We start from the raw sequence: 42,821 nt of genomic DNA, 5'->3' as shown, positions 1-42,821 counted from the left end.
CACGGTGTTCGTCGGCAGCGTCAGATGTGTAGAAGAGACAGTTTCTTACGCGTCATTGCGAGGAGCATAGCGACGAAGCAATCCAGGGGCGGCCGTGCTCTACGCTCCCCTGGATTGCTTCGCTGCGCTCGCAATGACGAAAAGCCGGCTTTCGCCCTCGTCATTCTCGGACATCCTCATGCACGCCTTCACCGCGCATCTGACGCGCCTCGGCGCCAAGCTCAGCCTCTACGCCCTGTTCACAGCAGGCGCCGGCCTCGTCCTGATGACGGTCATGGTCGCCTGGGGCGTGTTCGGCCGCTACATCCTCAACGACACGCCGATCTGGGTCGAGGCCGGCTCGCTCTTCCTGATGTCCTGGTTCATCCTGCTCGGCGCCGCCGTCGGCGTGCGCGAGAGTGACCATCTCGGCTTCGAGGTCGGGCTCGTAATGTCGCCGCCGCCTCTACGCTCGGCGCTCATTCTGATCGGCGAAGGCCTGGTCTGCGCCTTCGGCCTCGCCATGCTGGTCTACGGCACCCAGCTCGCCGCCGGTACCTGGAGCGACCGCATGCCGATCATCGGCATCTCGCGCGGCTGGGATTATGTCCCGATCGCCGCCGGCGGCGCGCTGATCGCCCTGTTCGCGCTCGAGAAGATGCTGCTCTTCGTCACCGGCGAGAAGCAGGCCCCGCTTGGCTTCGCCCATTTCGGCTCCGAGCAGGAGGTCTGAACCATGGAACTCTGGGTTCTCTTCGGCGTCTTCGCGCTGCTGTTGCTGATCGGCGTGCCCGTCGCCTTCTGCCTCGGCATCGCCTCGGTCGCGACCGTGGTCTATATGGGCCTGCCGCCGGTCGTCGTCTTCCAGCAGATGAATTCCGGCATGAACGCCTTCGCCATGATGGCGATCCCGTTCTTCATCTATGCCGGCGACCTGATGATCCGCGGCGGCATCGCCGAGCGCCTGATCCAGATGGCGGCGAGCCTGGTCGGCCATCTGCGCGGCGGGTTGGGGCAGGTGAACGTCGTCACCTGCACGCTCTTTGGCGGCATCTCCGGCTCGGCCGTCGCCGATGCCTCCGCCGTCGGCGGCCTGATGATCCCGCAGATGAAGAAGCGCGGCTACGACGCCGACTACGCCGTCAACGTCACCGCGAATGCGGCGATCATCGCGCTCTTGATCCCGCCCTCGCACAACATGATCATCTATTCGCTCTCGGCGGGCGGCAATCTCTCGATCGCCGATCTCTTCACCGCGGGCGTCATCCCCGGCCTGCTGCTCTGCGCCTCGCTGATGTTCGCGGCCTGGGCGGTCGCGGTGAAGCGCGGCTATCCGCGCGAGCCCTTCCCGGGCTTTGCCGCCGTCGGCCGCTATGTCGTGCTGGCACTGCCCGGCATCCTCCTGATCGGCATCATCTTCGGCGGCGTCCGCTCCGGCGTCTTCACCGCGACGGAATCCTCTTGCGTCGCCGTGGTCTACGCCATCCTCGTCACCATCCTGGTCTACCGCCAACTCACCTGGACCGCCTTCGTCGAGGCGACGCTCGGCGCCGTCCGCACCACCGCCATGGTGCTCTTGGTGATCGGCGCCGCCGGCTCCTTCGGCTGGCTGATGGCCTTCCTGCAGGTGCCGCAGGCGACGATCGCGGCGATGAAGGCGGTCTCTGACAATCCGATCGTCATCCTGTTGATGGTCAACATCATCCTGCTGGTGCTCGGCACCTTCATGGACATGGCGCCGATGATCATCATCTGCACGCCGATTTTCCTGCCTGTGGTCAAGGCCTTCGGCGTCGACCCGATCCATTTCGGCGTGATCCTGATCCTCAATGCCGGCATCGGCCTCAACACCCCGCCGGTCGGCTCGGTGCAGTTCGTCGCCTGCGCCATCGGGCGCATCTCGATCGGCGAATCCATGCGCACGATCTGGCCGTTCTACGGCGCCTCTGTTGCCGTGCTGATGCTGGTGACCTATGTGCCCGGCATCTCCCTCTGGCTGCCGAGGCTGTTCCATTGACCCGTCTGTCCTCCGCCACCCTTGCTTCGCTTCCGGCCGCCGTCAGGCGGCCGGGTTATGACCGCAGCAAGCTCCAGCCCGGCATCGTCCATCTCGGCCTCGGCGCCTTCACCCGCGCCCATATGTGCGAGTTCACCGACGATGCGCTTGAGATCGAGTTCGGCGCCTGGGGTATCACCGGCGCCAGCTTGCAGCGGCCCGACCAGCGTGACCGGCTGAAGCCGCAGGACGGGCTCTACACCTTCCTGAAGCGCGCGCCCGCAGGTCCGGAGCTGCGCGTCATCAGCTCGGTGCTCGATGTCCTCGTCGCGCCCGAGGGGCCGCAAGCACTGGTCGCGAGGCTCGCCGCGCCCGAGACCAGGATCGTCTCGCTCACCGTCACCGAGAAAGGCTATTGCCACGACCCGGCAACCGGCAGGCTCAAGGCCGACCATCGCGACATCGTCCATGATCTCGCCAATCCCGATGCGCCGCGCTCGGCGATAGGCCTGCTCGTCGCCGGCCTCGCCGCCCGCAAGGTCGCAGGCCTCGGCCCATTCACCGCGCTCTGCTGCGACAACCTCCCCTCCAACGGCCATGTGCTGGCCGGCCTCGTCCGCGATTTCGCAGCGCTGCGCGACGACACGCTCGCCACCTGGATCGAAGCCAACGGCGCCTCCCCCTCGACCATGGTCGACCGCATCGTGCCGGCAACGACGGAAGCCGACATCGCCGAGGTCGCAAGCCTGCTCGGCCTCGACGATGCCGCTCCGGTGATCGGCGAACCCTTCCGGCAATGGGCGGTGGAGGACGTCTTCGCCGCCGGCCGGCCGCGCTGGGACGCGGTCGGCGCGCAGATGGTCTCCGAGGTCGCGCCCTTCGAGTTCATGAAGCTGCGCATGCTCAACGGCGCGCATTCGAGCCTGGCCTATCTCGGCTATCTCGCCGGGCACGAGACGGTCGCAGCGGCGAGCGGCGATCCGGTCTTCGCGCGCTTCCTGCAAGGCCTGTGGAGCGAGATCATCCCGACCGTGCCTGCCCCGCAGGGCGTGGACCTGAAGACCTATGCCGGCGACCTGCTCGCCCGCTTCCAGAACCCGGCGATCAGGCACCGCACCTGGCAGATCGCCATGGACGGCTCGCAGAAGCTGCCGCAGCGCCTGCTCGGCACCATCCGCGAGCGGCTGAAGGCGGGGGCCCCGATCGATCATCTCGCGCTCGGCGTCGCCGCCTGGATGTCCTATGCCACCGGTACCGACGAGACGGGCGCTGAGATCGACGTGCGCGATCCGCTGGCGGGTGAGTTCGCGATCCGCGCCAAGGCCCTCGGCCGGGATGCCGTGGCACTGAGCACGGCCCTGTTCGGCATCGGCGCGATCTTCGGCGACGACCTGCCGCGCGAGGAACGCTTCACACAAGCGGTCGCAGGCCATCTCGACAGCCTCTTCCAGAAGGGCGCGAAGGCGACGGCTGCAGCGCTGGGTTAGGGCGCGACATGGCTAAACCAAGCGCGAGGAACCCTCTCCTGTAAGGAGAGGGCAGGGTGAGGTGTAGGCCATCTGACCAGTGCCGCGAGCGCTGGCCGCGCTGCGTCGCGGCGAGCGATTCCTCTCCCGAACACCTCACCCCTACCCCTCTCCTTCCAGGAGAGGGGATCCCGCGCCCTCTTTTGAAAGCAACCGCCCCTTGATCCCTACCCCACCCTGACGCCAGATACGGGCGATGTTCGCCCGCTTGACCAACGCCCTGGCCACGAGCGCCCTTGCCGCGCTGCTGCTCCTGCCCCCAATAGGAGCAAGAGCGCAGACGCAAACGCCTTCCGCCTACGTCGTCCCGAACTATTGGGACCCCAACGTCCGGGTGGAGCGGCCCGATCTCGGGCCGCCGCGGGTGATCCGCTTCCTGACCGATGACGACTTCCCGCCGATGCATTTCGCCACGCCGGAAGGCGGCGTCACCGGATTTTCGGTCGAGCTCGCCCGCGCAGTCTGCGAGAAGCTGGCGTTGAGCTGCACCATCCAGGCGCGCCGCTTCGACACCTTGCTGGATTCGCTGGCGGAAGGTCGTGGCGACGTGCTCGCCGCCGCGATTCCGGTCACGGGCGAGTTGCGCTCACGCTTCACCGCGAGCCAAATCTATCATCGCTCGCCGGCACGGCTGCTGACGACGCGCGGCAATGCCCGGGCGGACCTCGAACTGGGCGGCTTGCGCGGCACGCGCGTCGCCGTGGTCTCGGGCACCGCGCATGAGGCCTTCCTCGAACGGCTCGCTCCGTTCATCCAGCGCCGTACCGCGCCCGATCTGCAGGCCGCTCTCGCTTTGCTGCGCAGCGGCGATGCCGAATATGTCTTCGGAGACGGAGTCGCGCTGGCGCTGACCATCGCCGGGCGCGGCGGCAGCGAATTCGCTTTCGCCGGCGGGCCCTATCTTGAAGCCCGTTATTTCGGCGAGGGCGTCGGTTTCTTGCTGCGCAAGGATGATCTCGCGCTGAAGCGGGCGATCGACTACGCACTGCAAGGCCTCTGGGACGACGGCACCTATGCCAGGCTGTTCATCCGGTTCTTCCCGGTCAGCCCGTTCTGAGCCTCGCCCTTGGCTGGCGAATTCGGCTTGGCTAGGCGCCCTTCCTCGGCCTTGTAGAAGAACTGCGAGGCGACGAGCCAGCCCTTCAGCGGCCGCAAGGGCGGGATGCAGGTCAGCAGCACCAGCGGCAGCGTCGTCACCAGATGCACCCAGGTCGGCGGGCTGTAAGTCAGCTCCAGCCAGAGCGGGAAGGCGACCGCCGGCACGCAGACGAACATCATCACGAAGAAGGCCGGGCCATCCGCCGGATCGGCGAAGGAATAGTCCAGCCCGCAGGCCTCGCAGCGCGGCTTCAGCGTCAGGAAGCCGTCGAAGAGCTGTCCCTCGCCGCAACGCGGGCAACGGCCGCGCAGACCGGTCTTGAGCGGAGACTGCGCCGGCCAATGCTGATGTGCCATATCATCCTCCTGACGGTGAGGCGTCGTGATTGACTGCATTCACCGGAGATTGACCGCTACATAGCGCCTATATTGATTGCAGTCAATATCTCGCGGCATGCAACATCGCCGCACCTGACTGGCGAAGAGGGCCAGGCACGCCTGCGGCTCCGCCGGGTGCTCATGCATGCCTTCAGCGCGCCATGCGCCACACCACCGAACAACTAATGGCTCAATTATAACAAGATCACCCACAAGAAGAGCCGCGCCACGTATTGATTGGCGAACAGACAAGCTCATCACAATGCTCAATCGAAGACACCTGCTACAAATAGCGGGAACGGCGGTCTCACTGCCGTTGCTGCAGCGTATCAACTTGTCAGAAACTGCATCTGCCCGGGAACCGAAAGTGACCAAGACTTCCAGCTATCGCGTGCCGCTCGAAAGCGTTCCGCATGAGCGGACCTTCATGCAGTGGCCGGCACGCGGCCGCATCTATGGCGGCCAGAACGCTCTCGACACCGTTCGCGTGACGATCGCCTCGATTGCGAAAACGATCGCCAGCTTCGAGCCGGTCGTCGTCCTGGCGTGCCCGGAGCAGCAGGACACTGCGGCGAAGGCGCTCGGATCGACTGTCGAGGTCTGGCCGATCCCGACGGAGGACCTCTGGTGTCGCGATTCCGGCCCAACCTTCGCCATGCCGCGGACAGCAGGACCGCTTGCCGTCTCCGATCTCGGCTTCAATGGCTGGGGCAACAAGCAAAGCCACGCCGACGACGGGCAGATCGCCAGGCGCGTCGGCGAGCGGCTGGGTCTTTCCGTCCTGGCGAATGGGCTCGTCGGCGAAGCCGGCGGCGTCGAGGTCGATGGCGCCGGCACGGCGATGGCGCATGAAAGCAGCTGGATCAATCGCAATCGCAACAAGGGCGACAAGGCTGAAGTCGAGCGCCTCCTGCTCGACGCACTCGGGGCCGAGCGAATGATCTGGGCACCGGGCGTCAAGGGCGCCGACATCACCGACTACCACATCGACGCGCTTGCCCGCTTCGTGAAACCCGGACAGGTCGTGATCCAGCTCGGCGACACCCCGGATCGCAGCGATCCCTGGTCAGCCGCCGCCTTCCAGACCTACGAGATCTTGAAGGCGGCGCGGGATGCTGAGGGCCGCAAGCTCGACATCGTCGTCATTCCCGATCCGGTCGACATCCGCTCGCGATCGCGCGACTTCGTCTCGAGCTATGTGAACTACTATGTCTGCAACGGCGCGGTCATCGGCGCGGAATTCGGCGACGACGAGGCGGACGAAAAGGCCCGGACGATCCTGCGGCAGCTCTATCCGGGGCGCGAGATCGTCAGCCTGAACGTCGATCCGCTCGGTGAAGCCGGCGGCGGCATCCATTGCGCGACGCAGCAGCAGCCCAAGGGCGCAGCCTGACCTCGATCGGCGGATCGGGCCACTTTACAACACGCGGGCGCCGGCCTCCGGCGCCTGCTCCAGCGCATGCGCCATGAAGGCGAGCGCATCGCCCAGCGCCTTGCGGCCAATCGGCCCGCCCAGGCAGATGCGGGCCGCCTCCGGCGCCGGCCCTTTCGCGGCAAAGGCGTCGCTGGCGACGATGCCGATCCCGGTCGCCTGCATCTGCCCGACGAAAGCGGCGCGGGTCCAGGACGGCGGCAGTTCCAGCCAGAGATTGAAGCTCAGCGGATCGGTGCGGCACAAACCCGCCGGCAGGGTCTCGACCGCGAGACGCTGCCGCGCCGCCGTCTCCGTCCGGATGAAGGCGAGCAGCGCATCGGCGCTGCCATCCTCGATCCAGCGCGTCGCCAGCGCGGCGGTCAGCGGCGAGGCCATGATGCTGCTGGCGCGCAAGGCTGCCGCGAAAGGCCAGCCGGACCGGAGATCCGGCACGAGGACATAGGCGAGCCGCAAGCCAGCCCCGAGGCACTTCGACAGGCCAGCGATGTGCCAAGTCAGCTCCGGCGCCAGCGCGGCGAAGGGCACCGGTGCGTCAGGCGGCACGAAGCCATAGGCATCGTCCTCGATGATCGCGACGCCATGGCGACGGGCGATTTCCGCGATCTCCTCGCGCCGCCGCTCCGGCATGGTGATCGTCGTCGGATTCTGCAGGACCGGATTGAGATAGAGCGCCTTCGGCTTCTGGCGCGCGCAAGCCTCGGCGAAGGCCGCGGGATCGAGCCCGTCACGATCCATCACCAACCCCGTCAGCGTCAGGCCGAGTTGCGCACAGATCGAGCGGATACCGGGATAGGTCAGCGCCTCGCACAGCACCGCATCGCCGGGCTTCGCCAGGCTGCTCAGGATCGCCAGCAGCGCCGCATTCGCGCCCGGCACGACGAAAAGCTGCTCAGATGCGGGGGTCAGGCCGCGTCGGCCGAGCCAGAGCGCGGCGACCGCCTTGTCGGCCGGCGAACCACCCAGCGGCTGATAGCGCAGCAGGCTGACCAGCCGCTCGCCGACCTCGACCATGCCCTGCTGCATCCGCGCGACCAGCACGGGATCATCGGGCTCCGGTGGCAGGGTCATCGAAAGGTCGACCAGCTCCGGCGTCGGCGTCCGCGGGACCGAGCCCTGAACTGGCGTCATGATCTTGACTGTCGCCGCCTTGACGAAGGTGCCCTGCCCGACCCGTGACTCGACCAGCCCGCGCCGCTGCGCCTCGACATAGCCGCGCGCCACCGTGGTGAAGTCGACGGCGAGCACCTCGGCAAGCCGCCGCTGCGGCGGCAACCTCTCTCCGACCGCCAGCACCCCCGCCGCAATGTCGGCGGCGATGCGATCGGCGATGGCGAGATAGCGCGGCTTGTCGCTCTGGGTCAGGTCGGGGAGCCAATCCATCGATGCGATCCGTCATGAGGCGAAGCACTGAATGGATTGACTGTATATTGTTGCGTACCCGCTCTGTCACTAGCGGCGAAACGCCTCTTCAGCCGACGATCTCGCCCCTGAACGCCCAGCGCGTCATCCGCCGCTCGACCAGCGCGCAAGCGGCGTACATCAGCACGCCCATGATCGCGATGGCGAAGAGGCCGGCGAAGGTGGTGGCGGAGTCGTTGCGGGCGCCGGCCGAGAGCATCAGGAAGCCGATGCCGCGATTGCCGCCGACCGTCTCGGAGATCACCGAGCCGATGAAGGCGAGCGTCACGGCGACCTTCAGGCTGGCGAAGAGATAGGGCATGGCGCGGGGAACGCCGACCTTGGTCAGGATCTCCCACTGGCTGGCGCCGAGCGAGCGCATCACGTCGCGCATTTCCGGCTCGATCGTGGCGAGGCCAGTCGCGACGTTCACCACGATCGGGAAGAAGGAGATGACAAAGGCGGTGATGATCGCCGGCAAGGCGCCGACGCCGAGCCAGATCATCAGGATCGGCACGATCGCGACCTTGGGCACGGCGTTGAAGGCGATCAGCAGCGGGTAGAGCCCGGAATAGACGAAGGGCGAGGCGCCGACGGCAAGGCCGAGCAGCACGCCGAAGCCGATCGCCAGCACGAAGCCGATCGCCGTCGTCCACAAGGTCTCCAGGCAGTATCGCAGCAGGATGTCCCAGCGCTGGACCATCACCTCGAAGATGCGTGTCGGCCGCGGCGCCAGAATCTCCGGCACGTCGAAGACTATGCAGGCGAGTTCCCAGATCAGCAGCAGGCCAGCCATGGCGAGCCAGGGCATGGCGACGAGCAGGACCTGCCTCTGCCGATCAGTCATTTTTCGATCCCGCCGGGGGCTGCATCACGCATGCTCCATATGGATGCGCTCGCGCAGGTCGTGGACGATGTCGACGAACTCGGCAGTGAAGGTCGTCTCCAGCGTGCGCGGTCGCGGGAGCTCGATCTTGCTGATCTTGACGATCCGCCCGGGCCGGCGGCTCATCACATAGACGGTGTCGGCGAGATAGACCGCCTCGCGCAGGTCATGTGTCACCAGCACGGCAGTGAAGCGCCGCTCCAGCCAGAGCGCCTGCATCACGCCCCAGAGCTCCTCGCGCGTGAAGGCGTCGAGCGCGCCGAACGGCTCGTCGAGCATCAAGATCTCGGGCTCGTGCACCAGCGCGCGGCACAGGCTGGAGCGCTGCTGCATGCCGCCCGAGAGCTGCCAGGGGAACTTGTCGCCGAAACCGCCGAGGCCGACCGAGGCGAGCAGCTTTTCGACCCGTTCGATGTACTCGGCCTTGTTCGCCCGGAAGCGGCGCTTGTGAGGCTCGACCACTTCGAGCGGCAGCAGAATGTTGTCGCGCGTCGTGCGCCAGGGCATCAGCGTCGGCGCCTGGAAGGCCATGCCGACGCCGCGGATCGGGCCCTTGACCGGCTGGCCATGCACGCGGACCTCGCCGCCGCTCGGCGGCAGCAGACCGGTGACCAGCTTCATCAGCGTGGACTTGCCGCAGCCGGAGGGGCCGACCACGGCGATGAACTCGCCCTTGGCGATATCGAGCGTCGCATCCTCCAGCGCCAGCATGCGCGAGGGGCCGCTGCCATAGGCGAGGCTGACCTTGCGCAATTCGACGAGAGGGGTGTCGGTGGAAGCCGGCATGAAGGGCGTCATTCTCGGGCTTGTCCCGAGAATCTCAGGACGAGGAAACTCCAGGAGATGGCCGGGTCAAGCCCGGCCATGACGGCTGGGTATCACGGCGCGACCATGCGCTCCGCCTTGGGCGGCAGGTACTTGTTCGAGAACACCTTGTCGGGTGCCGGCGCTGCCGGCAGGCCGAAGGCGTCGGCGACGTCGGTGACCGAACGCGCAAAGCGCGCCGGATCGACATCGCCCATGCCGTTCTCCTTCACGAAGGGGGTCAGCACGTTCATCTTCAGCGAGAGGTCGAGGCGCTCGGCCTCCAGCTTCTCGTCGATCAGCGGGTCGCGCTTCTTCACGGCGGCGAGACCGACGGCCGGGTTGGCAGCGACCTCCTTCCAGGCCTTGGCGGTGGCGCGCAGGAAGCCCTTCACCACCTCCGGTTTCTCGGCGAAGGCCGGCGAGACGATGATGCCGTTGCCGTACACATCCATCTTGTAGTCGGAGTAGCTGAAGGAGACGATGTCCTCCTGCTTCACGCCGCGCGCCTTCAGGTCGAGCACCGACGAGAAGAAGTGTCCGCTGATGAAGTCGACCGTGCCCTGAACCATCGACTGCTCGCGCAATTGCGGCGTCAGGTTGACGTGGTTGACGGTCTTGGCGTCGATGCCGACCTTCTTGGCGAAGGCGGGGAAGAGCCGGAACGAGGCGTCGAACACCGGCGCGCCGAGCTTCTTGCCAGCGAGATCGGCCGGCTTGCTGATCCCGGTCTTCTTCAGCGTGTGCACGCCGAAGGGCGGGAAGTCATAGGCCATGAAGACGCAGAGGATCTCCTTGCCGGCATTCTTGGCGTTGTACTCGATCAGCGAGTTCACGTCGGAGAAGCCGATATCGTAAGCGCCGGTGGCGACGCGCTGGACCGCGCCAGCCGAGCCCTGGCCGGGATCCATGGTCACGTCGAGCCCCTCGGCCTTGTAGTAACCTTTCTCCAGCGCGACCAGGAAGGGCGAGGTCGGCCCCTGGAACACCCAGTCGAGCGTGAATTTCACCGCGGTCTGCGCCTGCGCCGGCGACATCGCACCCAGAGCCAGGGCCGCTGCCCCCGCCAAGGCGACGCGGCGGTTGAATGCCCACGCCAAACCCTTGCCGGCCCGCTGCGAGCCGGACTGCCCCCACTTCACCTCACGAACCATCGAAGCCGACCCCTGCTTATGTTGTACGACGACGCTAGCGGGGCCTTATCGGGAGTCAATCGACCGGCCGGGGTTGTCTGCCGCTTTTTCAGGCAGGCGTTTTCCATCTTGCCGGCAGATCGCGTCCCGGTTGTTGCACCGCACGCGCATATCTGCGAAACCGCGCCCTTCCCTGTCCTATCCAGCGAGACCTCTAGCCAAAATGCCCGCTTTCGAACCCGCGCTCATCGAAGCCGCCCGCGTCTCGGCCGCCTGGCCGTTCGAGGAAGCCAAGAAGCTCGTGGCGCGGCTGCAGAAATCGGGCAAGCAGGAGGTGGTGTTCGAGACCGGCTACGGCCCGTCCGGCCTGCCGCATATCGGCACCTTCGGCGAGGTCGCGCGCACCTCGATGGTGCGCCATGCCTTTCAGGTGCTGACCGACGGCGCGATCCCGACCCGGCTGATCGCCTTCTCGGACGACCTGGACGGCCTGCGCAAGGTCCCGGACAACGTCCCGAACAAGGAGCTGCTGGCGCAGCATCTCGGCAAGCCGCTGACCGAGGTGCCGGACCCGTTCGGCACGCATGACTCGTTCGGCCGGCACAATAATGCCCGGCTCTGCGCCTTCCTCGACCAGTTCGGCTTCGAGTACGAGTTCAAGTCCTCGACCGACGCCTATCGCGCCGGCGAGTTCGACGCGACCCTGCTCAAGATGCTGGCCCGCTTCGACAAGATCATGTCGATCATGCTGGCGACCCTGCGCGAGGAGCGCGCTGCGACCTATTCGCCCTTCCTGCCGATCCATCCCAAGACCCGGATCGTCATGCAGGTGCCGATCGAGGCGCGCGATGTCGAGGCCGGCACCATCACCTGGACCGACCCGCAGAGCGGCGAGCGCTTCACCACGCCGGTGACCGGCGGCCATGCCAAGCTGCAATGGAAGCCGGACTGGGCGATGCGTTGGGTCGCGCTCGGCGTCGACTACGAGATGGCCGGCAAGGACCTGATCGACTCGGTCAAGGTCTCCTCGCAGATCGCCCGCGCCATCGACGGTACCCCGCCGGAGGGCTTCAACTACGAGCTCTTCCTCGACGAGCAGGGCCAGAAGATCTCGAAGTCGAAGGGCAACGGCCTCACCATTGAGGACTGGCTCAACTACGGCCCGCCGGAATCGCTGGCGCTGTTCATGTATTCGCGCCCGCGCGAAGCCAAGAAGCTGCATTTCGACGTGATCCCGCGCGCCGTCGACGACTATCTGCAGTTCCTCGGCGGCTATGACCGGCAGGACTGGAAGAACCGTCTCGGCAATCCGGTCTGGCACATCCATGCCGGCATGCCGCCGCAGCCGGAGGTGGTCGCCACCGGCGCGGGCGACAATGCGGTACGCACCCAGATCTCCTTCTCGCTGCTGATGAACCTCGTCGCCGTCGCGAATTCCGAGGACAAGGCCGTACTCTGGGGCTTCCTGCAGCGCTATGCGCCCGGCATCTCGCCGCAGACGCATCCGCGGCTCGACGCCCTCGTCGGCTACGCCCTCGCCTATTTCCGCGACTTCGTGAAGCCGGCCAAGCACTATCGCCCGGCAGACGAGACCGAGCGCGCCGCCTTCATTGCGCTCGACGCCGCGCTCGCCGCATTGCCGGCGAATGCGAGCGCCGAAGAGGTCCAGGACGCAGCACTCGACGTCGCCCGCGCCATCCCGCGCTATCAGAACCTCACGGCCAAGAATGCGACGCCGGAGCGGCCGGGCGTCTCCGGCGACTGGTGGAAGGCGATCTACCAGGTGATGTTCGGCGAAGAGCAGGGCCCGCGCTTCGGCTCCTTCGCCGCGATCTATGGCCTCGACAACACCCGCAAGCTGATCGCCAAGGCACTCGACGGCGGGCTGATCCGCGAGCACGAGGCCTTTCTGGCGGCGCGCCAGCCGCTCAGCGCATGAGTGCAGCGGCGGCTGAGGCGGTCGAGAAGGCCATCGCCAGCCGCCGCGCCGCGCGCGCCTTCCTGCCTGATCCCGTCGATCCAGCGCTCGTCCGCCGCCTCCTCGAGCTGGCGGCGCAGGCGCCGAGCGGCACCAACATGCAGCCCTGGCGGCTGCGCGTGCTCGGTCCCAGGACCCGCGCGAAGCTGGAGACGGCACTGGTCGCCGCGCTCGACGATCCCTCCCCGCGCGAGGAGGAGTACCGCTACTATCCGACGACCTTCCGCGAGCCCTATCTCTCGCGCCGTCGCAAGGTCGGCTGGGACCTCTATGGCCTGCTCGGCGTCGCCAAGGGCGACCATGCCGGCATGCGCCGCCAGACCGAGGCGAATCTGCGCTTCTTCGGCGCGCCGGTGGCGTTGATGCTGACGGTCGATCGTGATCTCGAGATCGGCTCCTGGCTCGATCTCGGCGCCTTCATCCAGACCCTGCTGATCGCGGCGCAGGGCCATGGGCTCGACTCCTGCCCGCAGGCGATCTTCGCCCGCTTCCACGCGGTCGTGCGGCGCGAGCTTTCCATCCCGCCGGGCGAGGTCGTGGTCTGCGGCATCGCGCTCGGCAAGGCCGATCCGGAGGCTCCGGCAAACCGGCTCGTGCCGGAACGCGAGCCGGTCGAGGGCTTCACCAGCTGGCTGGACTAGCCCGAGGCTGTTCAGCTCAGAACATGAAGTCCGAAGCTGTGAGATTGATCTCGCCGACGAGCTCGATTTCGAAATCAGCCACGCTGTCGCCGTTCACGTCGCCAGTGACGAGGGTGCTGCCGTTCGAGACCTCATAGCGCAGCTGGCCGGCCTCGCCGCTGAACGCATCCGAGCCGATGAAGGCGAATTCGTCATAGCCGGTTGTGTTGGTATCGGCATCGATACCCAGCTGGATATCGTCCGCGCCCTGCGTGAAATTGGTGATCACATCGCGCGCAGCCGCTCCAGGCGCGCTGTCGCTGGCGCTCCAATAGACGAAGACGTCACGGCCGAGATCGCCGTAGAGGAAATCCTTGCCGCCATCGCCCTGAAGCTCGTCCGTGTAGAAAAAATCGCCGGACTTGTCGCCGCCGCTATGGAGCGTGTCGGAGCCGCTGCCGCCCCGCAGGAGATCGGGGCCCAAGCCGCCATGGAGCGTATCGTTGCCGTCGCCGCCGGTCAGGATGTCGCGCTCGTCGCTGCCATAGAGCGTGTCGTTGCCGGCGTCGCCAAAGGCGATACCACCGCCGAGCACAACATCATTGCCGTTGCCGCCATAGATCAGATCATACTGGCCGCCGCCGTCGATGAGGTCATTGCCGTCGCCGCCATAGAGCTGGTCCTGGCCCCCGCCGCCGTAGATGCGGTCATTCCCGCCGCCGCCGTGAATGACATCGAAGCCGTCGCCGCCGGACAGCATCTCGGCGAGCGCACTGCCCGTCATATGGTCGTCGCCGCCGCGGCCATAGGCGGTCCAACCGGTCGTGCTACTCTCGGCCACCCAGGAATCGTCGCCCTCGGTGCCATCCCAACGGTTCTGCAGAACGTTCAGGCTCATGCCTCAAGTCTCCTTGACAGCTGGCCCACCCGTTTTTGATCTCCCCGCCCGCAGCGTCGATGCGGCTTGCGACATCATGATGGCAAAAGAGCGCGGCCGGGGAGCTCCCGACCGCGCTCGCATATCTTGCCGGCAATAAGTCGTATCGCCTGCTTCAGCCCGCCACGGCGGTGTATTCGGTCTCGACCGAGGAATCGTGGAGATGGTGGTCGTAGCCGTAGATGTGGATGGAGATCGCATCGCCCACGCCGCGGTTCTGCATGCGGTGGATGTTCGGCCCCGTCGGCAGCATGCAGGCGACATAGCCGGCCTGGCGCTCATATTCCTGCGTCGCCACCGCGCGACTGGCATCGATGGCGCGATACCAGGTTTCCGTCAGGGCGCCCGTGACCATGCCGAAGCAGCACGAGCAGTGATGGTCGTGGATGCAGGTCGTGGAGCCCTCGCCCCAGACCATGGCCCAGACGCTGACGGCATCGTTGCCAGCGAGCAGGTTGCGGGCATAGGCGCCCGGCTTACGCTGCAGCGGCAGGGCTTGGATCAGCTCGGGAATCGCAACGAGCTCGTTGAGGACGGCGCGGGCTGCGGCGAGATAGTCGCGCGAGCAGGTGCCCTCATGGGTCCGCAGGGCATTCAGCACCGCGCCGCTGCGCTCCTCGCCGAGAAAGCCCTGCATGTCCCTGATCTCCCGTCGCATCGAATGACAGGAGAATGATAGGCCGGGCCCGATGGGAATGGTTTGCGATCCTCCGCTGGAATCGCAGTAAAATTAGAAACTGATACCCATTTTGGCCAACTTGTGAGAAACAGATTTCCATTCGCGCATAGCGAGTGATATTCCATTCCGAAGAGGATCGCGGCCTTGGCCAAGCTCGACGCTTTCGATCTGCGTATCCTCGCGCTGCTGCAGCAGGATGCGAGCAAGCCGCTGGCGGAGATCGCCGAGGCGGTGGGCCTGTCGCCGACGCCGTGCTGGCGGCGTATCCAGAAGCTGGACGAGGCGGGCCATATCAGGCGGCGTGTCGCGCTGCTCGACCGCACCAAGCTGAAGGCCGGCGTCACGGTCTTCATCGCAGTGAAGACGGCGCATCACTCGATGGATTGGCTGGAGCGCTTCCACGCCGCCGTGCAGGACCTGCCCGAGATCGTCGACTTCTACCGGATGAGCGGCGATATCGACTACCTGCTCAAGGCCTATGTCTCGGACATCTCCGCCTATGACGTACTCTACAAGAAGCTGATCGCGCGCATCGAACTCAACGACGTCACCTCCATGTTCGCCATGGAGGAGCTGAAGTCGACCACGGCGATCCCCCTCGGCTTTGCCGCCGAGGGGTGACGGCGCTGTTCAGCCGAAGCCCTTGCCGTCGGCCGCGAGCTTGCGCAGCAGCGGCGCCGGTTCGAGCGAGGCATCGCCGCTCTCCGCTGCCTGCTGCTCCAGCCGCTTGACGATGACACCGAGCCCGACGGTCTCGGCCCAATGCATCGGCCCACCGCGCCAAGCCGGCCAGTTGTAGCCGTTGAGCCAGACCGTATCGATGTCGCTGGCGCGCGTGGCAATGCCCTCGTCGAGGATGCGCGCGCCTTCGTTGACCATCGGGTCGAGCAGCCGCGCCAGGATCTCTTCGGCCGTGAAGCTGCGCCGCGTCACGCCCTTGCTGGCCGAGACCTCGGCGATCAGCGCCTCGACCTCCGGATCGCGTTGCCCGGCGCGCGCGCCTTCGGGATAGCGGTAATAACCGCGCCCGGTCTTCTGGCCGAACCAGCCGCGCTCGCAGATCGCATCCGCCACCGCCGCGCTCTTGCCGCGCGCCTTGCGGCTGCGCCAGCTGATGTCGTTGCCGGCGAGATCCGACATGGCGAACGGCCCCATCTTGAAGCCGAAGCCGGTCAGGGCCGCGTCGACTTCGTGCGGCAGGGCGCCGGCGACGAGCAGGCGCTCGGCGGCGCGGGTGCGCGCCTCCAGCAGGCGGTTGCCGACGAAGCCGAAGCAATTGCCGACCACGACCGGCACTTTGCCGAGCTTGCGCCCCAAACCGATCGCGGTCGCGACCACATCATTTGCGACTCCTGCGGGCCGGACGATCTCGAGCAGCTTCATCACATTGGCCGGGCTGAAGAAGTGCAGGCCGAGCACGTCGGCCGGCCGGCTCGTCACCGCCGCGATCTCGGCGAGGTCGAGATAGGAGGTATTGCTGGCAAGGATCGCGCCCGGCTTGGCGATTGTGTCGAGCGCGCCAAAAATCTCGCGCTTGACGCCCATCTCCTCGAAGGCGGCCTCGATCACGATGTCGGCCTCAGCGGCAGCGGCGAGCCCGACCGCCGGCGTGATCAGCGCCATGCGCTGCTCGCGTACCGCCTCGGTCATCGAACCGCGCTTGACCGAGAAGCCATAGGTGTCGCGCACCCGGGCATGGCCCTTGTCGATCTGCTCCTGGGTGGTCTCGATCAGCGTCACCGGGATGCCGGCATTGGCGAAGCACATGGCGATGCCGCCGCCCATGGTGCCGGCGCCGATCACGGCGGCGCGTGCGATCGGGCGTGGCTTCACGCTGTCGTCGATGCCGGGCACCTTCGCCGCGTCGCGTTCGGCGAAGAAGACATAGCGCAACGCCTTGGAGCGCTCGTCGCCGAGCAGCTTCACGAACAGCGCCCGTTCGGTCGCGAAGCCTTCCGCCAGCGGCAGCGTCAGCGCCGCGCGCACCGCCTCGACCAGCGCCGCGACGTTCGGCATCTCGCCCGACTTCGCCAGCGCATCCTTGGCCAGCGCCTCGAACGCCTCGCGCCCGCTCTCGGTCAGCTTGTCGCTGCGCGCGCTGGTCTTCACCGGCGCGCCCTTGCGCGCCAGCTCCTGCGCCAGCGCGACCGCAGCACCGACGGCATCGGCCTCGACGAGCTTGTCGACCAGCCCGAGCGCCAGCGCCTTCTGGGCCGGGATCGGCTCGCCCGAGAGCATCATCGGGAAGGCGGCGGCAGCACCGATCAGGCGCGGCAGGCGCTGCGTGCCGCCGGCACCGGGAATCAGGCCGAGCTTGATCTCCGGCAGGCCGAGCTTTGCAGCCGGGCTGGCGACACGGCCATGGCAGGCGAGCGCGACCTCGAGCCCGCCGCCGAGGGCGACACCCTCGATCGCCGCGACGACCGGCTTGCCCGCATTCTCGATCGCCGCCAGCAGATCGGGCAGGATCGGCGGGGCTGGCGGCTTGCCGAACTCGCTGATATCGGCGCCAGCGATGAAGGCTTTGCCCCTGGCGGCGATGACCAGCGCAACCACGTCGCTGTCGGCCATCACCTGCGCCAGTGCCTGCAACAGATCGGCACGCAGCGCGGCGCCCAGGGCGTTGACCGGCGGATTGTGCAGCGTCGCGATTGCCACCTGGCCTTGTCGGGTGAGGGTGACGGTCTGCATGCCTGCCTCCATTGTGCGCTGCGAACGCAAGGAGCCGGGAGCGAGCGGTGCTGTCAAGCCAGGATGCCGTCCCCCTTCCTTGACCGGTCACCTCGCCTCCCCCATCGTCTGCCGCCCGCTTCCGGCGGGAGGGACATTGAGAAGGTTTGCATGACCGAGACCGTTCTGAGCGAGACCCCGGCCGAGGGCGTCAGGCAGATCACCATGAACCGGCCCGACCGGCGCAATGCGCTCGACCGCGCCACCTATCAGGGGCTGATCGACGCGCTCGCCGCCGCTGATGCCGACGCCTCGGTCCGCGCCGTCGTGATCACCGGTGCCGGTGGCTGCTTCACCAGCGGCAACGACATCAAGGACTTCGCCGCTGCGGCCGCGACCGGCGTCGGCGCGGAGATCGCCATCGACTTCCTGACCGCGATCTCGACGGCGAAGAAGCCGATCGTCGCGGCGGCGGAGGGTTTCGCCGTCGGCATCGGCACCACCATGCTGCTGCATTGCGATCTCGCCTTCGCCGCACGCGGCGCCAGCTTCCGCATGCCCTTCGTCAGCCTCGGCCTCTGCCCGGAGGGTGGCTCGAGCTATCTCCTGCCCTTGATCGCTGGCAGCAAACGCGCCGCCGAGCTGCTGATGCTGGGCGAAGCTTTCGGCCCCGAGGTCGCGCAGGAAGCAGGTCTGATCAACGGCGTCACTGATGAAGGCGGCGCGCTCGCGGCGGCGCTCGACAAGGCCAAGGCGCTGGCGGCCTTGCCGCCGCAATCAGTCGCGCTGACCAAATCGCTGCTCAAGCGCGGAAACGCGGCAGCGGTGGCCGAGACGATCGGGACCGAGGCGCGCCATTTCGGCGAGCGCCTGAAATCGGCCGAGGCGCAGGCAGCCTTCATGGCCTTCCTGACCAAGCGCTGATGGCGCGCGACGCCGGCGCGAATCCGTCGCGTCGTTGTCGCGGGAATCGCGGAACTTCCTGCTCCTCGTCACGTTGACGCGCGTCAACGATCTCAAGGAGCAGGATGTGAAGCTGAAGGTCGTCGCCACCCTGGTCTATCGCTTCGACCATGAAACACCGGTGATCGTCGCGATCGAGCCGGCGCGTTCGCCCGACCAGACCATCCTCTCCGACCGCCTGCTGATCGACCAGCCCGCCGAGTTGATCCGCGACTTGGATGGGGACACCGGCGTGCGGCGCTTCCGGACGGTGCTGTCGGGCCAAGTCTCGATCCAGTATCAGGGCACGATCGACAATGGCGCGCGCCGCCTGCTTCATGCCGATGCGCGCCAGCATGCCTGGGCCGAACTCCCGGCCGAGGTGCTGCCTTACCTGCTGCCGAGCCGCTTCTGCCCCTCGGACAATCTGATGCGCTTCGCCCAGCGCGAGTTCAGCGACATCGAGGCGGGTGGCGCCAAGGTCCTCGCCGTGGTCGAATGGCTGCAAGAGCATGTCGATTACGTCCACGGCGTCAGCAACGCGCAGACCACGGCGGAGCAGACCTTCATCGACCGGGCGGGCGTCTGCCGCGACTTCAGCCATCTCGCCATCACGCTCTGCCGGGCGCTCAACCTGCCGGCCCGCACCGTCAGCGTCTATGCAGCCGATCTCGATCCGCCGGACTTCCACGCCGTCTTCGAGGTCTATCTCGACGGACAGTGGTGGCTGGTCGACCCGACCCGGCTGGCACCGATCCAAGGCATGGTGCGCATCGCGGCGGGACGCGACGCGGCCGATATCGCCTTCCTGACCAGCGGCAATCTCTGCCAATGCCAGAACCAGTGGGTCGAGGTCTCCAGGATCGACGATAGCGAGCCGGCGCAGGCCGCCTGAGCGGACGACAAGCGCCAGTCAGCCGCGGCGATCAATCGTCATCGTCGTCATCGCGCCGCCGGCGCCAGCGACGCCTGCGATAATAGTCGTCATCGGACCAACGCCGCCGGTAATAGCCGTCATCGTAATAGCGCCGCCGATGCCAACGCCGGCGGCGGCGGTCATCATCGTCGTCGTCATCATCGGCCCGGGCCGCTGTCGCGGTCAGGGCCGAGCCGACGATCGCCATGGGCAGCGCCGCCAGCGCCAGCCGCAGGAGCCAGCGACGTCCATCGTCGATCTCGCCCATCGTCGTCTCCTCTCCGTCGACCATCACCTGGTGCCGATCGAGGCCATGGCAGGTCGTATCGACGTCAATGGAACGCGAGCATCGCGCTTTTAGTCCGGCCGCCGCTGGGCATTTTCGTGTCGAGGCCCGGCAACCACGGGATCATCCGCCCAGCCAAGGCCCTGCGTCAGCAACGCTTTTGCAAATGCGTCTCAGGGTTGCTACCTCTCGCGCATGAAGGGAATCGACCAGCGCGTGACGGAGTTCGAGCATCAGCTCCGCAAGGCGGGCCTGCGCATGACCCAGCAGCGCCGGCTGATCCTGCGGGTCCTGGCCGAGGCCGACGACCATCCCGATGCGAAGGGCATCTTCACCCGCGCCTTCGTGCACGACCCGACGCTGTCGCTCTCGACCGTCTATCGCACGATGAAGCTGCTGGAGACGCAGGGCGCGATCGAGCGCCATGCCTTCGAGGACGGCGTCTCGCGCTATGAGCATGCCGACCAGCAGCACCATGATCATCTGATCGACATCGAGAGCGGCCAGGTCGTCGAGTTCTCATCGCCCGAGATCGAGGCGCTCCAGGCCAAGATCGCGGCCGAGCTCGGCTATGAGATCGTCCGGCACAAGCTCGAGCTCTACGGCCGCAAGATCAGGCCGGCGCGGCGCAAGGGCGGCGGCAAAGACGCCTGACCGGCATCGTCAGGCCCGGCCTGAAATCCCATGGCCGGCAAAAAATGGCCGGGCTCGGCCCGGCCATGACGTGTCGCGCGCGAGGTCTCAGCCGGCCTTGCGCTTGTTCTGGCGGTTGGCGATGAGGTCATCGACGACGGCCGGATCGGCCAGCGTCGAGGTGTCGCCGAGCGCGCCGAACTCGTCCTCGGCGATCTTGCGCAGGATGCGGCGCATGATCTTGCCCGAACGGGTCTTGGGCAGGCCGGGCGCGAACTGGATCAGGTCAGGCGAGGCGATCGGACCGATCTCTTTGCGCACATGCGCCACTAGCTCCTTGCGCAGGTCTTCGTTCGACTTCTCGCCAGCCATCAGCGTGACATAGGCGTAGATGCCCTGCCCCTTGATGTCGTGCGGGTAGCCGACGACCGCCGCTTCCGAGACCTTGGGATGGGCGACCAGCGCCGACTCGACCTCGGCCGTGCCCATGCGGTGGCCGGAGACGTTGATCACATCGTCGACGCGCCCGGTGATCCAGTAATAGCCATCGGCATCGCGCCGGCAGCCGTCGCCGGTGAAGTACTTGTTCGGATAGGTGGCGAAATAGGTCTCCTCGAAGCGCTTGTGGTCGCCATAGACCGTGCGCATCTGGCCGGGCCAGCTCTCGGCGATGACGAGATTGCCTTCGGCCGCGCCCTCCAGCACCTTGCCCTCGGCGTCGACCAGCTCGGGCTTGACCCCGAAGAAGGGCCGCGTCGCCGAGCCGGGCTTCAGCTTGGTCGCGCCCGGCAGCGGCGTGATCAGGATGCCGCCGGTCTCGGTCTGCCACCAGGTGTCGACGATCGGGCAGCGGCCGTCGCCGACGACGCGGTGATACCACTCCCAGGCTTCCGGGTTGATCGGCTCGCCGACCGAGCCGAGCAGGCGCAGGGACTTGCGCTTGGTCTTCTTCACCGGCTCCTCGCCGGCGCTCATCAGCGAGCGGATCGCAGTCGGCGCGGTGTAGAAGGTGTTGACCTTGTGCTTGTCGACGACATCCCAGAAGCGCGAGATCGTCGGGTAGGTCGGGATGCCCTCGAACATCAGCGTGGTCGCGCCGTTGGCGAGCGGCCCGTAGAGGATGTAGCTGTGGCCGGTGACCCAGCCGACATCGGCAGTGCACCAGTAGATCTCGCCGTCATGGTAGTCGAAGACATATTGATGCGTCATCGAGGCGTAGACGAGATAGCCGGCGGTCGTATGCAGCACGCCCTTCGGCTTGCCGGTCGAGCCCGAGGTATAGAGCACGAAGAGCGGGTCCTCGGCCTTCATCTCGGCCGCGGGGCAATGGCCGGAAACCTTCGCCGCCTCGTCATGGTACCAGACGTCGCGGCCCTCCTTCATGGTGACGTTGCCGCCGGTGCGCTTGACGACGATCACCGTGCCGATGCCGCCCTTAACCTTGTCGTCGGCCGCGTCGACATTCTTCTTCAGCGGCACGGGGCGCCCGCCGCGCAGGCCCTCATCGGCCGTGATCACTACCTTGGAGTCGGCGTCCTCGATGCGGTTGGCCAGCGAATCCGGCGAGAAGCCGCCGAACACCACCGAATGAACCGCGCCAATCCGGGCGCAGGCCAGCATCGCATAGGCCGCCTCGGGGATCATCGGCAGGTAGATCGTGACCCGGTCGCCCTTCTTGACCCCCTTGGCCTTCAGGACGTTGGCGAACTTGCAGACCTCGGTGTGAAGCTGGCCGTAGGTGATCTTCTTCGATTCGCTGGGGTCGTCGCCTTCCCAGATGATCGCCGTCTGCTTGGCGCGGGTGGCGAGGTGCCGGTCGACGCAGTTGTAGGCGACGTTGGTGGTGCCGTCCTCGAACCATTTGATCGAGACCTTGCCCGGCTTGTAGCTGGCGTTACGCACCTTGCTGTAGGGCTTGAACCAGTCGATGCGCTTGCCATGCTCGCCCCAGAACTTGTCCGGATCCTTGATCGAAGCCGCGTACATCTTCTTGTACTTGGCATCGTTCAGCCATGCCTTCTTGGCCCAGGCGGCCGGCACGTCATAGATCTTCTCGGACATTTCAGGCGTCTCCCCAGACTCGGGCCGTCATCTGAGCCGGCTTGTTGGCTCGCAGCGACTTTGCCGCGGCGATCCAGCCGACCTCTTTCAAGTGCGGTGCATCATAGGCCGCGAGACCGCGCCGACAAGCGCCGCGGGCTCGCACTTTCGTTTCTGCGACTTTCGGCGAAAACCCGGCGGCAGTCGGAGGAAAACGCTGCGTTGCTACAGAGCTACAGCCCGCCCATCTTGCAGACGAGGGCCCACTCCTCGTCCGTCACCGGCTGCACCGAGAGCCGGAAAGAGGTGACGAGCGACATCTTGGCGAGCTTCGGCTCGGCCTTGACCGCGGCGAGCGAGACCGGCTTCGGCAAGGGTTTCAGCGCCTTGAAGTCGACCAGCACCCAGGGCGGGCCGGCCTCGACCCAGGGATAATGCTCCTTGATGACCTCGGCGATGCCGACGACCTCGAGCCCCTCATTCGAGTGATAGAAGAAGACCTGGTCACCGGTCTTCATCGCCATCAGGTTGAGCTTGGCGGTGTGGTTCTTCACCCCGTCCCAATGCGTGCCCTTGGCCCCGGCCTTGACCAGGTCGTCCCAGGAGTAGACCGCGGGTTCCGATTTGATCAGCCAGTGCGCCATCAGCCTTCGTCCTCTTCCTTGAAGGGCACCGGCGTCCGCGACGCCGCCTCGCCCTGCTCGTTCCAGAATCGCACCATCTCGCGCGTCAGCGCGGCATAATCCTGTGGGCTGAGCTCGATCCTGGTTTCGCCCTCGCCAAAGGGCAGGATCAGCACGAAGCGATGCGTGTCCTCGCGGCGCCGGCGACGCAACTCGATCACCCGACCGGCAATGCGCCCGGCGAGCGGCACCGGCTGGCTCTCGGCCACCAGTTCGGCACCGGTCGTCTTGCGCACCTCGGCAATGCCGCGCGCCACCCGCTTCGTCAGATCGGACCAGTCATTCGCCATGCGTATCCTCTCCGCTCAGTTTTCCGACCGCACCGGCCGCGCCAGCAGATCGGCAACTGCTTCCCGCACACCGACCCTCCCGGCGATGACAGCAGCAACCGCCTCGGCGATCGGCATGTCGATCGCCTCCGCCCGCGCCATCTCGACCAAGACCGAAGCGGTGAAAGCGCCTTCCGCCAGCTTGCCGCCGGCAGCTTCAATTGGCGTCTTGCCCTGCCCCAGCGCCTGGCCATAGGCGAAGTTGCGCGACTGCGCGGTAGCGCAGGAGAGCACGACATCGCCCAGCCCCGAAAGCCCCATCAGCGTCTCGGCCTGGGCGCCATGCGCTTCGCCGAAACGGCGGAGTTCCGCGAAGCCGCGCGCCACCAGGGCAGCCCGGGCACTCTCGCCGAGGCCGAGGCCGATGGCGATGCCGGCGGCGATGGCGAGCACGTTCTTGGCGGCACCGCCGATCTCGACGCCGCGCGGATCATTGCTGTGATAGATGCGCAGCGCCTGGGAATTCAGCGCCTCCGCCAGCGCCTTGGCCAAGGCGGCGTCGGCGGAGGCCAGCGTCAGCGCCGTCGGCAGGCCGCGCGCGATGTCGGCGGCGAAGCTCGGCCCGGACAGCACCGCCGGAACCGCCTGCGGCAGCGCCTCGGCGATGATCTGCGTGGTGAAGCGCCCGCTGCCCTGCTCGATGCCCTTGGCGGCCGAGATTACCGGCAGCCCTTCCGGCAGCGCTGGAGCGAGCAGTGTCGAGGCCGAACGCAGCGCCTGCGTCGGCACGGCCAGGATCAGCGCCTCGACCTGGCTCAGCGCCGCGATGTCCGACACCGGCTCGATGGCCTCGGGCAGCTTCGCGCCGGGCAATCGCGGCGCCTCGCGCTGCGCGCGCAGGCTCGCCACCGTCTCCTCGTCGCGAGCCCAGAGCAGGACGCGCCGCCCGGCCCGCGCCGCCGCGAGCGCAAGCGCCGTGCCGAAGGCACCGGCACCGGCGACGCCGATCGTCTTGTAGCGTGTCTTGCCGCTCACGCCTTCGCCCTGAGTTCGTCGAGCGGCCAGCGCGGGCGCGCCACCGCGCCCATGTCGTCGACGAGGCCAAGCCGCAGCCGCTCAAGGCCGGCCCAGGCGATCATCGCGCCATTGTCGCCGCAGAGCGCCACCGGCGGCGCGACCATCGGCAAGCCGGCCTCGGTCGCAAGGCGCGTGAGCCCGTTGCGGATCTGCTGGTTGGCGGCGACGCCGCCGGCCACGACGAGCGAAGACGGCTTGATCCCGGCCTCGCGGCAGGCGCGCAGGCCGGCCCGCGTACGGTCGACCAGCACGTCGACCACCGCGGCCTGGAAGGAGGCGCAGAGATCGGCGACATCGCGGTCGGACAAAGGCGCGATCCGCTCAGCGACCAGTCGCACCGCCGTCTTCAGGCCCGACAGCGAGAAATCCGGATTGGGCCGCCCGCTCATCGGCCGCGGGAATTCGAAGCGCTCGGGATCACCCTTCAGCGCCTCCCGCTCGACCGAGGGGCCGCCCGGATAGGGCAGGCCGAGCATCTTGGCGATCTTGTCGAAGGCTTCGCCGACCGCATCGTCGATGGTGGTGCCGAGACGCAGATAGTCGCCGACGCCGCGCACGGCGAGCAACTGCGTATGCCCGCCGGAGACCAGCAGCAGCAGATAGGGAAAGGCGAGATCGTCGGTCAGCCGCGCCGTCAGCGCGTGCCCTTCGAGATGGTTGATCGCGATGAAGGGGCGGCCCGTCACCAGCGCGATCGCCTTCGCCGTGGTGAGGCCGACCATGACGCCACCGACCAGCCCCGGCCCCGCTGCCGCAGCGACGCCGTCGATCTCGGAGGGCTTCATGCCGGCGCTCTCGAAGGCGCGCGCCACGATCCGGTCGATCGCCTCGACATGGGCGCGCGCCGCGATCTCGGGTACGACGCCGCCATAGGCGGCATGGGCCGCGATCTGGCTGAGGACCTCGTTCGACAGGATCTTGGCCTCGCCGGAGCGTTCGACTGAAACAATCGCGGCGGCCGTCTCGTCGCAGGTCGTCTCTATGCCCAGAACTCGCATGCTCATCATGGTGTTGGGCGGGCATCGGCCCTGATGGCCAGGCTGCCGCCGGGGTGCGCGGTTTCGCGCGGGGATTTCCTCCGTATAGTGCTGCATGAAGGAGAAGGCCAATGCCCAGCGCCAGCCCCTATGCGCAGAACCGGAGACCTCGCAGCAGATGACCGACATGCCGATCGCCGGTTGCGGCATCCTTGCAGGAAAATGCCTTGGTTCCGTCACGGAGGCCGCGCAGGGAGCGAGTGTCGGGCGCGGCGTTCGCGTCCGCCCCCAGCCTGGCAGTTGCGTCCCGGCCTGAGCCCGCACGAGGAGACGATATGCGCGTTTTGGTGTTCAGACCGCTTGAGGATGCCGAGCGCAGCGCTCAGACCTTGCGCGAGCGTGGCAAGGATCCGGTGGTCTCGCCGTTGTTTCAGGTCCTGCCGACAGGCGAGAAGCCGCCCAAGGGGCCGTTCGATGCGCTGGTGCTGACCAGCGCCAATGCCGTGCCGGCGCTGGAGAGCTTGCCGAAGAGCTGGCGCGGCACCCTCCCCGCCTTCTGTGTCGGCACGCGCACCGCGGACGCCGCCGGCAAGCTCGGCTTCACTGCCCACAGCGCCAAGGGCGGACGTGCTGAGCTCCTGACGCTGATTCTCGAACACATGCCGAAGGGCAAGAAGCTGCTGCTCGTCGCCGGCCGCGACCGGCATGAAGACCTGCCCCAGCAATTGCGCGACGCCGGCCATGAGGTCATGGTCTGGACCGCCTATGAGGCCAAGGCGGTCGATGCCCTGCCCGCTCCGGCTGCCGATGCGTTGCGCGACGGCTCGGCCGATGCGGCCCTGCATTATTCGCCGCGCAGTGCCGAGGTCTTCTTCGATCTCGCCGGCAAGGCCGGGCTCACCGAGCAGGCGCGGGCCCTGCCGCAGATCGCGCTCTCGGCCGCGATCGCCGCGCCGCTGATCTCGGCCGGGTCCGACACCGTGCTCGTCGCCGAGCATCCCGAGGAAGCCGCGCTCTTCGCCGCGCTCGACCAGCTTCCCGCTCGCACTTTGCTGAGCGGCGATGCTAAGGAGCCGGCAGAGGCGGACGACAAGGCAGGCAAGGACGAGATGACGGCGGAGGCGAGCAGCGACCAAGGCCCGGCGGGCAAGCGCCGCAATCGCTCGGGCCGGACGCCGCCGACCATTGAGCTGGCAGCCACTGAAACGGTCGAGACGCCGCCTGCGGAGACTGCCGCGTCGGCCACGACCGCAGCCGAAGCCGAGCGCATCGAGACCGCTGCCGAAGCGGTCTTGCCGACCGAAGCGCTCCCCGAGGAATTCACGCCTCCCCCGGTGCCCGAGCATCAGCGCCGCTACAGCCTGCCGACCGTCGCGCTCGCCGGCCTCGCCGGCGGCGTGATCGGCGCCGGCCTGCTGCTGCTGGCTCTGCGCCTCTCCGGCCCCGAAGAGGACGCGCGGCTGGCCGAGCTCACGAAGCGTGTCGAGAGCCTGCAGGCGCAGGGCGCCACGATCGGCGCCATCGACCGCAAGGCCGCAGCCGCAGCTGAGAGCGCCGCCAAGGCGAGCAGCGAGGCACAGGCCAATGCCGCCCGGCTCGCCGAGCTGGCCAAGGCCGCCCCGGCCAGCGCAAGCGTCCCCTCCGGGCTGACCGAGAAGCTCGACCGTGCCGACAGCACCGCCGCCGCCGCCCGCGATGCGGCGGCGACGCTCGGCCAGCGCCTTGCCGGCGTAGAGGCCGCGGCCAAGAACGCCGCCCAGCCGAGCAGGCAGGCGATTGCGGCCGCCCGCGTCGTCCTGGCTGAGCGCATCCGCGACGCGATCGCCTCCGGCCGCCCCTTCCAGGCCGATCTTACCGCGCTCGGTGACATCCCGGCCGAGCAGAAGACGGCGCTCGCCGCGGTCGCCGGCACTGGCGCTCCAACGCGCGACAAGCTGCTGGCCCAGTTCAAGAGCCATCACGCTTTGTTCGTGCGCGAGACCACGCCGGCCGCAAACAGCTGGGAAGACAAGCTGCTCGGCCTCGCCAGCCGCATCGTCACCATCCGGCCGGTCGGCGATTCCGGCTCCAGCGATCCCGCGACCCTGCCGATCCGGCTCGAAGGCGCGCTCGCGCAGAACGACGTCATCAAGGCGGCCGAACTCTGGGCGCAACTGCCCGAGCCGGCGCGGCGTGGTAGCGAAGCCTTCGGTGCGGCGCTGAAGCAGCGCGCGAGCGCGGAGATGACGATCAACCGCATCGCGCAGGATGCAGTCGCGGCGCTGGGCACGGCAGGCTGAGAGGATAGATCCCGATGGTTCGCGTACTGGTCTATCTTCTCGTCATCGCCGCTCTCGCCGCCGGCGCCGTCTGGCTCGCCGATCGGCCGGGCGAGGTCTCGATCCTCTGGCAGGGCTACCGCATCGAGACCAGCGTCGCGATCGCGGCGATTGGCGTCGTCGTGCTCGCCTTCCTTGCTCTGGTCGTCTGGGCGATCACGCGCTTCGTCTTCGGCCTGCCCTCTGCTTTCGGCTTCGCCTCACGGTCCCGGCGCAGGGCCCGCGGCTTCGAGGCGATCTCGCGCGGCATGGTCGCGATCGGCGCCGGCGATCCCGTCGCCGCCGGGCGCTATGCGGTCGACGCCCGCAAATTCGCCGCCAGCGAGCCGCTGACCTTGCTGCTCGAAGCGCAATCGGCCCAGCTCTCCGGTGATCGCGGCCAGGCCGAGGCCGCCTTCAAGGCGATGCTCGACAAGCCGGAGACACGCGTGCTCGGCCTGCGCGGCCTCTTCGTCGAGGCCCGTCGGCGCGGCGACATGGCCGCCGCCCGCGCCTTCGCCGACGATGCGGTGCGCCGCTCGCCCTCCCTGGCCTGGGCCAATGACGCCTTGCTCGATTTCCACACCGCCGCCGGCGACTGGCAGGCGGCTCGCACCGCGGTCGAGCGCCGCGCCGCCCTGCGCCTCGCCGACAAGGGCGAAGCCAAGCGCCAGCGCGCCGTCCTGCTCGCCGCCGAAGCGCTAGAGGCCAAGGATCGTGAGCCCGAGAAGGCGCTCGCCGCCGCACTCGAAGCAGTCAAGCTCGCGCCCGGCCTCACCCCGGCTGCCGCACTCGCCGGCCGGATGCTCTCCGAGCGCGGCGACATCAAGAAGGCGGCGCGCCTGCTGGAAGCCGCCTGGAAGCAGGTCTCGCATCCCGACATTGCCAACGCCTATCTCGATGTCCGTCCCGGCGACAGCGCCCGCGACCGCCTCGCCCGAGCGGAGATGCTGACCAAGCTCCGGCCCGCCGATCCCGAAGGCGTGCTGGCGCTCGCCAGCGCCGCCATCCATGCTCAGGACTTCGTCCGCGCCCGCGCCACGCTGAAGCCGCTGCTCGCCGGCGGCGCCTCGGTCCGCGCCTGCCTGCTGATGGCCGAGCTGGAGGAGGCCGAGCACGGCGCCACCGGCCGCGTCCGCGAATGGCTGGCCCGCGCTACCCGCGCGCCGCGCGACGCCGCCTGGGTCGCCGACGGCCTCGTCTCCGACCAGTGGTTGCCGGTTTCGCCGATCTCCGGCCGGCTCGACGCCTTCGTCTGGACTGTCCCGCCGGCGACGCTCGGCAGCCAGGGTGCCCATCTCGACGACGACGTCCTCGCCGATCTCGACGAGCCCTCGGCGCCGCTGCTCGAAGGGAAGGCGGAGGTCGCGGAAGCGGTGACGGTTCCGGCAGCCGCCGGGCTTGCTCCCCCGCCTGCTCCCGAACCGCCCAAGCCCGAACCGAAACCGGAGCCCAAGGTCGAGATCAAGTCTGAGCCGGTCGTCGCGGCCGCCCCTCCCCCGGCCGAGCCGGTCGTCGAGATCGCTCCCGTGACGACGAAGCCGGCGCCGCAGCAGGGCAAGCCCGCCCCGGTGGTCTTCCCGGTCGCACATGCGCCCGACGATCCAGGCCCGGAGCAGCAGACGCCGGGCGAGCCCAAGGGGCGCTTCCGGATCTTCAGCTAGGCTTTGCCGTCATGATCGGGAAGCTCGACACGCGAGGGGAGTCTGCGCACAGCGCCAGCGCAGCTCAACGCTCTCTCGCCGAACTGACATTGTCGGATTTACGGCGCATCGTAGCCGAAGCTCGTGCAAGCGGGCCCTCCGGGCAGAGCGTTGCGGACATTCTGGCCGACGCGAAGGTCGCTGCGGAATCACGACGCAGAGCTCAACGGTAAACACCGCCATTCCGGCCGCAGCGAAGCGGAACGCTGGAATCCATCATAGGAAACGGAGTTCTACGATAGATTCCGGAGCTGCGCGGCTGACACCGCTTATCCGGAATGACGATTGCGAGCTTGAAACCTAGCGGGCAACCCACAACGTCTTCTATAGACCCCGCATGACCACGCCCGAAACCGCCGCCTCGACCACCGCCACCGAACTCGTCATCGCGCCCGAGCAGGCCGGGCTGCGCCTCGACAAGGCGCTCGCCCTGCTCGGCGGCGAGGTCTCGCGCGCCCGCCTGCAGCAGGTGATCAAGGAAGGCGGCGTCAGCATCGACGGGGTCGTGGTCGCCGATGCCAGCCGCAAGGTCGCCGCCGGCCAGCGTCTCAGCCTCGTCATGCCCGAAGCCAAGCCGGCCGCGCCGATCGGCCAGGACATCCCGCTCACCGTCGTCTTCGAGGACGAGCATCTGATCGTCATCGACAAGCCCGCCGGCCTCGTCGTCCACCCCGCCGGCGGCCATGAGGATGGCACGCTGGTCAACGCCCTCATTGCCCATTGCGGCGAGAGCCTTTCGGGTATCGGCGGCGTGCGCCGGCCCGGCATCGTCCACCGGCTCGACAAGGACACCAGCGGCCTGCTCGTCGTCGCCAAGAACGACAAGGCGCATCGCGGCCTCGCCAAGCAGTTCGCCGACCACGGCCGCACCGGGCCTCTCGAAAGAGCTTACCTCGCCTTGGTCTGGGGGGCGCCGCGCCGGCAGACCGGCACGATCGATGCCCCGATCGAGCGCTCGAATCGCAATCGCGAGAAGATGATGGTGGTCGGCGAAGGCCGCGGCCGCGAGGCGATCACCCATATCGAATTGATCGAGCGCTACCCGCCCCTGCTGCGCGGCCATGAGGAGCTCGAAGCGCTGGCAAGCTTGGTCGAATGCCAACTCGAAACCGGCCGCACCCACCAGATCCGCGTCCATATGAGCCATATCGGCCACCCGCTGCTCGGCGACCAGCTTTACGGCTCCGGCTTCATGACCAAGGCGAGCCGCCTGCCGGAAAACGCCCGGGCCGCGCTCGCCGATCTCGGCCGCCAGGCGCTGCATGCCAGGCTGCTCGGTTTCGAGCATCCGGTCACCGGCGAGGAATTGCGCTTCGAGTCGGACCCCCCCCCCCACTTTGCACGTTTGCAAGCTGAACTCTCGATCCTGTGACCGATTTTTGCTGCGCCGCCCACTTTCCGCCACCCTCGCATCGTCTATACTGCGTTGCGAAAGCGGATGGCTAAAGGGGCGCCGCTGGGCGTGGAGCAGGTGACTGGACGGAAGTCGTCGCCGAGGCTGCATGCCGGACGATCCTGCCCGATGGAACATCGGGTGGTTGGCTCGCCGTTCAGCGGGAGCCGGAAAGGAGTACGAGCATGGCGACTGCGTCGTTGCCCGTCATGTCCGCGGAGGGCGGACTTTCACGTTATCTGGACGAGATCCGTCGGTTCCCGATGCTGGAGCCGAACGAGGAATTTATGCTGGCCAAGAGCTGGCGCGAGCATGGCGACCGCGATGCGGCCCATAGGCTCGTGACGTCACATCTGCGCCTCGTCGCCAAGATCGCCATGGGCTATCGCGGCTACGGGCTGCCGATGGGCGAAGTCGTGTCGGAAGGCAATGTCGGCCTGATGCAAGCGGTCAAGCGCTTCGAGCCCGATAAGGGCTTCCGGCTCGCGACCTATGCGATGTGGTGGATCAAGGCCTCGATCCAGGAATACATCCTGCGCTCCTGGTCGCTGGTGAAGATGGGCACCACCGCCAACCAGAAGAAGCTGTTCTTCAACTTGCGCAAGGCCAAGAGCAAGATCTCGGCGCTCGGCGACGGCGATCTCAAGCCCGACCAGGTCAAGAGCATCGCGACCAAGCTCGGCGTCAACGAGCAGGACGTGATCGACATGAACCGCCGCCTCGGCGGCGATGCGTCGCTCAACACGCCGCTGCGCGAAGATGGCGAGGGCGAATGGCAGGACTGGCTCGTCGACGACAGCGACAGCCAGGAGAACCGTCTCGCCGCCTCCGAGGAGAGCGACAACCGCCATCTGGCGCTGCGCGAGGCGCTGGGTGTGCTCAACGAGCGCGAGCGCCGCATCTTCGAGGCGCGCCGCCTCGCCGAGGACCCGATCACCCTGGAGGAGCTCTCCGAGGAGTTCGGCGTTTCGCGCGAGCGCGTCCGCCAGATCGAGGTCCGCGCCTTCGAGAAGGTGCAGGACGCGGTCAAGAAGGCGCTGGTGAAGATCGAGGCGCCGCGGGCGGCCCTGCCCGCGGCCTGATCAGTAGAGGGGTTGCAGCGGCTGCAGAGGCAGCCGGAGCGGCCCAAGGAAAACCCTGCCTTCGCGCAGGACCAGCGGCGGCAGCGGCGAAAGCCCTGCCGCCGTATTGCTTTGCCCCCCATCGCCGGAGCGCCCGCCGAGCAGGGCGCCAAGCCCCGCCGTCAGTCCGCCGACCTTGATGCCGGCGATGCGGTCGACGCCGGCGACCGCCGCCACGACCTTGCCGGCCGGCCTATGCGCCTCGTCGAGCGTCACCTGGCCGCTCGCCTCCAGCCGGGTCGGTCCCTTGACCAGGACGAGCTTGGTCACGTCCAAGATGCCGCCGGCCGTGCGCCAGGCTTCGAGCGCATCGGGATTGAACCCGCGCCGGAAGGACAGCGCGCGCGACAGGCTGGCCTGCAGATCGAGATCGGCGAGCTGGCCGTTGCCGATCAGTACCTCCAGCGCCGGCAGCACGCCGCCCTTGGCGTTCACCGCGAGATCGACCGTGCCGTCGCCGGCAAAGCGCTGCGGATTAGGCCGCAGATGCGCTTCCGCGGCACTCGCACGCCAGGTCTCGGCGGCGCCCTGCCCCGGTTCGGTGACGGTCAGCACCGGCTCGCCCAACACCAGCGAGAAGCGCTCGAAGGCCAGCCCGCTGAGATGCAGGCTCGCTGCCAGCTCCTTCCAGTCGAGCGCGGCCTTGCGGCCTTGCGGCAGGCTGGCCTGCATCGGCCCGGTCATCTGCAGGATGATGTGGCCGGGGGTCCAGATCTGCGCCACCGCGACCGCCGGCCCGGCATCGATCTTGACCTCGTCGCCCCAGCGCGAGGAAGTCAGCGTCAGGCTGGCGCAGCGCACCTCGATGCGGAAGGGGTAGCCGCCGACGCTGCGGTCCCGGCAGGTCCAGTTGCGGCCGGCGTTCGCCTCTCGGGCGATGCCGGCATCGAGCTCCTGGTCGACCTTGCTGCGCGCGAAGCCCCAGATGCCGGACCAGCCGGCGGCGAGCAGCGCCAGCAGCACGAAGGGCGCGTAGAGCCAGAAGCGGCCATGCCGGCGCACGGGCGTGGGATCGGACATGCGCGGACGCTCCATTGCGAAAACCTCGGCAGGTTGATAGCGACCGGGGCCGCAACGCGCCAGCGTTGGCGGAGACTATCCGCCGACCGGTCGCAAAGCCTCTCTGGCGAGGCAAGCAGGCTAAATTGTGAGGAAGCCGATGACGGCGACGCTCCCGCCGGAAGATCTCTGGGTGTTCGGCTACGGCTCGCTGATCTGGCGCCCCGGTTTCGCCTTCGTCGAGCGTTCCGGCGCCCGCCTGCACGGTTATCACCGCGCGCTCTGCATCTATTCGCATGTCCATCGCGGCACGCCGGAGGTGCCGGGGCTGGTGCTCGGCCTCGATCGCGGCGGCATCTGCCGCGGCGTCGCCTTCCGCGTCCCTGCCGACCAGGCGGAGGAGACGATCGACTACTTATGTGCCCGCGAACAGGCGACCGCGGTCTATCTCGAACGGCGGCTGGCGCTGCGGCTCGACGACGGGCGGCGCCTCAACGCACTCACCTACATCGCCGACCGAAACCACGAGCAATATGCCGGCCGCCTGCCCGAGGAGGCGGTCCTCGCCTTCGTCCGCCAGGGCAAGGGCGTCTCGGGCGAGAATCCGGACTATGTCCGGCGCACCCATGAGCATCTGCACGAGATGGGTATCCACGACCCGCTGCTGGCCCACCTCGTCGCCGAACTGGACAAGACGAGCGGGCCGGGAGCGCCCTGAGCGCTCACGCCTCCGGCATCAGGTCGCAGAGCGCGGCGCGGCGGCCGGCGCTGTCTTCGGCCAGGAGATGGACGTGGATCTCGCTGGCTCCCGCCATGGCGACGGCGTCGCGCCAGCGCGTCAGCGCCGCATCGATGCCGAACGGGCCACTGTCGCGCGCCGCGACGATCTTGCGATCGGGCGACACCGCCAGCAGCACCGCATCGGTGAACCCCAGCGCATGCCCATCCTGGATCGCGAAGACCGAGGCGACATAGCGCCGGCCCGAACGGCCGCGCCAGGCGGTGAAGCGGCGCTCGGCGAGCTGGGCGGTCGCCCGCAGCGGCATCTCGCGCACCTGCCCCGGCAAGCCGGCAGCGTCGTCGAACAGCGGCGCGGCGCGCTCCGCCTTGGCAGGCTGGAGCGCCTCCAGCAGGTTGAGCTGGCGCGGCATGGTGTCGAGCGACCGGTTGCGGTCGAATGGGAAACGGGCTCGGGCCAAAGCAGCCATGTCGTTCCTCCTTTGTTCTAGAACAAAATCGGAACAGACCGGCCTCTTGTCAAGGCCGATCAGGCGCTGGGTTGCGCCTCCTGACGCGTACTGACAGGAGCGGGCACGCCGAGGCGGTCGAGTTCGGCGAGACCATCGGCCAGGAGCCGGTTGCTCGCGGTCTCGATCCGCTCCTGCAACAGGGCGTGGAAAGCCGCCTTGTCCATGCCTGGCGGAATCGCCGGCATGATCTCGACCTTGATCGTGCCCGGCCGCTTGATCAGGCTGCGGCGTGGCCAGTAAAGGCCGGCATTCAGCGCCACGGGCACGCAGGGCACGCCGAGCTCGGTGTAGAGATGGGTGACGCCGTATTTATAGGCCGGCTCGGCCCCGGCCGGCCGGCGCGTGCCCTCCGGAAAGATCATCAATTGGCGACCGTTCTGGCCGAGCTCGACCTTGGCGCGCCGGGTCACGGCCTGCAGCGCCCGGCTGCGGGCACCGCGATCGACCGGGATCATCCTGAGCTTGAGCAGGCACCAGCCGAAGAAGGGCAACCAGGTCAGTTCGCGTTTGAGGATGTAGACGGGGTTACGAAACACCGTCACCAGCGCGAAGGTCTCCCAGGTCGACTGGTGCTTGGCCGCCATGATGATGCCGCCGGACGGAATGTTCTCGACGCCGGTGATCTCGTAGCGCGTCCCGACGATCACCCGCATCCACCAGAGCGACGTCTGCGCCCAGCACAACGCGATCTTCAGCAGGAAGCGCGGCGGCAACACCATCGTCAGCATGGCCGCGAGCAGCCAGAATGCGAGGTTCAGATAGAAGGCGATATTGAAGAGGACAGAGCGGATCAGCAGCATGATCCGCAAGAACCCCGACAGCCGTGGCACGTCAAGCAAGAAGATTGAGGCGGCGATAAGCCCGATTCCATCTGGTGAAAGATAGACTTCACCGCCCTTTCGTTCGATGATCAAAGCTGAAGAAACCGAGACTGCCATGCCTAGCGACATGAAGCAGACCCAAAGCAAAACTCTAATGATGGCGGCCGTCGTCGCCGCAGTGACAGCGCTTGGAACCGAATCGGTGAAGAGCTGGCTTCCATCGACCGCCAGCTACCTCTGGAGTTGGGTGACCTCGTCGAACATACTCTACGTCAGTGTTCTGGCTGAAGATAAGCGCACGCCGATCAACAAAGCCTCCGTGCAGGCACGTAAACCGGGTCAGGCAGCCATACTCGCGGAAAGCACCACCGATGGCGATGGCCGCGCCAGCTTGCAGATCGACGAGCGTGAAATCTTTCTCAAAGTATCCTATGCGACCGGGGGACAGGTCTTCACCTGCCGTTCGGATATCACCGTTGCCGCGTTTCCCCACCGGGCAACCATAACCTCCGATGCCTGCGTCAAGGAAACGCTGCAAACGATAGGGCCGGCCAGCACAGGCGGGGCGCAATCGCAGGCGACCGACCCGGCATGGCTCACAATCGCGCTCAACGAAGTCGGGCAAAAAGAAGCCACGCCGCCCCAGACCAATCCGCGTATAGCCGCCTATCATTCATCGACAAAGCTGGTCGGCGCCGGCCAGGATGTGCCGTGGGGGTGTTCCTTCGTCAGCTGGGTGCTGCAGCAGGCCAAGGTCGCCGGAAGTCCGGCGAGCGCACGATGCGCCGATTACGCCACATTCGGAGAACAGATTCAGCAGCCTCGGCGTGGCGCGCTCGCGGTGCTCCAGCGGCGCGCTGCCCCGGAAGCGATCAGCGCGCTCGTCGGCTTCGTGCTCGCCTCGGACAACGACACGGTGACCCTGGTGGTGGGTAATGTCGACGATCAGGTGACCACCGCCACCTTCTCGAAAGATCGAGTCATCAGCTATCGCTGGCCGACATCGCCGACAAAATGAACCCTTCAAGCTCCGCGTGCCGGTGCCGGAGCGCGCGAGCGCTTGTCGTGCTCGGGGCCGATCAGGTCGCCCGGCTTGGGTGAGACCGGCTTGCGCCCGCCGATGATCACCGAGAGCCGCGAGGTCTCGGGGTCGGTCTCGAGCCGGCTGCGCACGGCGGCGACCAGATATTTGAGGTATTCCGGCACCAAGAGGCGGATCGCATGCCAGTCGCGCCACCAGCCGGCGACATCGACCTGATCGGTCACCACCGGATGCGGCACGAAGCGCACGCCCGGCATGGCATGGCGAAGCTCGAGCAGCGTGCGCGGCATGTGGTAGTTCGACGTCACCACCAGCAGCGAGCGGAAATCATGGCGACGGACCCAGCGCCGCGTCTCGATGGCGTTGCCGATGGTGTTGCGGGCGCGATAGTCGAGGTCGACGCAGCAGGCGAGAGCCTCGCGCGCGCTCGGATTGAGCTTGGCCAATTCCTCGCGGCCGGTCTTCTCGTTGACCCCGCTGATCAGCAGGCGCCGCCCGCGATCGGCATTGAGCAGGCTGACGGCGTCGCCGATGCGCTGGGCGCCACCGGTGACGACGACGATCGCATCCGTGCGCGGCGGCGAGTTCGCCTCGGTCACCGACAGACCGGTGGCGAAGCGGACATAGCCGGCGGCCAGGACGAAGCAGCCGAGAAGAAAGCCCCAGAACAGGATCGTGCGGAGCCAGCGGCGCCGCGGGGAGGCAGGCGTCGTCATCGGTCGCAGGGCAGCCGCGCTGTCCTCAACACAGGGAAGATGGCCTTGCCGGGTTTCAAGCAGCACCATGAGACCGGGACACTAACCGCCCAATCGGGCACAATGACGGCATTCCGACAACTCCGCCGCGCAGCGAGTCAGCCCATTGCCCGGAGATAATGGCGCACCGTCAGCCGCGAGACGAGTCCCGCGATCGCCGCGACCACAGCCGCGACCAGGATGACGACGGCATAGCCGGACCAGCCGATCTCGAAGGCGCCGAACAGGGCCTGCAACTGGTCGGCCTCCGGCGTCGCGCTCCAGGCCGAGGACAGGAAGCCGAGCACAGCGATCGCGATGATCGCCGCCAGGCCTCCCGCTGCACCGCCGCGCAGGCCGAGCGCGACGAAGCGCGTCTGGAATTCGCGCGCGATGAACTCGTCGGTCGCCCCGACGAAATGCAGCACCTCGACCGAATCGCGGCTGCCAGCCATGGCGCCGCGCGTCGCGAAGGCGACCGCGAGCCCCGCCGCCGCCAGCACCAGCAGCACCACCGCGACACCGGCCAGGATGATCGTGCTCGCCATGGTCGAGAGCCGCCGTACCCAAAGCCTGTGGTCGTCGAGCGTCGCGCTCGGCACCTCGCGCCGCAATGTCTGGCTGAAGGCGACGAGGTCGTTGGCGGAGGTCGAGGATAGCCGCAGCACGATCAAGCGCGGGATCGGCAATTCGACGAGATCGAGCCCGGCGCCGAGCCAGGGCTCGAGCAGCTTGTCCGACTCGGCTCGCGGCATCGGCCTGGCCTCGGCGACGCTGGGCACGGCCCGGGCGAGCTCGGCGGCGCGGGCGATGTCCTGCTCGATATTGCGGCGCGGATCGGGCCGGACCTGGATCGTCATCTCGTTGGCCACCGCGCCGCGCCATTGCTCGGAGGCACGGGCGGCGAGCAATGCCGCACCAGCGCTCAGCGCTGCGAGGAAGGTCAGGATGGCGATGACGACGACGAGCGCCCGTCCGGCAACCGAATCGACCGGCACAAGCGGCTGATCGCGGCGCAGGCTCGCCGGCAGGCGCGAACCGCCGCGCGGCCGCTCCTCCTCGGCCTCGTCGATGTCGAGATGGTCAGGCATCGACATGCAGATGCCCATCCGCCAGCACGAGACGCGGCGCGTCGTAGAGTTCCATCAGGGCGATGTCGTGGGTCGCGATCACCACCGCCGTCCCCAGCGACTGCAGTTCCATGAACAGGCGCAGCAGCCGACGGCCGAGCCCGGGATCGACATTGCCGGTCGGCTCGTCTGCGAGCAGCAATTGCGGCCGGCTGATCAAGGCGCGCGCGATCGCGGCGCGCTGCTTCTCGCCGCCGGAGAGGACGGCCGGCACGGCATGCATGCGCTCGCCGAGTCCGACCCAGCGCAGCAGCTCGACCACCTCGGCGCGATAGCCCTCCTCCTCCTTGCCGAGGACGCGCAGCGGCAGCGCGACGTTCTCGTAGACCGTCAGATGGTCGAGCAAACGGAAATCCTGGAAGACCACGCCCATGCGCCGGCGGAAATCGGTGAGCGTGGCGGCTTCGAGGCGCGAGACGTCCTGGCCGAACAGGTTGACCAGGCCGCGCGTCGGCTTGAGCGCCATCAGGATCAGCCGGATCAGCGTGGTCTTGCCCGCGCCCGACGGCCCGGTCAGGTACTGGAAAGAGCGCGGCGCGATGCTGAAGTTGATGTCCTTCAGCACCTCCGGACCCATCCCGTACCGCAAGCCGACATTCTCGAACCGAACCAACGCAATTCCTCTCGCTGATTTTTCCGAATCGTGCCGGATGGGCGCCGAGCCGACACGACCTTACACCGAGACCACGCTCCGGCGGGAACCGCCGGCAGGTTTTCCTCAGCCCTGCACGGCGCAGGGTTTACGCCACGTTAACCATAAATCGACCCTATGGGAGGCGGAGCGCCTGGTCGCACCCGCCTGCGCTTGCGCGCAACGGCGAGAGGATCAGGCTCCGGACCGACATTCTCGGGAATGCAGCGCGGAGCGAGCATTTTTAAGGCCATGCAGATCGTCTGCCCCAACTGCGCCAGCCGGTACGAGATCGCCGAGGCCAAGATCGGGACCGGCGGCCGCAAGGTGCGCTGCGCCAGCTGCCAGACGACCTGGCAGATCGAGGCGCCGCGCGCCGCCGAAACGCAGCCGGCGGAGGAGGTCCTGCAATCCGACCTGGATGCGGCGATCCCGGAGCTTCCCAGCCCTCCGAGCGCCGAGCAGACCGCCGCCGAGCTGGAGGAGGAGCTGCGTCGCGCCGCCGAGATCGACGCCGACATCTCGGCGCTGACGGCTGAACGGACCGAGCTTCCGCAGCCCGATACGGCACCGCCGCGGGCCCCGAAGCGCAAGCGCAACTGGGTGGGCGCACCCGGCGCCGCGACACGCTTGCCACCGGCCGCAGCCGGCATCTTCGTCGCCATCGGCCTCGTCGCGCTCGGCCTCGGCCTCTGGCAGCGCGAGCGCGTCGTCCGGGTGGTGCCGCAATTCGCCGGGCTCTATGCGACCATCGGCTTGCCGGTGAACGTGCGCGGCCTCGCCTTCAGCGCCGTCGAGAGCGAACTGGTCCAGGACCAGCAGGGGCGCTTCCTCGTCGTCTCCGGCGACGTCACCAATATCGCCAAGGGAACGACCAAGGTGCCGCCGATCACGGTGATGGTGCAGGGCGAGGACGGCAAGGTGCTCTACAGCTGGACGACGGAGCCGCCGCGTCCATCGCTGGAGCCAGCTGAATTGATGCATTTCCGCGCCCGCCTCGCCTCGCCACCCAATGACGGGCGCTCGGTGCAATTGCGCTTCGGCACCGGCAGCCCGGACGGCATCGCCAGCCTCCATTGATCTCTCGGTCGGTTTCCACATCGCAGGGGCCCGGCCGCTTCAATTGTCAGCGCATGGACGCTATGACTGGCACCTGAAGAGTTTAGCCCGCGATCACGGGGCTGCGCGGGCACGGGCCCGCGCCGAAAGGAACGGTCGTCGATGTCCCAGCCCAAGCGTATCCGCGTTCTCTACGACGAGGCGGCGATCGCCGCGCGCAATGCCGAAATGGCCGCCGAGATCGCCGCCGGTGCCGGCGAGGACCTGCTCGTCGTCGCGGTGCTGAAGGGCAGCTTCATGTTCGTCGCCGACCTGATCCGCGCCATGCACCGCGCCGGCATGGCCCCGCAGGTCGAGTTCGTCCATCTGTCGAGCTACCGTGCCGCCACCGTCTCCTCCGGCCAGGTCGAGATACTCAGGGACGTCCAGAGCGATGTCCGCGGCCGCCATGTCCTGCTCGTCGACGACATCCTCGAATCCGGCCGCACCCTCGCCTTCGCCAAGGACCTGCTCGCGGCGCGCGGCGCCGCCCGCGTCTCGACCGCCGTGTTGCTGGAGAAGCCGGCCAAGCGCGCCGTCAACATCGAAGCGGACTATGTCGGCTTCGAATGCCCCGATTATTTCGTCGTCGGCTACGGCATGGACGTCGCCCATTCCTATCGCCAATTGCCCTATGTCGGCGTGATCGAGACCGCCGACCAGGCCGGCCTGCCGGGGATCTGAAGCGATGTCGCGCATTCTCGTGGTCGATGACGAGGAGAGCCTGCGCTCGCTGGTGGCGCGCGGCCTCGCCATGGACGGGCACGACTGCCTGACCGCCGGCGACGGCGCCGAGGCGCTCGACATCCTGATCGCCGAGCAGGGCCATTTCGACCTGCTGCTCACCGATATCCGCATGCCGCTGATGGACGGCATCGCTCTGGCGCTCGCCGCCAAGCAGCAATTCCCCGACCTCACCATCATGCTGATGACCGGCTATGCCGAGCAGCGCGAGCGGGCCAAGAGCCTGGAGACGATCGTCTCGGAGGTGATGACCAAGCCCTTCACCATCGCCGAACTGCGCGAGACGGTGCTGCGCGTGATCGAGCGCTCGATCGGCTGAGCGGTCGCGGTTCTCGATATTGACGCCGAGCAGGTGATATCTATCTTAGATAGATATCACCTGGAGCATGCAGATGGCCATGAGCGCGACATCGGCGAGAGCCAAACTCTTCATGCATGGTCGCAGCCAAGCGGTCCGACTGCCGAAGGAGTTCCGCTTCGAGGGCAGCGAAGTGCAGGTTAGCAAGGTCGGCGACAAGGTTATCCTCGAACCAGTCGCGCGCCCGCCTTTCGATGCTGCCGCCTGGCGCGCCCGTCTCGACGCACTCGGCGCGCGCGACTTCCTTGTCGAAGGGCTGCCGGACGATCCCCCACCCGGCGACGAGGACGAGATCGCCTTCGGCTGAGCCGCTCCGATGTTCTGCCTCGACACCAATGTCATCGTATTCGCGATCAACGGCCGCGTGCCGGCTGTCGAGCAGCGTCTTCGGCAAGAGCTGGCGGCAGGCACGACGCTCCTCATACCCTCCATCGTCCTCTTCGAGCTGCGTTACGGCATCGCCAAGAGCGTTCGGCGCGAAGCGTCCACCCGGGTGCTCGACGCCTTTCTGGCTGAAGGATTCGAGCTGTTGCCTTTCGATGACGACGACGCCGCTGAAGCCGGCGACATCCGCGCCGCACTCGAAGCCTCCGGCACGCCGATCGGTGCCTATGATACCTTGATCGCAGCCCAGGCCCGGCGACGCGGCGTAGTTCTCGTGACGGGCAACCGCCGAGAGTTTGAGCGTATCCCCGGCCTGATGGTCACCGATTGGGCGGGATGATCGCTCAGCGGTTCAGCCACCAGATCGAAGCGTTGAGCAGGCTCGCGAACGAGACCCAGGCGAGGTAGGGCGCGAAAAGGGCGACGGACAATCTGTCGCCCAGCCCTGCGAAGCGCCGCATCGTCCAGATCATCGCTGCCAGCAGCAACGCGATGACAGCTAGGCCGCCCGCCGGGCTGTTCAGGCCGAAGAACACACAGGACCAGAGCATGTTGAGCGCGAGCTGGGCGTGATAGGCGAGCAGCGCCTGCGCCCTGCCCGGCGTATCAGCCGGTCGGCGCAGGAGGCGGAACGCGGCCAGACCCATCAGCGCGAACAGCGTCGTCCAGACCGGCGCGAACAGCCAGTTCGGTGGGTTGAAGGGCGGCTTGGCAAGGCCTGCATACCAGCCCGGAATCTGCGGCACCGTCACGGCGCTGCCGATCAGGGAGGCCGCGACGACCGGCAGGATGGCGAAGAGTGCGGCAAGCCACACATTCAGCTGACGATCGGTACTGCCTGACGATATGCTCATGCGGCGAGAATGGGGTGCGTCTGCGCGCCGCACAAGACGAGCCTCTTGCACTGCAGCAATCCAGATGAGATGAATTGTCTCACATAGTGGAAATCGGATCAGCCATGACCAAGCGCCCGCTGCACCCCCGTTCGCTCGCCGCCCAGGCCATGGGCAAGATCGACCCGTTGACCAAAGGCGTGGTGCCGCCGATCCACGTCTCGACCACCTATATCCGCGACGAGGACAACGCTTATTCCTCCGGCTTCATCTATGGCCGGCCGGACAATGAGACCGTGCACGAGGCGCAGGCCGTGCTCGCCATGCTGGAGGAGGCCAAGGCCGGCGCTCTGCTGTTCGGCTCCGGCATGGCCGCGGCGACCGCCGTGTTCCAGGCGCTCTCGCCCGGCGACCATGTCGTCGCCTCCAAGGTGATGTACTGGGCCTTGCGCGCCTGGCTGCTGACCGAGGCGACGCGCTGGGGCCTCAAGATCGACTTCGTCGAGACCGATGACCTTGCCAAGCTCAAGGAGGCGGTGAAGCCGGGCGTCACCAAGCTGATCTGGGCCGAGACGCCGTCCAACCCGCTCTGGACCATCACCGACATCGCCGCGGTCGCCGAGATCGCCCATGCAGCAGGTGCGAAGCTCGCGGTCGATTCGACCTGCGCCTCGCCGGTCCATACTAGGCCGCTGACACTCGGCGCCGACATCGTCATGCATGCCGCGACCAAGGTGCTGAACGGCCATTCCGACGTCGTCGCCGGCGCGCTCTGCGCCAATGCCGATGACGAGTTCTGGGCCCGGATCAAGACGGTGCGCAAGGGCCAGGGCGGCATTCTCGGCCCGTTCGAAGCCTATCTCCTGATGCGCGGCATGCGCACGCTCCATGTCCGGCAGGAGCGCCAGTCGGCCTCGGCAATGGCGCTGGCAGAAAAGCTCTC

At 67.5% G+C, this 42,821-nt stretch carries 44 protein-coding genes (1 of these 44 cut by a window edge); 23 read left to right on the top strand and 21 right to left on the bottom strand.

From position 1 onward, the window contains the following. The first annotated feature begins 178 nt into the window (after positions 1-178). From AC3WLC_RS06555 to AC3WLC_RS06540, 4 genes are all read left to right on the top strand, one after another. Positions 179-712 carry a TRAP transporter small permease gene (locus tag AC3WLC_RS06555; RefSeq protein WP_493683105.1) on the top strand — a complete coding sequence of 178 codons (534 nt, stop codon included), beginning with the start codon at positions 179-181 and terminating at the stop codon, positions 710-712. Between the two features lie 3 nt (positions 713-715). After that, positions 716-1,996, top strand: coding sequence for a TRAP transporter large permease (locus tag AC3WLC_RS06550; RefSeq protein ID WP_493683104.1), 1,281 nt, complete (start codon positions 716-718; stop codon positions 1,994-1,996). Beyond that, complete coding sequence (locus AC3WLC_RS06545) at positions 1,993-3,462, top strand: mannitol dehydrogenase family protein (protein WP_493683103.1); 1,470 nt, start codon at positions 1,993-1,995, stop codon at positions 3,460-3,462. The genes AC3WLC_RS06550 and AC3WLC_RS06545 overlap by 4 nt, the downstream gene beginning before the upstream one ends. Positions 3,463-3,697: 235 nt before the next feature. Next, a complete protein-coding gene (locus tag AC3WLC_RS06540) occupies positions 3,698-4,558 on the top strand; it encodes a transporter substrate-binding domain-containing protein (protein WP_493683102.1) in 861 nt (286 codons plus the stop codon). Here the strand turns inward: AC3WLC_RS06540 and AC3WLC_RS06535 are convergent. After that, on the bottom strand, positions 4,513-4,956 hold the full coding sequence (locus AC3WLC_RS06535; protein ID WP_493683101.1) for a DUF983 domain-containing protein: 444 nt from the start codon (positions 4,954-4,956) through the stop codon (positions 4,513-4,515). The genes AC3WLC_RS06540 and AC3WLC_RS06535 overlap by 46 nt on opposite strands. A gap of 388 nt (positions 4,957-5,344) precedes the next feature. Between AC3WLC_RS06535 and AC3WLC_RS06530 the strand changes: the two genes are divergently transcribed. Further along, entirely contained in the window at positions 5,345-6,370 is a 1,026-nt protein-coding gene (locus tag AC3WLC_RS06530) for an agmatine deiminase family protein (RefSeq protein ID WP_493683100.1), read from the top strand. 24 nt (positions 6,371-6,394) lie between these two features. Here the strand turns inward: AC3WLC_RS06530 and AC3WLC_RS06525 are convergent, their stop codons facing one another. The 4 genes from AC3WLC_RS06525 to AC3WLC_RS06510 all read right to left on the bottom strand — a co-directional run bounded on the left by AC3WLC_RS06525 (position 6,395) and on the right by AC3WLC_RS06510 (position 10,654). Beyond that, the gene (locus tag AC3WLC_RS06525) at positions 6,395-7,792 is read right to left on the bottom strand and encodes an aminotransferase-like domain-containing protein (RefSeq protein ID WP_493683099.1); all 1,398 of its coding nucleotides are present in this window, start codon (positions 7,790-7,792) and stop codon (positions 6,395-6,397) included. Between the two features lie 88 nt (positions 7,793-7,880). Next, a complete protein-coding gene (locus AC3WLC_RS06520) occupies positions 7,881-8,657 on the bottom strand; it encodes an ABC transporter permease (RefSeq protein WP_454024983.1) in 777 nt (258 codons plus the stop codon). 24 nt (positions 8,658-8,681) lie between these two features. After that, a complete protein-coding gene (locus AC3WLC_RS06515; protein ID WP_210188100.1) occupies positions 8,682-9,482 on the bottom strand; it encodes an ABC transporter ATP-binding protein in 801 nt (266 codons plus the stop codon). A 92-nt stretch (positions 9,483-9,574) separates the two neighbouring features. Next, a complete protein-coding gene (locus AC3WLC_RS06510) occupies positions 9,575-10,654 on the bottom strand; it encodes an ABC transporter substrate-binding protein (protein WP_493683098.1) in 1,080 nt (359 codons plus the stop codon). A 202-nt stretch (positions 10,655-10,856) separates the two neighbouring features. On the opposite strand from AC3WLC_RS06510, the gene AC3WLC_RS06505 reads away from it, so the two are divergent. Further along, positions 10,857-12,572, top strand: coding sequence for a lysine--tRNA ligase (locus tag AC3WLC_RS06505; protein ID WP_493683097.1), 1,716 nt, complete (start codon positions 10,857-10,859; stop codon positions 12,570-12,572). Further along, complete coding sequence (locus AC3WLC_RS06500; protein ID WP_493683096.1) at positions 12,569-13,252, top strand: nitroreductase; 684 nt, start codon at positions 12,569-12,571, stop codon at positions 13,250-13,252. Before AC3WLC_RS06505 ends, AC3WLC_RS06500 begins: the two co-directional genes overlap by 4 nt. Positions 13,253-13,268: 16 nt before the next feature. Here the strand turns inward: AC3WLC_RS06500 and AC3WLC_RS06495 are convergent, their stop codons facing one another. Continuing rightward, positions 13,269-14,129, bottom strand: a complete 861-nt coding sequence (locus AC3WLC_RS06495) for a calcium-binding protein (protein WP_493683095.1) — start codon at positions 14,127-14,129, stop codon at positions 13,269-13,271. A 154-nt stretch (positions 14,130-14,283) separates the two neighbouring features. Beyond that, positions 14,284-14,805 (bottom strand): cysteine dioxygenase, encoded by a 522-nt coding sequence (locus tag AC3WLC_RS06490; protein ID WP_346362265.1) that lies wholly within the window; start codon positions 14,803-14,805, stop codon positions 14,284-14,286. Positions 14,806-14,991: 186 nt separating this feature from the next. On the opposite strand from AC3WLC_RS06490, the gene AC3WLC_RS06485 reads away from it, so the two are divergent. Continuing rightward, on the top strand, positions 14,992-15,468 hold the full coding sequence (locus AC3WLC_RS06485; RefSeq protein WP_493683094.1) for an Lrp/AsnC family transcriptional regulator: 477 nt from the start codon (positions 14,992-14,994) through the stop codon (positions 15,466-15,468). Positions 15,469-15,477: 9 nt separating this feature from the next. Here AC3WLC_RS06485 and AC3WLC_RS06480 read toward each other — a convergent pair whose 3' ends face one another. Beyond that, on the bottom strand, positions 15,478-17,538 hold the full coding sequence (locus tag AC3WLC_RS06480; RefSeq protein WP_493683093.1) for a 3-hydroxyacyl-CoA dehydrogenase NAD-binding domain-containing protein: 2,061 nt from the start codon (positions 17,536-17,538) through the stop codon (positions 15,478-15,480). A gap of 150 nt (positions 17,539-17,688) precedes the next feature. Between AC3WLC_RS06480 and AC3WLC_RS06475 the strand changes: the two genes are divergently transcribed. After that, positions 17,689-18,441 (top strand): enoyl-CoA hydratase-related protein, encoded by a 753-nt coding sequence (locus tag AC3WLC_RS06475; protein WP_493683092.1) that lies wholly within the window; start codon positions 17,689-17,691, stop codon positions 18,439-18,441. A 34-nt stretch (positions 18,442-18,475) separates the two neighbouring features. After that, a complete protein-coding gene (locus AC3WLC_RS06470) occupies positions 18,476-19,354 on the top strand; it encodes a transglutaminase-like domain-containing protein (RefSeq protein WP_493683091.1) in 879 nt (292 codons plus the stop codon). Positions 19,355-19,385: 31 nt separating this feature from the next. Here the strand turns inward: AC3WLC_RS06470 and AC3WLC_RS06465 are convergent, their stop codons facing one another. Continuing rightward, positions 19,386-19,670, bottom strand: coding sequence for a hypothetical protein (locus AC3WLC_RS06465; RefSeq protein WP_493683090.1), 285 nt, complete (start codon positions 19,668-19,670; stop codon positions 19,386-19,388). Positions 19,671-19,856: 186 nt separating this feature from the next. Here AC3WLC_RS06465 and AC3WLC_RS06460 point away from each other — a divergent pair, with 186 nt between their 5' ends. Next, entirely contained in the window at positions 19,857-20,315 is a 459-nt protein-coding gene (locus AC3WLC_RS06460; RefSeq protein ID WP_346359256.1) for a Fur family transcriptional regulator, read from the top strand. Between the two features lie 87 nt (positions 20,316-20,402). On the opposite strand, the gene acs is transcribed toward AC3WLC_RS06460, so the two are convergent. The 5 genes from acs to tsaD form a co-directional block, all read right to left on the bottom strand. Further along, positions 20,403-22,355, bottom strand: a complete 1,953-nt coding sequence (gene acs / locus AC3WLC_RS06455; protein WP_493683089.1) for an acetate--CoA ligase — start codon at positions 22,353-22,355, stop codon at positions 20,403-20,405. A 212-nt stretch (positions 22,356-22,567) separates the two neighbouring features. Next, positions 22,568-22,978, bottom strand: coding sequence for an EVE domain-containing protein (locus AC3WLC_RS06450; protein WP_493683088.1), 411 nt, complete (start codon positions 22,976-22,978; stop codon positions 22,568-22,570). Next, positions 22,978-23,307, bottom strand: coding sequence for a hypothetical protein (locus AC3WLC_RS06445; RefSeq protein ID WP_493683087.1), 330 nt, complete (start codon positions 23,305-23,307; stop codon positions 22,978-22,980). Before AC3WLC_RS06445 ends, AC3WLC_RS06450 begins: the two co-directional genes overlap by 1 nt. Before the next feature lie 15 nt (positions 23,308-23,322). Continuing rightward, entirely contained in the window at positions 23,323-24,321 is a 999-nt protein-coding gene (locus AC3WLC_RS06440) for an NAD(P)H-dependent glycerol-3-phosphate dehydrogenase (protein WP_493683086.1), read from the bottom strand. Beyond that, a complete protein-coding gene (gene tsaD, locus AC3WLC_RS06435; RefSeq protein ID WP_493683085.1) occupies positions 24,318-25,361 on the bottom strand; it encodes a tRNA (adenosine(37)-N6)-threonylcarbamoyltransferase complex transferase subunit TsaD in 1,044 nt (347 codons plus the stop codon). Before tsaD ends, AC3WLC_RS06440 begins: the two co-directional genes overlap by 4 nt. 326 nt (positions 25,362-25,687) lie before the next feature. Here tsaD and AC3WLC_RS06430 point away from each other — a divergent pair, with 326 nt between their 5' ends. From AC3WLC_RS06430 to rpoH, 4 genes are all read left to right on the top strand, one after another. Further along, on the top strand, positions 25,688-27,619 hold the full coding sequence (locus AC3WLC_RS06430; protein WP_493683084.1) for a uroporphyrinogen-III synthase: 1,932 nt from the start codon (positions 25,688-25,690) through the stop codon (positions 27,617-27,619). Positions 27,620-27,633: 14 nt separating this feature from the next. Beyond that, positions 27,634-29,301 (top strand): heme biosynthesis protein HemY, encoded by a 1,668-nt coding sequence (locus tag AC3WLC_RS06425; RefSeq protein ID WP_493683083.1) that lies wholly within the window; start codon positions 27,634-27,636, stop codon positions 29,299-29,301. 376 nt (positions 29,302-29,677) lie between these two features. Next, positions 29,678-30,712: an RluA family pseudouridine synthase gene (locus AC3WLC_RS06420; RefSeq protein ID WP_493683082.1), complete on the top strand. Its 1,035-nt coding sequence runs from the start codon at positions 29,678-29,680 to the stop codon at positions 30,710-30,712. A gap of 206 nt (positions 30,713-30,918) precedes the next feature. Further along, on the top strand, positions 30,919-31,815 hold the full coding sequence (rpoH, locus tag AC3WLC_RS06415; RefSeq protein WP_493683081.1) for an RNA polymerase sigma factor RpoH: 897 nt from the start codon (positions 30,919-30,921) through the stop codon (positions 31,813-31,815). Here the strand turns inward: rpoH and AC3WLC_RS06410 are convergent, their stop codons facing one another. Next, a complete protein-coding gene (locus AC3WLC_RS06410; RefSeq protein ID WP_493683080.1) occupies positions 31,816-32,874 on the bottom strand; it encodes a DUF2125 domain-containing protein in 1,059 nt (352 codons plus the stop codon). 139 nt (positions 32,875-33,013) lie between these two features. Here AC3WLC_RS06410 and AC3WLC_RS06405 point away from each other — a divergent pair, with 139 nt between their 5' ends. Continuing rightward, positions 33,014-33,571 (top strand): gamma-glutamylcyclotransferase, encoded by a 558-nt coding sequence (locus AC3WLC_RS06405; protein WP_493683079.1) that lies wholly within the window; start codon positions 33,014-33,016, stop codon positions 33,569-33,571. Positions 33,572-33,575: 4 nt separating this feature from the next. Here the strand turns inward: AC3WLC_RS06405 and AC3WLC_RS06400 are convergent, their stop codons facing one another. Then, positions 33,576-34,061: a hypothetical protein gene (locus AC3WLC_RS06400; protein ID WP_493683078.1), complete on the bottom strand. Its 486-nt coding sequence runs from the start codon at positions 34,059-34,061 to the stop codon at positions 33,576-33,578. A gap of 59 nt (positions 34,062-34,120) precedes the next feature. After that, positions 34,121-34,903 (bottom strand): lysophospholipid acyltransferase family protein, encoded by a 783-nt coding sequence (locus AC3WLC_RS06395; RefSeq protein WP_493683077.1) that lies wholly within the window; start codon positions 34,901-34,903, stop codon positions 34,121-34,123. A 136-nt stretch (positions 34,904-35,039) separates the two neighbouring features. On the opposite strand from AC3WLC_RS06395, the gene AC3WLC_RS06390 reads away from it, so the two are divergent. Beyond that, positions 35,040-35,942 (top strand): TIGR02594 family protein, encoded by a 903-nt coding sequence (locus AC3WLC_RS06390; protein WP_493683076.1) that lies wholly within the window; start codon positions 35,040-35,042, stop codon positions 35,940-35,942. A gap of 5 nt (positions 35,943-35,947) precedes the next feature. Here AC3WLC_RS06390 and AC3WLC_RS06385 read toward each other — a convergent pair whose 3' ends face one another. From AC3WLC_RS06385 to ftsE, 3 genes are all read right to left on the bottom strand, one after another. Further along, entirely contained in the window at positions 35,948-36,682 is a 735-nt protein-coding gene (locus AC3WLC_RS06385; RefSeq protein WP_493683075.1) for a YdcF family protein, read from the bottom strand. A 137-nt stretch (positions 36,683-36,819) separates the two neighbouring features. Continuing rightward, positions 36,820-37,797 (bottom strand): cell division protein FtsX, encoded by a 978-nt coding sequence (locus AC3WLC_RS06380; RefSeq protein WP_493683074.1) that lies wholly within the window; start codon positions 37,795-37,797, stop codon positions 36,820-36,822. Then, entirely contained in the window at positions 37,784-38,443 is a 660-nt protein-coding gene (ftsE, locus tag AC3WLC_RS06375; RefSeq protein ID WP_346359223.1) for a cell division ATP-binding protein FtsE, read from the bottom strand. Before ftsE ends, AC3WLC_RS06380 begins: the two co-directional genes overlap by 14 nt. Before the next feature lie 270 nt (positions 38,444-38,713). Between ftsE and AC3WLC_RS06370 the strand changes: the two genes are divergently transcribed. The 5 genes from AC3WLC_RS06370 (at position 38,714) to AC3WLC_RS06350 (ending at position 41,385) form a co-directional block, all read left to right on the top strand. After that, positions 38,714-39,541, top strand: coding sequence for a zinc-ribbon domain-containing protein (locus tag AC3WLC_RS06370; RefSeq protein WP_493683073.1), 828 nt, complete (start codon positions 38,714-38,716; stop codon positions 39,539-39,541). Between the two features lie 141 nt (positions 39,542-39,682). Beyond that, positions 39,683-40,243 (top strand): hypoxanthine phosphoribosyltransferase, encoded by a 561-nt coding sequence (hpt, locus tag AC3WLC_RS06365; protein WP_493683072.1) that lies wholly within the window; start codon positions 39,683-39,685, stop codon positions 40,241-40,243. Positions 40,244-40,247: 4 nt separating this feature from the next. Beyond that, positions 40,248-40,622, top strand: coding sequence for a response regulator (locus AC3WLC_RS06360; protein WP_346359226.1), 375 nt, complete (start codon positions 40,248-40,250; stop codon positions 40,620-40,622). 79 nt (positions 40,623-40,701) lie between these two features. Further along, positions 40,702-40,968, top strand: coding sequence for an antitoxin (locus tag AC3WLC_RS06355; RefSeq protein WP_493683071.1), 267 nt, complete (start codon positions 40,702-40,704; stop codon positions 40,966-40,968). A gap of 9 nt (positions 40,969-40,977) precedes the next feature. After that, positions 40,978-41,385, top strand: a complete 408-nt coding sequence (locus tag AC3WLC_RS06350) for a type II toxin-antitoxin system VapC family toxin (protein ID WP_493683070.1) — start codon at positions 40,978-40,980, stop codon at positions 41,383-41,385. Between the two features lie 4 nt (positions 41,386-41,389). Here the strand turns inward: AC3WLC_RS06350 and AC3WLC_RS06345 are convergent, their stop codons facing one another. Next, a complete protein-coding gene (locus AC3WLC_RS06345) occupies positions 41,390-41,932 on the bottom strand; it encodes a TspO/MBR family protein (protein ID WP_493683069.1) in 543 nt (180 codons plus the stop codon). 71 nt (positions 41,933-42,003) lie between these two features. On the opposite strand from AC3WLC_RS06345, the gene AC3WLC_RS06340 reads away from it, so the two are divergent. Further along, positions 42,004-42,821, top strand: the 5' portion of a protein-coding gene (locus AC3WLC_RS06340) for a trans-sulfuration enzyme family protein (RefSeq protein WP_493683068.1). 337 nt of this gene lie beyond the right edge of the window; 818 of the gene's 1,155 nt are visible here — the first part of the coding sequence; it begins with the start codon at positions 42,004-42,006; the stop codon falls past the right edge of the window.

Source organism: Allobosea sp. GW821-FHT03A12, from assembly GCF_058986765.1.
Note: the sequence above shows the minus strand (reverse complement) of the source record. Positions and strands in the feature narration are given on the sequence as shown.

Bases quoted from the DNA above. Each gene is read 5' to 3' on its own strand.
- AC3WLC_RS06555 (WP_493683105.1), top strand. From the start codon at position 179: ATGCACGCCTTCACCGCGCATCTGACGCGCCTCGGCGCCAAGCTCAGC.
- AC3WLC_RS06550 (WP_493683104.1), top strand. From the start codon at position 716: ATGGAACTCTGGGTTCTCTTCGGCGTCTTCGCGCTGCTGTTGCTGATC.
- AC3WLC_RS06540 (WP_493683102.1), top strand. From the start codon at position 3,698: ATGTTCGCCCGCTTGACCAACGCCCTGGCCACGAGCGCCCTTGCCGCG.
- AC3WLC_RS06535 (WP_493683101.1), bottom strand. From the start codon at position 4,956: ATGGCACATCAGCATTGGCCGGCGCAGTCTCCGCTCAAGACCGGTCTG.
- AC3WLC_RS06525 (WP_493683099.1), bottom strand. From the start codon at position 7,792: ATGGATTGGCTCCCCGACCTGACCCAGAGCGACAAGCCGCGCTATCTC.
- AC3WLC_RS06520 (WP_454024983.1), bottom strand. From the start codon at position 8,657: ATGACTGATCGGCAGAGGCAGGTCCTGCTCGTCGCCATGCCCTGGCTC.
- AC3WLC_RS06515 (WP_210188100.1), bottom strand. From the start codon at position 9,482: ATGCCGGCTTCCACCGACACCCCTCTCGTCGAATTGCGCAAGGTCAGC.
- AC3WLC_RS06510 (WP_493683098.1), bottom strand. From the start codon at position 10,654: ATGGTTCGTGAGGTGAAGTGGGGGCAGTCCGGCTCGCAGCGGGCCGGC.
- AC3WLC_RS06505 (WP_493683097.1), top strand. From the start codon at position 10,857: ATGCCCGCTTTCGAACCCGCGCTCATCGAAGCCGCCCGCGTCTCGGCC.
- AC3WLC_RS06500 (WP_493683096.1), top strand. From the start codon at position 12,569: ATGAGTGCAGCGGCGGCTGAGGCGGTCGAGAAGGCCATCGCCAGCCGC.
- AC3WLC_RS06495 (WP_493683095.1), bottom strand. From the start codon at position 14,129: ATGAGCCTGAACGTTCTGCAGAACCGTTGGGATGGCACCGAGGGCGAC.
- AC3WLC_RS06490 (WP_346362265.1), bottom strand. From the start codon at position 14,805: ATGCAGGGCTTTCTCGGCGAGGAGCGCAGCGGCGCGGTGCTGAATGCC.
- AC3WLC_RS06480 (WP_493683093.1), bottom strand. From the start codon at position 17,538: ATGCAGACCGTCACCCTCACCCGACAAGGCCAGGTGGCAATCGCGACG.
- AC3WLC_RS06475 (WP_493683092.1), top strand. From the start codon at position 17,689: ATGACCGAGACCGTTCTGAGCGAGACCCCGGCCGAGGGCGTCAGGCAG.
- AC3WLC_RS06460 (WP_346359256.1), top strand. From the start codon at position 19,857: ATGAAGGGAATCGACCAGCGCGTGACGGAGTTCGAGCATCAGCTCCGC.
- acs (WP_493683089.1), bottom strand. From the start codon at position 22,355: ATGTCCGAGAAGATCTATGACGTGCCGGCCGCCTGGGCCAAGAAGGCA.
- AC3WLC_RS06450 (WP_493683088.1), bottom strand. From the start codon at position 22,978: ATGGCGCACTGGCTGATCAAATCGGAACCCGCGGTCTACTCCTGGGAC.
- AC3WLC_RS06445 (WP_493683087.1), bottom strand. From the start codon at position 23,307: ATGGCGAATGACTGGTCCGATCTGACGAAGCGGGTGGCGCGCGGCATT.
- tsaD (WP_493683085.1), bottom strand. From the start codon at position 25,361: ATGCGAGTTCTGGGCATAGAGACGACCTGCGACGAGACGGCCGCCGCG.
- AC3WLC_RS06425 (WP_493683083.1), top strand. From the start codon at position 27,634: ATGGTTCGCGTACTGGTCTATCTTCTCGTCATCGCCGCTCTCGCCGCC.
- AC3WLC_RS06420 (WP_493683082.1), top strand. From the start codon at position 29,678: ATGACCACGCCCGAAACCGCCGCCTCGACCACCGCCACCGAACTCGTC.
- rpoH (WP_493683081.1), top strand. From the start codon at position 30,919: ATGGCGACTGCGTCGTTGCCCGTCATGTCCGCGGAGGGCGGACTTTCA.
- AC3WLC_RS06410 (WP_493683080.1), bottom strand. From the start codon at position 32,874: ATGTCCGATCCCACGCCCGTGCGCCGGCATGGCCGCTTCTGGCTCTAC.
- AC3WLC_RS06405 (WP_493683079.1), top strand. From the start codon at position 33,014: ATGACGGCGACGCTCCCGCCGGAAGATCTCTGGGTGTTCGGCTACGGC.
- AC3WLC_RS06400 (WP_493683078.1), bottom strand. From the start codon at position 34,061: ATGGCTGCTTTGGCCCGAGCCCGTTTCCCATTCGACCGCAACCGGTCG.
- AC3WLC_RS06395 (WP_493683077.1), bottom strand. From the start codon at position 34,903: ATGCTGCTGATCCGCTCTGTCCTCTTCAATATCGCCTTCTATCTGAAC.
- AC3WLC_RS06390 (WP_493683076.1), top strand. From the start codon at position 35,040: ATGCCTAGCGACATGAAGCAGACCCAAAGCAAAACTCTAATGATGGCG.
- AC3WLC_RS06385 (WP_493683075.1), bottom strand. From the start codon at position 36,682: ATGACGACGCCTGCCTCCCCGCGGCGCCGCTGGCTCCGCACGATCCTG.
- AC3WLC_RS06380 (WP_493683074.1), bottom strand. From the start codon at position 37,797: ATGTCGATGCCTGACCATCTCGACATCGACGAGGCCGAGGAGGAGCGG.
- AC3WLC_RS06370 (WP_493683073.1), top strand. From the start codon at position 38,714: ATGCAGATCGTCTGCCCCAACTGCGCCAGCCGGTACGAGATCGCCGAG.
- hpt (WP_493683072.1), top strand. From the start codon at position 39,683: ATGTCCCAGCCCAAGCGTATCCGCGTTCTCTACGACGAGGCGGCGATC.
- AC3WLC_RS06360 (WP_346359226.1), top strand. From the start codon at position 40,248: ATGTCGCGCATTCTCGTGGTCGATGACGAGGAGAGCCTGCGCTCGCTG.
- AC3WLC_RS06355 (WP_493683071.1), top strand. From the start codon at position 40,702: ATGAGCGCGACATCGGCGAGAGCCAAACTCTTCATGCATGGTCGCAGC.
- AC3WLC_RS06350 (WP_493683070.1), top strand. From the start codon at position 40,978: ATGTTCTGCCTCGACACCAATGTCATCGTATTCGCGATCAACGGCCGC.